The 57,671-nt window shown below is 60.9% G+C and carries 45 protein-coding genes, 1 pseudogene and 2 riboswitches (2 of these 48 cut by a window edge); of the genes and pseudogenes, 19 read left to right on the top strand and 27 right to left on the bottom strand.

The features are described from left to right. A protein-coding gene (locus AC1RO5_RS01335; protein WP_493172043.1) for a PilT/PilU family type 4a pilus ATPase crosses the window boundary here: on the bottom strand, positions 1 to 462 show its beginning. Its footprint begins 648 nt before the window's first position; the window shows 462 of its 1,110 coding nt (coding positions 1-462); the start codon lies at positions 460 to 462; its stop codon lies beyond the left edge, outside the window. A gap of 119 nt (positions 463 to 581) precedes the next feature. On the opposite strand from AC1RO5_RS01335, the gene AC1RO5_RS01330 reads away from it, so the two are divergent. Together AC1RO5_RS01330 and AC1RO5_RS01325 are read left to right on the top strand one after the other, a co-directional pair. Continuing rightward, the gene (locus AC1RO5_RS01330; protein WP_493172040.1) at positions 582 to 3,119 is read left to right on the top strand and encodes a PAS domain-containing hybrid sensor histidine kinase/response regulator; all 2,538 of its coding nucleotides are present in this window, start codon (positions 582 to 584) and stop codon (positions 3,117 to 3,119) included. Positions 3,120 to 3,185: 66 nt separating this feature from the next. Next, entirely contained in the window at positions 3,186 to 3,461 is a 276-nt protein-coding gene (locus tag AC1RO5_RS01325) for a peptidylprolyl isomerase (protein ID WP_007933743.1), read from the top strand. 65 nt (positions 3,462 to 3,526) lie between these two features. Here AC1RO5_RS01325 and AC1RO5_RS01320 read toward each other — a convergent pair whose 3' ends face one another. From AC1RO5_RS01320 to AC1RO5_RS01275, 10 genes are all read right to left on the bottom strand, one after another. Then, on the bottom strand, positions 3,527 to 4,462 hold the full coding sequence (locus tag AC1RO5_RS01320; RefSeq protein ID WP_493172038.1) for a sugar kinase: 936 nt from the start codon (positions 4,460 to 4,462) through the stop codon (positions 3,527 to 3,529). A gap of 12 nt (positions 4,463 to 4,474) precedes the next feature. Beyond that, complete coding sequence (locus tag AC1RO5_RS01315) at positions 4,475 to 5,692, bottom strand: amino acid deaminase (RefSeq protein WP_493172036.1); 1,218 nt, start codon at positions 5,690 to 5,692, stop codon at positions 4,475 to 4,477. A gap of 37 nt (positions 5,693 to 5,729) precedes the next feature. Beyond that, complete coding sequence (locus tag AC1RO5_RS01310; RefSeq protein WP_493172034.1) at positions 5,730 to 6,494, bottom strand: IclR family transcriptional regulator; 765 nt, start codon at positions 6,492 to 6,494, stop codon at positions 5,730 to 5,732. Between the two features lie 161 nt (positions 6,495 to 6,655). After that, positions 6,656 to 7,045: a RidA family protein gene (locus tag AC1RO5_RS01305; protein ID WP_019649173.1), complete on the bottom strand. Its 390-nt coding sequence runs from the start codon at positions 7,043 to 7,045 to the stop codon at positions 6,656 to 6,658. A gap of 30 nt (positions 7,046 to 7,075) precedes the next feature. Further along, entirely contained in the window at positions 7,076 to 7,867 is a 792-nt protein-coding gene (locus tag AC1RO5_RS01300) for an amino acid ABC transporter ATP-binding protein (RefSeq protein WP_019578494.1), read from the bottom strand. Continuing rightward, entirely contained in the window at positions 7,864 to 8,526 is a 663-nt protein-coding gene (locus AC1RO5_RS01295) for an amino acid ABC transporter permease (protein ID WP_493172031.1), read from the bottom strand. Before AC1RO5_RS01295 ends, AC1RO5_RS01300 begins: the two co-directional genes overlap by 4 nt. Positions 8,527 to 8,536: 10 nt before the next feature. Then, positions 8,537 to 9,199 carry an amino acid ABC transporter permease gene (locus AC1RO5_RS01290; RefSeq protein WP_007941741.1) on the bottom strand — a complete coding sequence of 221 codons (663 nt, stop codon included), beginning with the start codon at positions 9,197 to 9,199 and terminating at the stop codon, positions 8,537 to 8,539. A gap of 175 nt (positions 9,200 to 9,374) precedes the next feature. Then, complete coding sequence (locus tag AC1RO5_RS01285; RefSeq protein WP_493172029.1) at positions 9,375 to 10,223, bottom strand: transporter substrate-binding protein; 849 nt, start codon at positions 10,221 to 10,223, stop codon at positions 9,375 to 9,377. Between the two features lie 340 nt (positions 10,224 to 10,563). Next, positions 10,564 to 10,845 (bottom strand): type II toxin-antitoxin system RelE family toxin, encoded by a 282-nt coding sequence (locus tag AC1RO5_RS01280; protein ID WP_413694770.1) that lies wholly within the window; start codon positions 10,843 to 10,845, stop codon positions 10,564 to 10,566. Beyond that, positions 10,835 to 11,083 carry a type II toxin-antitoxin system Phd/YefM family antitoxin gene (locus tag AC1RO5_RS01275; protein WP_413694771.1) on the bottom strand — a complete coding sequence of 83 codons (249 nt, stop codon included), beginning with the start codon at positions 11,081 to 11,083 and terminating at the stop codon, positions 10,835 to 10,837. Before AC1RO5_RS01275 ends, AC1RO5_RS01280 begins: the two co-directional genes overlap by 11 nt. A 196-nt stretch (positions 11,084 to 11,279) precedes the next feature. Here AC1RO5_RS01275 and AC1RO5_RS01270 point away from each other — a divergent pair, with 196 nt between their 5' ends. Then, positions 11,280 to 11,708: a thioredoxin family protein gene (locus AC1RO5_RS01270; RefSeq protein ID WP_493172026.1), complete on the top strand. Its 429-nt coding sequence runs from the start codon at positions 11,280 to 11,282 to the stop codon at positions 11,706 to 11,708. A gap of 46 nt (positions 11,709 to 11,754) precedes the next feature. Here the strand turns inward: AC1RO5_RS01270 and AC1RO5_RS01265 are convergent, their stop codons facing one another. Next, positions 11,755 to 12,159: a MerR family transcriptional regulator gene (locus tag AC1RO5_RS01265; protein WP_493172024.1), complete on the bottom strand. Its 405-nt coding sequence runs from the start codon at positions 12,157 to 12,159 to the stop codon at positions 11,755 to 11,757. A gap of 77 nt (positions 12,160 to 12,236) precedes the next feature. Here AC1RO5_RS01265 and AC1RO5_RS01260 point away from each other — a divergent pair, with 77 nt between their 5' ends. After that, positions 12,237 to 13,460 carry an NADH:flavin oxidoreductase/NADH oxidase family protein gene (locus AC1RO5_RS01260; protein ID WP_493172022.1) on the top strand — a complete coding sequence of 408 codons (1,224 nt, stop codon included), beginning with the start codon at positions 12,237 to 12,239 and terminating at the stop codon, positions 13,458 to 13,460. Between the two features lie 186 nt (positions 13,461 to 13,646). On the opposite strand, the gene AC1RO5_RS01255 is transcribed toward AC1RO5_RS01260, so the two are convergent. From AC1RO5_RS01255 to cobW, 5 genes are all read right to left on the bottom strand, one after another. Continuing rightward, the gene (locus AC1RO5_RS01255) at positions 13,647 to 15,293 is read right to left on the bottom strand and encodes a phospholipase D-like domain-containing protein (protein WP_493172020.1); all 1,647 of its coding nucleotides are present in this window, start codon (positions 15,291 to 15,293) and stop codon (positions 13,647 to 13,649) included. 30 nt (positions 15,294 to 15,323) lie between these two features. Next, the gene (locus tag AC1RO5_RS01250) at positions 15,324 to 15,860 is read right to left on the bottom strand and encodes a vWA domain-containing protein (protein ID WP_493172018.1); all 537 of its coding nucleotides are present in this window, start codon (positions 15,858 to 15,860) and stop codon (positions 15,324 to 15,326) included. A gap of 119 nt (positions 15,861 to 15,979) precedes the next feature. Then, complete coding sequence (locus tag AC1RO5_RS01245; RefSeq protein ID WP_493172016.1) at positions 15,980 to 16,987, bottom strand: magnesium chelatase ATPase subunit I; 1,008 nt, start codon at positions 16,985 to 16,987, stop codon at positions 15,980 to 15,982. Between the two features lie 148 nt (positions 16,988 to 17,135). Then, positions 17,136 to 21,044 (bottom strand): cobaltochelatase subunit CobN, encoded by a 3,909-nt coding sequence (cobN, locus tag AC1RO5_RS01240; RefSeq protein WP_493172013.1) that lies wholly within the window; start codon positions 21,042 to 21,044, stop codon positions 17,136 to 17,138. 3 nt (positions 21,045 to 21,047) lie between these two features. Continuing rightward, positions 21,048 to 22,115: a cobalamin biosynthesis protein CobW gene (gene cobW, locus AC1RO5_RS01235; RefSeq protein ID WP_493172011.1), complete on the bottom strand. Its 1,068-nt coding sequence runs from the start codon at positions 22,113 to 22,115 to the stop codon at positions 21,048 to 21,050. A 102-nt stretch (positions 22,116 to 22,217) separates the two neighbouring features. Further along, positions 22,218 to 22,432, bottom strand: a riboswitch (cobalamin riboswitch). Positions 22,433 to 22,587: 155 nt separating this feature from the next. Next, a riboswitch (cobalamin riboswitch) is annotated at positions 22,588 to 22,815 on the top strand. 122 nt (positions 22,816 to 22,937) lie between these two features. Here cobW and AC1RO5_RS01230 point away from each other — a divergent pair. From AC1RO5_RS01230 to cobM, 4 genes are all read left to right on the top strand, one after another. Continuing rightward, on the top strand, positions 22,938 to 23,129 hold the full coding sequence (locus tag AC1RO5_RS01230) for a CbtB domain-containing protein (protein WP_019649183.1): 192 nt from the start codon (positions 22,938 to 22,940) through the stop codon (positions 23,127 to 23,129). A gap of 11 nt (positions 23,130 to 23,140) precedes the next feature. Beyond that, positions 23,141 to 23,845, top strand: coding sequence for a CbtA family protein (locus AC1RO5_RS01225; RefSeq protein WP_493172009.1), 705 nt, complete (start codon positions 23,141 to 23,143; stop codon positions 23,843 to 23,845). Beyond that, the gene (locus tag AC1RO5_RS01220; RefSeq protein WP_007941755.1) at positions 23,842 to 24,255 is read left to right on the top strand and encodes a cobalamin biosynthesis protein; all 414 of its coding nucleotides are present in this window, start codon (positions 23,842 to 23,844) and stop codon (positions 24,253 to 24,255) included. Before AC1RO5_RS01225 ends, AC1RO5_RS01220 begins: the two co-directional genes overlap by 4 nt. Positions 24,256 to 24,337: 82 nt before the next feature. Then, complete coding sequence (cobM, locus tag AC1RO5_RS01215) at positions 24,338 to 25,084, top strand: precorrin-4 C(11)-methyltransferase (RefSeq protein WP_493172007.1); 747 nt, start codon at positions 24,338 to 24,340, stop codon at positions 25,082 to 25,084. Between the two features lie 165 nt (positions 25,085 to 25,249). Here cobM and nfuA read toward each other — a convergent pair whose 3' ends face one another. Both nfuA and AC1RO5_RS01205 read right to left on the bottom strand, forming a co-directional pair. Beyond that, on the bottom strand, positions 25,250 to 25,834 hold the full coding sequence (gene nfuA, locus AC1RO5_RS01210; protein ID WP_007946504.1) for a Fe-S biogenesis protein NfuA: 585 nt from the start codon (positions 25,832 to 25,834) through the stop codon (positions 25,250 to 25,252). Between the two features lie 84 nt (positions 25,835 to 25,918). Next, a complete protein-coding gene (locus tag AC1RO5_RS01205; protein WP_493172005.1) occupies positions 25,919 to 28,204 on the bottom strand; it encodes a fatty acid cis/trans isomerase in 2,286 nt (761 codons plus the stop codon). 155 nt (positions 28,205 to 28,359) lie between these two features. Between AC1RO5_RS01205 and metH the strand changes: the two genes are divergently transcribed. Next, complete coding sequence (metH, locus tag AC1RO5_RS01200) at positions 28,360 to 32,070, top strand: methionine synthase (RefSeq protein WP_493172003.1); 3,711 nt, start codon at positions 28,360 to 28,362, stop codon at positions 32,068 to 32,070. Between the two features lie 175 nt (positions 32,071 to 32,245). Further along, positions 32,246 to 32,473, top strand: coding sequence for a DUF2970 domain-containing protein (locus AC1RO5_RS01195; protein ID WP_493172001.1), 228 nt, complete (start codon positions 32,246 to 32,248; stop codon positions 32,471 to 32,473). A 6-nt stretch (positions 32,474 to 32,479) separates the two neighbouring features. Here AC1RO5_RS01195 and AC1RO5_RS01190 read toward each other — a convergent pair whose 3' ends face one another. After that, the gene (locus AC1RO5_RS01190) at positions 32,480 to 33,565 is read right to left on the bottom strand and encodes an ABC transporter substrate-binding protein (RefSeq protein ID WP_493171999.1); all 1,086 of its coding nucleotides are present in this window, start codon (positions 33,563 to 33,565) and stop codon (positions 32,480 to 32,482) included. A 522-nt stretch (positions 33,566 to 34,087) separates the two neighbouring features. Here AC1RO5_RS01190 and AC1RO5_RS01185 point away from each other — a divergent pair. Continuing rightward, on the top strand, positions 34,088 to 35,746 hold the full coding sequence (locus tag AC1RO5_RS01185; protein ID WP_019649190.1) for a nitrite/sulfite reductase: 1,659 nt from the start codon (positions 34,088 to 34,090) through the stop codon (positions 35,744 to 35,746). Further along, positions 35,730 to 36,224 (top strand): DUF934 domain-containing protein, encoded by a 495-nt coding sequence (locus tag AC1RO5_RS01180; RefSeq protein WP_018927639.1) that lies wholly within the window; start codon positions 35,730 to 35,732, stop codon positions 36,222 to 36,224. The genes AC1RO5_RS01185 and AC1RO5_RS01180 overlap by 17 nt, the downstream gene beginning before the upstream one ends. Positions 36,225 to 36,266: 42 nt before the next feature. On the opposite strand, the pseudogene AC1RO5_RS01175 reads toward AC1RO5_RS01180, so the two are convergent. Both AC1RO5_RS01175 and sohB read right to left on the bottom strand, forming a co-directional pair. Continuing rightward, a pseudogene (locus AC1RO5_RS01175) lies at positions 36,267 to 40,114 on the bottom strand (dermonecrotic toxin domain-containing protein). A gap of 198 nt (positions 40,115 to 40,312) precedes the next feature. Continuing rightward, complete coding sequence (sohB, locus tag AC1RO5_RS01170; RefSeq protein ID WP_493171997.1) at positions 40,313 to 41,335, bottom strand: protease SohB; 1,023 nt, start codon at positions 41,333 to 41,335, stop codon at positions 40,313 to 40,315. Between the two features lie 191 nt (positions 41,336 to 41,526). Here sohB and AC1RO5_RS01165 point away from each other — a divergent pair, with 191 nt between their 5' ends. The 7 genes from AC1RO5_RS01165 (at position 41,527) to AC1RO5_RS01135 (ending at position 50,114) form a co-directional block, all read left to right on the top strand. Then, on the top strand, positions 41,527 to 42,237 hold the full coding sequence (locus AC1RO5_RS01165; RefSeq protein WP_493171995.1) for a histidine phosphatase family protein: 711 nt from the start codon (positions 41,527 to 41,529) through the stop codon (positions 42,235 to 42,237). A 64-nt stretch (positions 42,238 to 42,301) separates the two neighbouring features. After that, positions 42,302 to 42,616: an SCP2 sterol-binding domain-containing protein gene (locus tag AC1RO5_RS01160; RefSeq protein WP_038982927.1), complete on the top strand. Its 315-nt coding sequence runs from the start codon at positions 42,302 to 42,304 to the stop codon at positions 42,614 to 42,616. Between the two features lie 305 nt (positions 42,617 to 42,921). Then, complete coding sequence (locus tag AC1RO5_RS01155) at positions 42,922 to 44,769, top strand: amidohydrolase (RefSeq protein WP_493172422.1); 1,848 nt, start codon at positions 42,922 to 42,924, stop codon at positions 44,767 to 44,769. Between the two features lie 198 nt (positions 44,770 to 44,967). Beyond that, on the top strand, positions 44,968 to 46,686 hold the full coding sequence (locus AC1RO5_RS01150; protein WP_493171993.1) for a hydrogenase maturation protein: 1,719 nt from the start codon (positions 44,968 to 44,970) through the stop codon (positions 46,684 to 46,686). 219 nt (positions 46,687 to 46,905) lie between these two features. After that, positions 46,906 to 47,769 carry a LysR family transcriptional regulator gene (locus AC1RO5_RS01145; RefSeq protein WP_493171991.1) on the top strand — a complete coding sequence of 288 codons (864 nt, stop codon included), beginning with the start codon at positions 46,906 to 46,908 and terminating at the stop codon, positions 47,767 to 47,769. A 114-nt stretch (positions 47,770 to 47,883) separates the two neighbouring features. After that, positions 47,884 to 49,029, top strand: coding sequence for an SRPBCC family protein (locus tag AC1RO5_RS01140; RefSeq protein ID WP_493171989.1), 1,146 nt, complete (start codon positions 47,884 to 47,886; stop codon positions 49,027 to 49,029). Continuing rightward, on the top strand, positions 49,026 to 50,114 hold the full coding sequence (locus AC1RO5_RS01135; protein WP_493171986.1) for an SMP-30/gluconolactonase/LRE family protein: 1,089 nt from the start codon (positions 49,026 to 49,028) through the stop codon (positions 50,112 to 50,114). The genes AC1RO5_RS01140 and AC1RO5_RS01135 overlap by 4 nt, the downstream gene beginning before the upstream one ends. Before the next feature lie 135 nt (positions 50,115 to 50,249). Here the strand turns inward: AC1RO5_RS01135 and AC1RO5_RS01130 are convergent, their stop codons facing one another. The 5 genes from AC1RO5_RS01130 to imuA form a co-directional block, all read right to left on the bottom strand. Then, positions 50,250 to 50,492 carry a hypothetical protein gene (locus tag AC1RO5_RS01130; protein WP_493171985.1) on the bottom strand — a complete coding sequence of 81 codons (243 nt, stop codon included), beginning with the start codon at positions 50,490 to 50,492 and terminating at the stop codon, positions 50,250 to 50,252. A gap of 176 nt (positions 50,493 to 50,668) precedes the next feature. Continuing rightward, complete coding sequence (locus AC1RO5_RS01125; protein ID WP_493171983.1) at positions 50,669 to 52,780, bottom strand: hybrid sensor histidine kinase/response regulator; 2,112 nt, start codon at positions 52,778 to 52,780, stop codon at positions 50,669 to 50,671. Between the two features lie 208 nt (positions 52,781 to 52,988). Then, entirely contained in the window at positions 52,989 to 56,087 is a 3,099-nt protein-coding gene (locus tag AC1RO5_RS01120) for an error-prone DNA polymerase (RefSeq protein ID WP_493171981.1), read from the bottom strand. After that, entirely contained in the window at positions 56,063 to 57,478 is a 1,416-nt protein-coding gene (locus AC1RO5_RS01115; protein ID WP_493171979.1) for a Y-family DNA polymerase, read from the bottom strand. The genes AC1RO5_RS01120 and AC1RO5_RS01115 overlap by 25 nt, the downstream gene beginning before the upstream one ends. A gap of 7 nt (positions 57,479 to 57,485) precedes the next feature. Continuing rightward, a protein-coding gene (gene imuA / locus AC1RO5_RS01110; protein ID WP_205887918.1) for a translesion DNA synthesis-associated protein ImuA crosses the window boundary here: on the bottom strand, positions 57,486 to 57,671 show its end. Its footprint extends 432 nt past the window's final position; the window shows 186 of its 618 coding nt (coding positions 433-618); its start codon lies off the right edge, out of view — the gene reads right to left on this strand; the stop codon is at positions 57,486 to 57,488.

Raw genomic sequence — 57,671 nt, 5'->3', positions numbered from 1 at the left:
ATGGCCACTGCTGTGGCGGTTGCGGTAATCGATCAGCGCCGCCAGCGAAGTCGACTTGCCCGATCCGGTCGAACCGACGAACAGCATCAGCCCTTGTTTGAGCATCACGGATTCGAGCAGCACCGCTGGCAAGTTGAGATCTTCGAAGCGTGGAATGTCGAGTTTGATGTTGCGTGCCACAATCGACACGTCATTGCGCTGTTTGAAGATATTGAGCCGGAAACGCCCGACCCCGGGCAGGGAAAGTGCCAGGTTCATTTCCAGGTCCCGATCGAACTCCAGGCGCTGTTCGGCGTCCATGATGGACGCGGCAATGGCAGCCACTTCTCCCGGCTTGAACGGTTGATCGGTCAGGGGGTCGAGCACACCGTCAAATTTCGCGCAGGGTGGCGCGCCCGTGGACAGGTAAAGATCGGAGCCATTGCGGCTGGCCAAAATCTGCAGCAGTGCATCGATTTCCATGGCAAAAAGCACCCGCGAAGCATTCAATGAAAAAAATGACCCCAGGCGGGTCATCCAGCGTCTACCGCCTTGCAAGGATAGTAGACGCCGCCACACTGACTCACGCGCAGGACATGTAGATGAACGCACCACCGACCGCCAGCGATGCCCAGGCCTTGATTGCCCGACTGGACTGGACAAACAACCCGTTGGGCGCCGCCGAAAACTGGCCGCAGAGCCTGCGCACCGCGGTGGACATCGTGATCCACTCGCCAATGCCGATGCTGTTGCTGTGGGGCCCGCAGCTCACCCAGATCTACAATGACGGCTTCGCCTTCCTCGCCGGCAGCAAACACCCTCACGCTTTCGGACAACCGACGCACCAGATCTGGCCGGAACTCAAAGACTTTACCGACCCGATTTACAGCGCCGTCCTACAGGGCCAGGTGCGGACCTACAGCGAACAGCGCTTTACCTTGCAACGCGACGGTCGGGATTCTGACTTCTGGCTGGATTTGACCTACAGCCCCATCCGCAATGAAAGCGCCGAAGTCGCCGGGATTCTGGTCACGGCCATCGAAACCAACGAACGCCGCCGCATCGCCCTGGAACTGGAACAACGCTCTGCCGCCAGCCTCAAGGCCCAGCAAGAAACCGAGCAGCGTCTGCAACTGGCGCTGGCCGCCACCGATGCCGTCGGCACCTGGGACTGGGACATTGGCGAAGACCGTTTCATCGCCGATGCCCACTTCGCGCAATTGCATGGCGTCGACCCGGCCATGGCCAGCCAGTTGCCGATCAGCGAATACCTCCACGGCGTGCACCCGGAAGACCGCGCCATGATCGCCCGCAGCATCAAGCACTGCATCACCCATGGCAGCGAGTACGCCGAGGAATATCGCTTGCTGCAAGCCGACGGCCAGTTGCGCTGGGTGTTTGCCCGGGGTCGTTGTTACAAGGATCATCATGGCCGGCCGATCCGCTTCCTCGGCGCCGCGCTGGACCTGACCGAACGTAAACACATCGAACAAGCCTTGCGCCAAAGCCAGACCGAGCTGCAACTGATCATCAACGCCATGCCGATCCTGATCAGTTATGTGGACCGCGAAGAGCGTTTTCGCCTGAATAATGCCGCTTATCTGGAATGGTATGGCCTGACGCCCCAGGAGCTTTACGGCCGTACCATTCGTGAAGTGCTCGGCGATGAAGCCTATGGCCTGCGCGCCGAATACATCGCCGAGGCGCTGAAAGGCAAGACCTGTTGTTTCAGCATCAGCGCCGATCACCGCGACGGCAGCACCCGCCAGGCCCTGATGAACTACCTGCCACGCCATGGCGCGGACGGCGCGGTGAATGGTTTCTACATCTTCGTGATCGACGAGACCGAGCGTAAACAGACCGAAGAGGCTCTGCGCAACCTCAACGAAACCCTTGAAGAACGCGTGAGCGCCCGCACTCAACAACTGGCCGAAGCCAACCAGCGACTGCAGAACGAGATGTTCGAGCGTGAGCGCGCCGAAGACGCCTTGCGGCATGCACAGAAAATGGAAGCGGTCGGCCAGCTCACCGGCGGCATCGCCCATGACTTCAACAACATGCTCACCGGGATCATCGGCAGCCTCGATTTGATGCAACGCTACATCGCCGATGGGCGCGCAGCCGAGATCGGTCGTTTCACCGAAGCAGCGGTGTCCTCGGCCCATCGCGCCGCCGCCCTGACCCACCGGTTGCTGGCATTCTCACGGCGTCAGTCACTGGATCGCAGGCCACTGGACGCCAACCAGCTGGTGCATTCCCTGGAAGACTTGCTCAGCCGGACCAAGGGCGATCACATCGAGCTGAAACTGAAGCTGGCCGATGAGGTCTGGCCGGTCAGTACCGATGTCAGCCAACTGGAAAACGCCTTGCTCAACCTCGTGATCAACGCCCGGGATGCGATGCCTGATGGCGGCGAGTTGTTGATCGAAACCGCCAATGTTCACCTCGACGGCAGCGACGTCACCCCGCTGGAGCCGGTCAGGGCCGGGGATTACCTGATGATTGCCGTCAGCGACAACGGCGCCGGCATGACCCCGTCGGTACTGGCCAAGGCCTTCGATCCGTTCTTCACCACCAAACCCATCGGCCAGGGCACCGGCCTTGGATTGTCGATGATCTATGGTTTCGCCCAGCAGTCGGGTGGGCACGTCAGCCTGCACAGCCGGCCGGGCCAGGGCACCAGCGTTCGCCTGTATTTGCCACGGTTGCACGTCGCCCTGCCGGAGCACGCTCAGCTGCCGGTCATCGGTGAGGCACCGCCAGCGGTTGCCGGTGAAACCGTGGTGTTGGTGGAAGACGATCCGGCGGTGCGCATGCTGGTGCTCGACCTGCTCAAAGAGTTGGGTTATCACGCCCATGAAGCCGAAGATGCGCAGAGCGCCCTGCCCTTGCTGGAGTCCGACCTGCGGGTCGATCTGCTGGTGACCGATGTCGGGCTGCCGGGCATGAATGGTCGGCAACTGGCGGAAATCGCTCGTCAGCACCGCCCAGAGCTCAAGGTGCTGTTCATCACCGGTTATGCCGAGAAAGCCGCCGAACGCCAGGGCTTCCTGGAGGAAGGCATGGACATGGTGGCCAAACCCTTTTCCATGGACCTGTTGGCCAACAAGATTCGCACGATGATCGGCCAAGCCGGCTGAGTTAAGGCATAATCGCGCGCCCCCCGCTGGCACCAACATAGCCACCACCGTTGCAAGGTACTGCCCATGAAAGCCCAAGCCCGCCATATTCTGGTGAAAACCTCGGAAGAAGCCGAGCAGCTCAAACAACGCATCGCCAAGGGCGAAGCCTTCGATGTGCTGGCCAAGAAATACTCCACGTGCCCGTCCGGCAAACGCGGCGGGGATCTTGGCGAAGTGCGGCCCGGGCAGATGGTCGGGGCGATCGATGCGGTAATCTTCAAAAAACCGTTGCGAGTGGTGCACGGGCCGATCAAGAGCAAGTTCGGGTATCACCTGGTGCAGGTGTTTTACCGGGATTGATCGGTTGGCTCGATATACAGGGTGAGGCTTGCCAAAAAAATCACAGCATCCCCAAAGATTGCATTTCAATCTTTGGGGATGAGTGCTCCCGGCACTTGAATCACCCGACTCGCCAACCGATGCCCCGCTTCTGCAGCCTCGACCGGGTTACCACCCTTCAAACGGCAAGCCAGATACGCCGCACTGAACGAATCCCCCGCCGCCGTGGTGTCCACCACCCGTTCGACCACCTGCGCTGGCACTTCGAATGACTCACCGTCACAACGAATCAAACACGCTTCGGCACCGCGCTTGAGCACCACTTCGGGCGTGCCCATCTGCTCGTAAGCGGCAAACACCGCCGCGCAATCGGAAAAGTGGAACAGTGCCTGCTCGTCGTCAACCGTCAGCAACGCCAGGTCGACATAGGGCAAAACTTTGCGGTAAGCCGCTCGTGCGTCCTCGACCGAAGCCCACAGGCGTGGTCGATAATTGTTGTCGAACACGATCCGCGCATCCCGCTGCCGGGCTTCGATCAGGGTGTCCAGCAGTTTCTCCCGGCCCTGCTCACCGAGCACCGCCAGGGTGATGCCGCTGAAATACAGCACGTCGTAATCCGGCAGCGCTGCCAGGATGGGCGCGGCCGCCGGGGTGGTGAAGCAATCGCGAACGGCCGCTTCGTTGCGCCAGTAGAGAAAACGCCGCTCGCCGGCCGCGTCGGTCTGGATGCAATACAGGCCGGGCAAGCGACCGGGCAAACGCTGGACCATGCCCAGGCCGATGTGTTCGCTGGCCCAGCTCTGGCACATCGCATCGCTGAAACTGTCGTCACCCAGGGCAGTGACGTAATCCACCGTACCGCCATCGCCCAGTTCACGGGCGAGATAGACCGCAGTGTTCAGGGTATCGCCGCCGAAGCTTTGTTGCAGAGAGCCATCGGCGCGTTGCTGCAATTCGATCATGCACTCGCCGATCAGGGCGATGCGCGGGGTGTTGGGGCCGAGGGGGCTGATGTTGTTCATGTTGTGGGGCTCTTAAAAACAGGTTTCCATGGTTTCGATGACATTCAGCTGTTCATCCACCAGACACCCGATACGCCACTTGTCGAACGTCAAACACGGGTGCGAAGTCCCGAACGAAATGATATCGCCCACCCGCAACTCAACCCCCGGCGCCACGCTCATGAACGCATGCTGGTCCATCACCGCCGTTACCTTGCAGGCACTCACATCATCACCAGTCGCCGGCACCACACCGGCCTTGTAACGCAGCAACGGTACCGGCAAACCGGCGTCATAAGCCACGTCGCGCTTGCCCAGGGCGATTACCGCAAAACCCGGTTCCGGCAACGACTGCACATGCGCCCAGACTTCCAGCGCCGGGCGCAGACCTTCGTGCAGGTCGCTTCGACGGTCGAGCACGCAGCATTGCGCTTCTTTGTAGATGCCATGGTCATGGGCCACGTAACTGCCGGGGCGCAGCACGCTGAGGAAGCGCCCGCCGGCATTCTGTGCTTCGAACGACTCGGCGATCAGGTCGTACCACGCCGACCCCGACGCAGTGATAATCGGCTTGGCAATCGCAAACGCGCCGCTGTCCTGCAGTTGTACCGCCAGACGCACCAGGGAGGCGGCGAACTCGCGGATGCCGCTCACTGCATGATCACCATGAATCACCCCTTCGTAGCCCTCGATGCCGGTCAGCGCCAACGCCGGTTGAGCGTTGATAGCCTTGGCCAGCGCCAGCACTTCGGCTTCAGTGCGGCAACCGCAACGACCGCCGACCACGCCGTACTCGATCATCACGTTCAGGCGCACGCCGCGCGAGGCGAAAAACGCGCCGAGGTCGGCGACGTTATCCGGGTGATCGACCATGCAATAGAAATCGAAAGTCGGGTCTGCCAGCAGGTCGGCGATCAGCGCCATGTTTGGCGTGCCAACCAGTTGATTGGCCATCAGCACCCGCCGTACACCATGGGCGTAAGCCGCGCGGGTTTGCGTGGCGCTGGCCAGGGTGATGCCCCAGGCACCGGCGTCCAGTTGGCGACGAAACAGCGCCGGGGTCATGCTGGTTTTACCATGAGGCGCCAGTTCTGCGCCGCTGTGGCTGACGAAGTCCTGCATCCAGCGAATGTTGTGTTCCAGCGCGTCGCGGTGCAGCACCAGTGCCGGCAGGCTGACGTCCCGCACCAGGTTGGCGCCGGTCTGGGCGGCGCCCTTTTCCACGGCGGCGGTATTGATGGCAGTAGACATGGTCGATCTCCTCATACACGGCCGCAGGCAGCCGCTGTTATTCGTTGATACGCCGGGCGAGGCTGTTGGCGCTGTCGATCAGCACCCGGCGATAGTCGTTGTAATTGTTCTTCGCATCGGCGCGTGGGGCGACGATGCACAGGGTCGCGATGGCCACGCCATTCGGGTCTTTGACCGGGGCGGCGAAGCAATGGGTAAAGGTGTCGGCGACACTGTCGAAGGAAAAGAATCCGTCGATGGCGGCCTGGCGGATCTCCCGGAGAAACTGCTCCAGCGGCAGGTGTTCGCCGTCGGGCAGGATGAAGTCGTCGGGGTCGATCAAATCGACGATTTGCTGATCGCTCAGGTGCGCCAGCAGCAGGCGCCCGGAAGCGGTCCAGGGGATCGGCGCGTTTTCGCCGATGTCCGAGGAAATGCGGAAATGCCGCTCGCCCTCTTTCATCAATGCCACGGTGTATTTGCGCCCGTTGAGCAGGCACATCTGCGCGGTTTCGCGGGTCTGGCTGACGATCTCCTGCAAGGCGTGATCGGCCTCGCGGGACAGGTCGAAATGACGCAAATGCGCCTGCCCGAGGAAGTACAACTGACGGCCGAGGTAAACGTGACCGTCCTTGCCCACGGGCTCGAGGATGCGCCGCTCCAACAAGGACGCGACCAGTTCGTAGACCGTGGATTTCGGGCTGCCGATGCCGCTGGCGATTTCGTTCGGGCGCAGGGGCTGGCCGATTTCCTTGAGGAAATCGAGGATGTCGAACGCCCGGTCCAGACCGCGAGCCCGGCGCTTGATGGTGTCTTCGGTCATGTCTTCAGGTTCCCATTCAGAGTGCCGGGAGTTTACCGCTAATGATCGTTCCCACGCTCCGCGTGGGAATGCATCCCGTGACGCTCCGCGTCATATCCAGAGCCGAACGCGGAGCGTCCGTTGAGGCATTCCCACGCAGAGCGTGGGAACGATCTATGGCCTCAGGCCTTTTTCTTGTACGCAATGCAATCAATCTCGACCTTGCAATCGACCATCATGTTCGCCTGCACGCAAGCCCGGGCCGGGGCGTGTTCGCTTTTGAAGTACTCGGAAAACACCTTGTTGAAACTCCAGAAATCCCGCGGGTCTTCCAGCCACACGCCCGTACGGACCACATCTTCCAGACCGTAACCGGCCTCTTGCAGAATCGCGATCAGGTTTTTCATGGTCTGGTGAGTCTGCTCGACAATCCCGCCCACGATGATTTCACCATCCACCGCCGGCACCTGGCCGGACACGTGCAGCCAGCCATCGGCTTCGACGGCGCGGGCGAAAGGACGGGGCTGGCCGCCACCGGCGGTGCTGCCGGTGCCGTAACGAGTAATGCTCATGGGTGTTTCTCCTGATTAAAAAGTGAATGCTTAAAAGCGGGTGCTCTTGAGAAATTCCGCCAGTCGCGGCGACTGCGGGCGCTCGAACAGTTCCTTGGGCGGCCCCTGCTCTTCGATCCGCCCCTGATTCATGAACACGATCTTGTCCGAGACCTCGAAGGCAAAGCGCATTTCGTGGGTCACCAGCAGCATGGTCATGCCGTCCTCGGCCAGGCCCTTGATCACGTTCAGCACTTCGCCCACCAGTTCCGGATCGAGGGCCGAGGTGACTTCATCGAACAGCATCAAACTCGGGTTCATCGCAATCGCCCGGGCAATCGCCACACGCTGTTGCTGACCACCGGACAACTGACCGGGGTAATGATCTCGGCGTTCCAGCAGGCCAACCCGCTCCAGCCATTTTTCCGCCAGCGCCACCGCCTCGTCCTTGTGCAGCTTTTTCACCTTGAGTAGACCGAGGGTGACGTTCTGCAATGCAGTGAGGTGCGGGAACAGATTGAATTGCTGGAAGGCCATGCCGGTCATGGCGCGATGGCGGGCGATGACTTTTTCCGGATGGCGCACGCGCTTGCCGTTGACCTCGTCATAGCCGATGGATTCACCGTCGAGCAGAATCTGCCCGCCCTGGAACTCCTCGAGCATGTTCACGCAGCGCAACAGCGTGGTCTTGCCCGAACCGCTGGAGCCGATCAGCGTGACCACATTGCCACGCTGCATGGTCAGGTCGACGCCCTTGAGCACTTCGAGCTGGCCGTATTGTTTGTGCAGGCCGCGGATGTCCAGCAGCGCTTGGTTCTGGGTCGAAACTTGAGCTTGTGTCATGGCAAGGCCACCCGCTTTTCAATGTGCCGGCCGAGTAATTCGATGGCGTAGTTGATGACGAAAAACAGCAATCCGGCGAACAGGTAGAACTCGAGGGTCATGAAGGTCCGGGCGATGATCTGTTGAGTGCTGAGCAGCAGCTCGGCGACACCGATCACCGACAACAAGGTCGACGCCTTGACGATCTCGGTGGACGAGTTGACCCAGGTCGGCAAGATCTGCCGCAACGCCTGGGGCAACAACACATAGCCCAGCGCCTGGTAAAACGTCAGGCCGATGGCCTTGCTCGCTTCCATCTGGCCGCTGGGCAGCGCTTGCAACGCACCGCGCACGATCTCGGCGACATGGGAACCGCAAAACAGCGTCAGGCCCAAAGTGCCAGCCCCGAAAGCGCTGATCTGCCAGCCCAGTGCCGGCGCCATGTAGAAGCAGGCCAGTACCAATACAAACACCGGCGTGCCGCGAATGATGTCGACGTAGAACCGGAACGGCGCGCGCATCCAGAACGTGCCGTAGGTGAGTACCAGGCCGGCGACGATGCCGACCAGCGTACCCAGCAAAATTGCCAGGCCCGAGCACTGCACACTGGTCAGGAAGCCCTGCCACAGCACTTCCCGCGCCACCCACAACTCATGCAACCAACTGGGAGATTCGTACATGGGGGGCCTCCTATCGGCGAATCGCCAGACGCTGCTCGAGGTAACGCAGCATCATGGCAATGAGGTAACAGGCCGCAACATAGAGCGCTGTGGTCACCAGCCAGGTTTCAATCACCCGGTAGCTCTCGACATTGATCTTGCGCGCGTAATAGGTCAGCTCCGGCACGGCAATCGCCGCCGCCAGCGAGGTGTCCTTGAACAGCGAAATGAAGTTGTTCGACAGCGCCGGCAGCACATTGCGCAGCATCACCGGCACGGTGACGTACGCCTTGACCTGCCACTCGCCCAAGCCGATCGCCAACCCGGCTTCACGTTGCCCCTTGGGAATGCTCAACAGCCCCCCGCGAAACACTTCGGTCAGGTACGCCCCGGCATACAGCGACAGGGTGATGATGAACGAGGGGATCTTGTCCAGACGAATGCCCAGGCTCGGCAAGGCGAAGTAGATCAACAGAATCAACACCAGAATCGGCGTATTACGGATCACCGTCACATACACCGACGCCAGCACCCGCAACGCGCGGTGCTTCGACAACAAAGCAAACGCCATCAGCAGGCCGATCACGCAACCGATGGCGATCGACACCAGCGCCAGCTCAAGGCCCAGGCCGAGCCCCGCCAGCAAGGTGTCGAAGTCGCGCCACACGGCGGCAAAATTCAACTGATAGTTCATGGTCAGCAGTACCTTGAGCGGGGCGATTTATCACCGCCCCGCTCCTCATTCAAAAGTTGGAAACGTCGCGAGCGAAGGAAAGACAAGGCGAAAACAGACGAGAAAGCGGAGTTGACTTTAGTCAATGAGCATTTCGAGTCTGTTTTCAACGCAGTATTTCCGAGCGCAGCAGTTTTCATTTGAATTCGACTGGGAAACCGATTGCAGGAGTCGGCAGGTCGACACCGAACCATTGTTTGAAGGAAGCCGCGTAAGTCGGGAATTCAACGCCGGTCATGCCTTCATGCAGGACGGTGTTGACGAAGTTCAGCCAGTCCTGATCACCGCGTTTCACCGCACAGGCGTAGGTTTGCGGGCTCCAGGCGTAGGTCGGGCTGCGATAACGGCCAGGGTTCTGCACCATCAGGTATTTCACCGACGACTGATCGGTGGCCGCCGCATCGGCCCGGCCGGAGTTCACCGCCTGATACATCAAGTCAACGCTGTCGTACTGATCGACCTTGGCCTTGGGCAGCGCCTGATGCACCAGCTCTTCGGCGTACACGTTCTGCAGCACTGCCACGGTCACACCGTCTGCGGCGGCCTTGAGGTCTTCGATTTCCTTGTACTTGCTGTTGGCCGGCAGCAACAGGCCAACACCTTCGCGGTAGTACGGCAGCGTGAACGCGACCTGTTGGGCGCGGCTGGCGGTCACGGTGATGAACTGGCAACTCATATCGACCTTGTCGGTCAGCAGGTTCGGAATCCGCGCATCGGACGACTGCACGATGAACTCGACCTTGCTCGGATCGTTGAACAACCCCTTGGCCACCATCCGCGCGATATCGATATCAAAACCCTGCAACTTGCCATCCGCTCCCTGGAAGTGCCACGGCGCATTGGTACTGCCCGTGCCCACGATCAATTTGCCACGGGCCAGCACGCTGTCGAGCTTGCTGTCTGCCGCTTGAGCGACACCCACGGCAGCGGCCGAAGCCGCGAGAACGAAAACACACGCTTTAAACAAGGAAGGTCGGCGATGCATGGCAAGCACTCCAGGGCTGTGTTTATTCCGCTATACCGGAACTCGGTATGTAACAACGGAATAGACAGCAGAAAGTGTGCCACAGGTTGTGGGCGGAATCTCGGGGGATTTGAAAAGTGTTTTGAATCAAATGGATGCGAAGTGGATGCGCTAGAACGCCAAACAGACGTTACAAAATGCACAAGTGCTGAACGCTACCTATGGCTACAGGGTGCGGGTAATTGGGTCACATTTCAGGGCGCACTCAACCTCGGGGTGCACTCAAATCGCGATCGAGGCAAGTCATGCGCCTACAGGCGCTTGAGGTACCTGTAAGAACAGGCCTGTAACTGCATACTTCCTAACGCTTAACAGCCTCCTCATAAACTTGCCCGCGCTCCCGTTTACCAACCGCTATCACCGTCACTACCAGAACCTCATCCACAACCCGATAAACCAGTCGGTATCCGGCACTACGCAGCTTGATCTTGTAAGCATTGCCCAGCCCACTCAGCCGATCCGCTGGAACGTGCGGATTAGCCAACCGCTCCTGAAGCTTCTTCTTGAACTGCTCTCTCAACGTTGATCCAAGCTTCTGCCACTCCTTCCAGGCCTTTTCAGAAAATTCCAGCTCATAGGTCATCGATAGAAACCTTGATCGTAGGATCGTTTTCTCGTTCGCGGCAAAGGGCTAACAGCTCCATGTCTTCAAGCCGGTCCATCATCGCTTCGTATTCTTTGGCTGGGACGCAGTAGAAAGCGGGTTCATTACGGTTGAGGATTGCGACAGACAAACCACCACCGGCAGCAACCGTCCCCATGGGGTTTTTCTTTAGTTCGGAAATGCTCGCTACGACCTGAGAAAGCACGATGTGTGTCATTACGCTACTCCTTGAAGTGCTTTTAATGGCGCTAAAAATAGCACTCTGAACCAAGTCTGGCATCTATCCTTTACCCATAGAAATTGGAATGGGACCACTGGCACCGAACCCCACCTGTAATTTCTGACAGTAGACCCATCCGCTCGCCTCCTTTAACGTCAACAGGCCTTCGATAGTCTTTGAAAAGGAGATTTCAATGAGTTCGATGACCACCCAGCCACTGGATCCGGCCTACCGCAAAGCACTCAACACCTGGCGCACAGTGATCATGTATTTCGGCAACCAACACTGTCCCGCCTGCGAATGGGCCGAGCCGGTTTTCCGTGCAATTGCCGAGAAGTACAAAGATCACGCGTGCATCTATGTGCTGGATACGAGCAAATCCCCTCGGCATCCAAAAGTCACCGGCACACCCACTGTGCTGGTCTACAAGGACGGGAAACTGCTAACGAAGTTCAAGGGCATTGGAGACCCGGAAACCTTTGAAGAACATTTAAAAAAACACATCGGCAAGCTCAGGCCCAAACAGGTTGCCCACAAGCCTCGCCACGACTTGCCATGGTTGCAGAAGACCTTCAGCACGTTATGCACCGCGCCTCGGGCACGGGAGCGGTTGAGCCGGTAAAACGCAGCTCCCACAGGTTCTGCGTCTTAATTTACCGGCATCGCTGCTAATGCTTGAGCGACGCCAGCACCCGCTGAGCATTCGCACCGCACCCCATGCCCTCGGGCCGCGCCTGGATGCTCTCGATCACCTCCAGTAACCGCGCCTTGCTCTGGGCCAGGTGCAGTTGCATTTCTTCGATCTGCTCGACCTTGCGCTCAAGACCCGCCACCAGTTCGTCGTGCTTGAACTCACCCGTCGTGGCATCCGGCAACAGCAACTTCAGCTCTTCCAGGCTGAAACCGGCCTGTTGGGCGCACTGGATGATTTTCAGGGTTTGCAACACTTGCGGCGGATAACGCCGATAACCGTTGGTCTGACGCTCGACCTGACGGATCAGCCCCTGGGCCTCGTAAAACCGAATACGCGAAGCGTTAAACCCGCTCAGTTGCGCCAATTCACCAATCTTCATCACGGCCTCATTTGCACGCTTGACATTAAAGTTAGCTTTAAGCTTAGCCTCTACTCATCACTGATGAGGAGTCAAGTATGTCGCCCTTCCAAACATTGAATTTGCCCAACGGCCAGACCATCGGTAATCGCATCGCCAAAGCCGCGATGGAAGAGAACCTCGCCGATACAGGGCAGGCACCTTCCGGCGAGTTGTTTCGGTTGTATCAAGCCTGGGCTGACGGCGAGGCCGGGCTGTTGCTGACCGGCAATGTGATGATCGACCGTCGCGCCATGACCGGCCCCGGTGGCGTGGTGCTGGAAGACGAGCGACACCTGGAACGCTTTCGCCAGTGGGCAACCATCGGCCGGGCCGGTGGCGCGCAGTTCTGGATGCAACTCAATCATCCCGGGCGCCAGACCATGGCCAACCTCGGCCAACAGGCCTTGGCCCCCTCGGCGGTAGCGCTGGACCTGGGCGGGTTTTCGAAGATGTTTGCCGAACCCAAACCCATGGGCGAGGACGACATTGCAGAAGTCATTCAACGTTTCGCCACCAGCGCCGCCCTGGCGGAAAAGGCCGGTTTCACCGGGGTGCAGATTCATGCCGCGCACGGTTATCTGCTCAGCCAGTTTCTGTCGCCGTTGACCAATCGCCGCACCGACCGCTGGGGTGGCTCTCTGGAAAACCGTGCGCGTTTGCTGCTGGAAGTGCTCAGCGCTGTTCGCAAGTCGGTGTCGCCGCAGTTTTGCGTGGCGGTGAAGCTCAATTCCGCGGACTTCCAGCGCGGCGGTTTCGACGCCGATGACGCCCGGCAAGTGATCCAGTGGCTCAACGAGCAACAGATTGATTTGCTCGAACTCTCCGGCGGCAGCTACGAAGCACCGGCCATGCAGGGCGAGGCTCGCGATGGTCGGACTTTGGCGCGAGAAGCGTACTTTCTGGAGATGGCCAGCGAACTGGCCGGTGTGGCGCACATGCCGGTGATGGTGACCGGGGGAATTCGTCGGCTGGCAATCGTCGAACAGGTGCTCGACAGCGGCATCGCCATGGCCGGTATCGGCACGGCACTGGCCATCGAACCGCAGCTGGTCAAACGCTGGCGCGAAGGCCTGAACAGCCATCCGCAATTGCCGCCGATTCGCTGGAAACGCAAAGCCCTGGCGTCGCTGGCGAACATGGCCGTGGTGAAGTTTCAGCTCCATCGATTAAGCCGCGGGCGCACGCCCAGGCCGCAAGTCTCGGCAGTATGGGCATTGATCCTCGACCGGTTGTACATCGCCCGGCGTACCCGCCAGTACCGCCAGGCAATGGGCAAATAACCGAAGAAACCTGTGGGAGATTCTTTGTGGTGAGGGGGCTTGCCCCCGTTCGATTGCGAAGCGATCGTAAACCCAGTCACCGTCTTCGGATTCAAGATCGTAGCGACTGGTTTTAGGGGCGCTTCGCACCCCAACGGGGGCAAGCCCCCTCGCCACAATGGCTCCCACAGGGAATCACCAGCGTGTTTATCGTCCGGCAAAGCGCAGCCGCGACAACATCCGCAGGTCGCCCTCGCGGTAATAGTCATCGGTCCAGCTGTCATCCGCCGCCAACGGCCGGACCTGCTTGAGTTGCAGTTTCTTTGCAAAGTAGCGGAACCGGTAATGCTCGTAGAAGCGCAGCAGTTCCAGCCCGTAGCGATCGGCCAGGTCGGTGTCGCCACGGATGATCAGGTAGTTCTCGTCGTTGCCGTTGCTGGCCGCGTCACTGAGATTGTGGCTGCCGCTGATGATGGTCGGTGAGTCGCTGGTGAAGTCGACGACGATGGCTTTGGTGTGCACCAGCAGGTTGCCCTTCTGGCCTTTCATGTTTTCCTTGAGCCAGCCTTCAAGACCGGTGTTGAGCAACGCGGTAGCGGCGAATTCGGCGGTGCGGTCGGCGTGAAAACCGGTGATGCTGCTGACCGTGTTTTGCAGGCCGTAACGCAAGATGTCGTCGTGGGGTTGGCCGAGCAGCGCGTTGAGTATTTTGTCCGGCAAGGTGAATGCGGTGACAAACAGCAGGTCTTTTTTGGCGGCGTTGATGATCTTGATGAACTCACTCAAGTCGCCCTCGCCCGAGCGCGGTGAAAAGCCGGCGAACAGCGGCTGGTCAGGCTGCATCAGATTGTGTTCCGTGAGCCAGTCCCGCGTGGCGCCGACGTCCGCCGGCGTGGCCCAGACCTGCTCGAAGGTTTGCAGATAACTGGCGCCGATCCGGACGTCATCCAGCACATGCACGACGTTGGCCTGACGGTAAACGCCGTTGGCAGTGAAGTTGGTGCTGCCGCAGAGTACCGCTTCGGGCTGATGCTGCCCCGCCGCATCGAGCCGGCTCAGGACCATGAACTTATCGTGAAAGATATTGTGGGTGACTCGCCCGCGTTTGTTCGCCGCCGGGATTTTTTCCAGGCTGGCTTCGTTCAGCGCCGTGGTGTCTTCGCCGGGTTGGGCGTGATACAGGACCCGAACCTTTACGCCGCGCTCGAAGGCGGCGTTCACCGCATCGACGATCACCTGCAACTGGTATTCGTAGATCGCAATGTCCAGCGCCCACTGGCCATCCACGGCACGTTCGATAAACCCCAGCAAGCGTGCGAGTAGACCATTTTCCAGCCATTGCCGCGGCGCGTCGGGCCATTCTTCGATGGGCAGTTTCTTGTTGGCGCTGAGCAGCGCATCAAGGTCGGAAAACTTGCGCTGGAATGCCTGGCTGGCAGCCACCGCCCGGTTGAAAATCACGTTCTGGCCCTTGGGCAGGCCATTGTCCGTGGTGACTGTCACTTCCAGGCTTTCACCCAGTTGTGGCGCATCGGCGGTGCCGTAGGCCAAGTGAACCCGATAGTGGATCGTCACACCCGGATTGACCGCGTAATCGGCCCAGCGAAATTTCTGTAGCGGCGCGGCATCGCTGGGGGTGGCGTGAAACTGGGGGAAGGTATGGGTCTTGCCGGGAAAGGTCAGGCTGTTGAACAGAAACAGCCAGGGTTTGTCGCCTTGCTGTTTTTCGATGGCAAACCCCAGCAGGCCTTTGCGGCGAGGTTCGGCCAGGTCGATGGCCAGCAGCACACCGTTGGTGCCGGCGTAGGCTTTGACGCGAAAATCGTCCTGATCGTTGCGGGCTAGAACGCGCATGGGGTCACTCCTGTGAAGATCAAAAGATCGCTACAGATCATCAATATGCCGGTAATGCGTTTGCAGTTGATCTGCCAACACTTTAGCCCGTCCAAGGCGAATCGGCCCGCGCTCGATGTCGATCAGCAACCCCGGGCAATCCAGTGCCGGCAACGTCGACCACTCCTTCAGCCGTCCATCCGTCACCAGCAACAACCGCTGCTGTTCTGCCGGAAAACGCTTTTGCCGGGCCGTCAGCCAGCGCCCCGCCTCACCCAACGCCGCCAACATCGGCGTCCCGCCGCCGGCGCCCAATCCCTCGAGCCAGTCGCGCAGGCCCGAAGAAGCTTTCAACCCCTGCACCTGCCACTTCGGCAGATGACCGCTGGCGGTCAGCAAAGCCAGACGCGCACGCTGCCGATAAGCATCGTCGAACAGTTGCGCCAGCAAGCCCTTGGCATCGCTCAACGCCTGATGGCGCCGGGTCGAGGCCGAGGCATCGACGATCACCAGCCACAGTTCATGCGGGGTGCGGGTACGCAGATGGAACAACAGGTCATCGCGTTGACGCGGTCGGCCATTGAGCAAAGTGCCGGGCCAATTGACCGATCCGCTACGGGCGGCGTGACGCTTGCCCTGTTTACCGTGATCCAGCCGTCCTGCACGGGGTTTGGCATTCGCCCCCGCGTCTGATCGAGGGCGAATGCCTAGGGCTTTTTTGGCCAGCTCGGCACTTCACGTCGAGCACCGACCGGCAGCGCCTGGGCGGGCATTTCGCCCCACTGGCCCTGACCTTCGTTCGGGTTGGGGGTTTGCGCAGGGGATTGCTGTGGCGCTTGGGAATGTTGCGGCGCAGAGGTCGAATGCTCCCGACGACGATGACGCAAGGCAAATTCGGCGACCGCGTCGATATCTTCTTCGGCAATGGCGTTCGCACCGCGCCAGGCAGCGTGAGCCCGCGCCGCACGCAACCAGACCAGATCGGCCCGCAAGCCGTCGACGCCGGCAGCAAAGCAGCGTTCAGTGATCTGCGCCAATGCGGCATCGTCGAGCGGGATACTCGCCAGGGCCGCACGCGCCTTCTGGCAACGCTCGCGCAGTGTATGTTGCTGACTTTCCCACTCGGCGCAGAAGCCTTGCGGATCGCTGTCGAAATCCAGTCGACGACGGATGATCTGGCCGCGCTCGGCGGGTGCGGTATGGCCACTGAGGGCGACGTTCAGACCAAAACGGTCGAGCAGTTGCGGGCGCAGTTCGCCCTCTTCCGGGTTCATGGTGCCGATCAGCACAAACTTCGCCGAATGCCGATGGGAAATCCCGTCGCGCTCAATCAGGTTGGTGCCGCTGGCGGCCACGTCGAGCAGCAGGTCCACGAGGTGGTCGGGCAGCAAGTTCACTTCATCAACGTAGAGCACGCCGCCGTCGGCCTTGGCCAGTACGCCGGGAGAAAACTGTGCGCGACCTTCGCTCAGGGCTGCGTCGAGGTCGAGGGTGCCGACCAGCCGCTCTTCGGTGGCGCCCAGGGGCAAGGTGACGAATTGACCGCTGGCCAGCAGGTCCGCCAAGCCTCGGGCCAGGGTCGACTTGGCCATACCGCGCGGGCCTTCGATCAGCACACCACCGATTTTCGGGTCGATGGCGGTCAGGTACAGGGCGAGCTTCAAGTCATCGGCGCCGACCACGGCGGAGAGCGGGAAATGGGGGGTGTCGGTCATGTAGAGTTACTCATTGTGGTCGGTGGTGTGATCGTTCCCACGCTCTGCGTGGGAATGCCTCTGCGGACGCTCCGCGTTCGGCTCTTGGGACGCAGAGCGTCCCGGGCTGCATTCCCACGCAGAGCGTGGGAATGATCCGGTGATCCCGCTAACTGTCTTCTTCTATGTCCAGCAACAAATTCTCCAGCGCCTCGCGGTATTCACCTGGCTCCTGCCACATCCCCCGTTGCTGCGCTTCGAGCAGACGTTCGGTCATGTCGCGCAAGGCGTGAGGATTGTGTTCGCGGACAAAGTCCCGGGTCGCCGGATCAAGCAAATAGGCATCCGCCAGCAACGCATACTGGTGATCGTCGATCAGCTGCGTGGTGGCGTCGAAGGCAAACAGGTTATCGACCGTCGCCGCCAGTTCGAACGCGCCTTTATAGCCATGACGCTTGACCCCGTCGATCCATTTCGGATTGGCCGCCCGGGAACGGATCACCCGGTTCAGCTCTTCCTTCAATGTGCGGACCTTCGGCAAGTCCGGCTGACTGTGGTCGCCGTGATAACTGGCCGCCGCTGCACCGCTGAGGCTTTCGACGGCCGCCAGCATGCCACCCTGGAACTGGTAATAGTCGTTGGAATCGAGCAAGTCGTGCTCGCGGTTGTCCTGGTTTTGCAGCACGGCCTGCACCTGGCTCAGACGCTGGGCGAACTGCTCGCGTGCGGCGGTGCCTTCATCGGAGCCGCCGTAAGCGTAGCCGCCCCAGTTCAGGTAAACCTCGGCCAGGTCTTCGCGGCTTTGCCACAAACGACCGTCGATAGCGCCTTGTACGCCGGCACCGTAAGCACCCGGTTTGGCTCCGAAGATCCGCCAGCCGGCCTGCCGCCCGGCCGCTTCTTCATCCAGACCGGACTCCAGCAGCGCCTCGCGCTCAGAGCGAACCTTGGCCGCCAACGGGTTGAGATCCTCCGGTTCATCCAGCGCGGCGACTGCTTGCACGGCGGCGTCGAACAAACGAATCAGGTTGGCAAATGCATCGCGGAAGAATCCGGAGACGCGCAAGGTCACGTCCACCCGCGGCCGATCCAGCAGGCTCAACGGCAGAATCTCGAAGTCGTCGACCCGCTGACTGCCCGTCGCCCATACCGGCCGCACGCCCATCAAGGCCATGGCCTGGGCAATGTCGTCGCCGCCGGTGCGCATGGTCGCGGTGCCCCAGACCGACAGACCGAGCTGACGCAAGTGATCGCCATGATCCTGCAAATGTCGCTCAAGTATCAGGTTCGCGGATTGAAAACCGATGCGCCACGCCGTGGTGGTCGGCAGGTTGCGCACGTCCACCGAATAGAAATTGCGCCCGGTAGGCAACACGTCCAGCCGTCCGCGACTCGGCGCACCGCTCGGCCCGGCCGGGACGAATCGCCCGCTGAGGGCGTCCAGCAGGCCGCGCATTTCCGCCGGGCCGCAGGCGTCCAGACGCGGGGCGACGACCTCGCGCAAACTGTCGATGATCGCGCTCACGTCGGACCAATCTGCCTCCTGTGGGAGCGGGTCTAGGTGGTGAGGGGCCTTGTGGCGAGGGGGCTTGCCCCCGTTGGACTGCGCAGCAGTCCCGTTTTTTGGGGCCGCTTCGCGACCCAACGGGGGCAAGCCCCCTCGCCACAAAGGCTCGCTCCCACACGGGCCAGGCTCGGCATTCAACGTCCGCGAGATTAGTTGCGCGGCGAACAGTTCCAGACGCTCACGAGTATCCCCCGCCGTGCGCCACAGCTCATCACTGATCGACTGCAAGGCATCCGGCCGAGGACGGTTCCAAGGCTCAGCCAACACGCAATCCAGCGGATCGAAGCCCAGCTCGAACGCCTTGGCCAGTGCCCGCAGCACGCTCGATTGCGCGCCACGGCCGTCGCCGCGAGGAATGCGCAGCAAGGCCAATAAGGTATCGATGCGCAATTGCCCGGTCGGCGATTCGCCAAACACGTGCAGGCCATCGCGAATCTGCGACTCCTTCAAGTCGCACAGGTAGGTGTCCAGGCGCGGCAACCAGATCGCCGCGTCGGCATCGCTGTCGAGTTGCTCGTCCAGTTGCAGTTCACGGTCAATGTGCGTATCGCGCACCAGCTGCAAAATGTCGCGCTGCAGTTCCCGGGCGCGGCGTGGATCAAGCAACTGCGCTTCGTAATATTCGTCGGCCAGCAATTCGAGATTGCGCAGCGGGCCGTAGGTTTCGGCGCGGGTCAGCGGCGGCATCAGGTGATCGATGATCACCGCTTGCGTACGGCGCTTGGCCTGGGCGCCCTCGCCCGGGTCGTTGACGATGAACGGATAGATGTTCGGCAGCGGCCCGAGCAGCGCGTCGGGCCAGCAGTTTTCCGACAATCCGACGCCCTTGCCCGGCAGCCATTCGAGGTTGCCGTGCTTGCCGACATGGATCACGCCGTGGGCGCCATAGGTGTTGCGCAACCAGAAGTAGAACGCCAGATAACCGTGGGGCGGCACCAGGTCCGGGTCGTGATAGACCGCGCTCGGGTCAACCTGATAACCCCGCGCGGGTTGAATGCCGACGAAGGTCAGGCCGAAGCGCAATCCGGCAATCATCATTCGCCCGCCACGGAACATCGGATCGCTTTCGGGCGTGCCCCAACGTTGCAGCACCGCCTCGCGATTGGCTTCGGGCAGTGCGTTGAACATCAAAAAGTAATCATCCAGCGCCAGGCTTTGCTGGCACGGACGTTGATCGATGGTGTCCAGGTCATTGCTGACACCACCAAGCAGTTGCTGGATCAGCGCGGTGCCGCTGTCCGGCAACTCGGCCGGCAACGGATAACCTTCGGCGTACAGGGCACGCAGGATGTTCAGCGCCGCGGCCGGGGTGTCGAGACCGACGCCATTACCGATGCGCCCATCACGAGTCGGGTAGTTGGCGAGGATCAGGGCGATGCGTTTTTCGCTGTTGGGCAGCCGCGCCAGATCGATCCAGCGCCGCGCCAGTTCAGCGACAAAATCCATGCGTTCCGGTTGTGGTCGATAGCAAACCACATCGGACTGACTGCGCTCGCTGCGCCACGCCAAATCCTTGAAGCTGATCGGCCGACTGATGATTCGCCCGTCCAGCTCCGGCAGTGCGATGTGCATCGCCAAGTCACGGGGACCGAGGCCTTGCTCGCTGGCACGCCAACCGGGCTCATTGTCCTGGGCGCAGATCGCCTGAATCACCGGGATGTTGCGACGAAACGGCCGCAGGTGCGGCGCTTCAGGGCTGGACTGGGCGAAACCGGTGGTGTTCAGAATCACCCCCGCCTCGACTTCATCCAGCAAATCCTCGACCACCGCCAGGCAGCCGGGCTCTTTCAGACTGGCCAGCGCAATCGGTAACGGGTTGAGCCCCGCCACCTGCAAACGCTGGCAGAAAATATCGATGAAACCGGTGTTCGCCGCCTGCAAGTGCGAGCGGTAAAACAACACCGCCGCCACCGGTTGATCAGCCTGCCAGTCGGCTTGCCAATCCTGAAGGTGCGCGGGGCTTTTTTGCGGGTGGTAGATCGCAGTGCGCGGCAGGGTTTGCGGCTCGGACCATGGATAGTCGCGACCCAGCCAGCGACTGGCGAGGCAGCGAAACAGGTCGAGCGCATTGGCCATGCCGCCCTGACGCAGGAAGTGCCAGAGCCGGTCGCGGTCTTCGGGGGGCACGGTGCTCAGGTCGCTGAGTTCCGGGTCCGGACGATCGTCGCCCGGCACCAGAATCAGCTGCACGCCGCGCTGGGACAATTCCACCAGACGCTCGATGCCGTAACGCCAATAGGCGATGCCGCCGTGCAGTGAGATCAGAATCACCTTGGCGTGGCGCAACACCTCATCAACGTAGAGATCCACCGAGGCGTGATTCTGCACCTGCATCGGGTTAGCCAGACGCAGGCTCGGGTAATCGTCGGGCAGCTGCTGCGCCGCCTCGGCGAGCAACGCCAGACTGGAATCGCCGCTGCACAGGATCACCAGCTCGGCGGGGGTTTGTCCAAGGTCGGCAATGTTGTCATCCGACACGAAACCGCCGGGCTGGGTCCTGAGCAGGTGCATGGGTTAAACGCTGAGCGCAGCGCGCAATTGCGCTTCAAGTTGAACGGCGTCCAGCGCCTGACCGATCAACACCAGACGGGTGGTGCGTGTCTCCTCGGCGCCCCACTGACGGTCGAAGTGCTTGTCGAAACGCGTGCCCACGCCCTGAATCAACAGGCGCATCGGCTTGTTCGGCACCGCTGCGAAACCTTTGACCCGCAGGATGCCGTGCTGCACCACCAGTTGTGTCAGCGCGTCCATCAACAGGCTTTCGTCGGCTTGTGGCAGTTCGATGGAGATGGAGTCAAACGCGTCATGGTCGTGATCATGATCGTCTTCACCTTCATGGTGATGATCGTGATGGCTGTGGCGGCTGTCGATGTGTTCTTCGGAACCGGCACCGAGGCCGATCAACACGTCCAGTGGCAGGCGACCGCTGCTGGCTTCGATGACTTTCACCGCCGGCGGCAGCTCTTCGGCGACTTCCAGGCGCACGCGGGCCAGGTCTGCGGCGCTGATCAGGTCGGCCTTGTTGAGAATCACCAGGTCGGCGCTGGCCAGTTGGTCGGCGAACAGTTCGTGCAGCGGCGATTCGTGGTCCAGGTTCGGGTCGAGCTTGCGCTGGGCGTCCACTTGATCCGGGAACGCCGCGAAGGTGCCAGCCGCGACGGCCGGGCTGTCGACCACGGTGATCACCGCGTCAACGGTGCAGGCGCTGCGGATTTCCGGCCACTGGAAGGCTTGAACCAAAGGCTTTGGCAGGGCCAGGCCCGAGGTTTCGATGAGGATGTGGTCGAGATCGCCGCGGCGAGCAACCAACTCGCGCATCACCGGGAAGAACTCTTCCTGCACGGTGCAGCACAGGCAGCCGTTGGCCAATTCATAGACGCGACCGCTGGCCTCTTCTTCAGTGCAGCCGATCGAGCATTGCTTGAGGATCTCGCCGTCGATGCCCAGCTCGCCGAACTCGTTGACGATCACCGCGATGCGACGACCCTGGGCGTTGTCGAGCATGTGCCGCAGCAAGGTGGTTTTGCCCGAGCCGAGGAAGCCGGTAACGATGGTGACGGGGAGTTTGGCCAGTGTTTTCATCGGATGCCCTTTGGCAAGGTGGCGGGCATACGGGACGACAACCGGCAACGCGGGCGCGCGTGCCTGAAGAGTTCGCCACCGGATCACCCCGCCCGGTTGAAAGTGAGAATCTGTGTCGAGGCAGGTCTCCTGGCTGACGGTGCGCCGGGCGGGTCAGCCTGGCATTCGCTGCGCCTTCCCGCGAACCCGTTGCACAGGGTTTGCAGTGGCGTGGCAGCGAACATCACCGTTCACAGTTGCGGGGGCAGCCGCGGCATCGACCGCGTTCCCTTCTTAGCTTCGGCAGACGCCGAAGAACCTCGAAAGCGCAAGGCTACGCATCGTGTGGGGGCGGGTCAATGTCTTGTCGGCGAATGCGATCACCTGTGGCGAGGGGGCTTGCCTGTGGCGAGGGGGCAAGCTCCCTCGCCACAGGTATTGGGTGTCAGGTGAGAACCCTTGCCAATTGACTCCCCGCCCTCGCCCATGCTCTCCTACACGCCTTGTTACGGGTGCCCTTCACAGGGTGAAACGGGAAACCGGTGAATCATGTGCTTTACTCTAAAGCCATGTCAGTCCGGTGCTGCCCCCGCAACGGTAAGCGAGTGAAGCGTCAGATCCACTGTGCCGGTCATACGGCATGGGAAGGTGATGCTTGCAGGTTTCGGCGTTAGCCCAGCCCCTCGCGAGCCCGGAGACCGGCCCGCAACACAAAGTGACTTTTACGTTCACTGAATAACAAACCCGCGGTGGGCGGGCGCTGTTCGAAATCTCTGCGAGCCCTTGGCGTGCGGAGGTTTTTTCGCGCTCTATTCACCCGCTGACAGACCAGAGGGAAGCGCCATGTCGATCATCAGCAGCACCGGCCACGCAACGGCCAGCACCACCACAACCCTGACTCAACGCCTGACCGCCGCCGTGTGTGCGTCGATCCTTGGCGCGTGCCTTGTGTATTTCGCTGGTTTCTCGCACATCGAAGCGGTGCACAACGCCGCGCACGATACCCGTCACAGCTCCGCCTTTCCGTGCCATTGAGACCTGCTGAGATGATCAAGCGTATTGCGCAAACCGCAGGTTTCACCGGGCTGCTGGCCGCCCTGCTATTGACCCTGCTGCAAAGCTTTTGGGTCGCCCCGCTGATTTTGCAGGCCGAGACCTATGAAAAATCCGAGCCGGCCGCTGTTGAAATCCACGAGCACGCCGCGGGCGTAGTCGCTCACACCCACGATGCCGAAGCCTGGGAACCGGAAGACGGCTGGCAGCGCGTGCTGTCCACTACCGGCGGCAACCTGGTGGTAGCCGTCGGTTTCGCCTTGATGCTCGCCGGTCTCTACACCCTGCGCGCACCGACCAAAACCTCTCAGGGCCTGCTCTGGGGCCTGGCCGGTTATGCGACGTTCGTGCTGGCACCGACCCTCGGCCTGCCACCTGAGTTGCCGGGCACTGCCGCGGCTGATCTGGCGCAACGGCAAATCTGGTGGATCGGCACTGCCGCGTCCACGGCCGTCGGCATCGCGCTGATCGTGTTCAGCCGTCACTGGCTGATGAAAGTCCTTGGCGTGGCGATCCTGGCCGTGCCGCATGTGATCGGCGCACCGCAACCGGAAGTCCATTCGATGCTGGCGCCGGAAGCCCTGGAAGCGCAATTCAAAATCGCTTCGCAGCTGACCAACGTGGCGTTCTGGCTGGCCCTGGGCCTGATCAGCGCCTGGTTGTTCCGCCGCAAAAGCGATGGCCATTACAGCGCATGACTGACGTCAGCGCAGCGCCGACCCTGGTGGTCGGCCTGGGCTGCCAGCGCGGCTGCCCCGTCAGCACGCTGCGGGCGCTGCTCGATCAGGCGCTACAGGCCCATCAAATCGGGCTCAGTGAGATCAAGGCCTTGGCCAGCATCGACCTGAAGCGCGAAGAACCTGGGCTGATCGAACTGGCCGAACAGCTGGCGTTGCCGTTGATGTACTTCAGCAGCGAACAATTGGCGGCCTATCAAGCGCAACTGAGCCACCACTCGGACATCGCGTTTGAACGCACCGGTTGCTACGGCGTGGCGGAAAGCGCCGCACTGGCCCTGGCCGAACAACTGGCCCAGGCACCGGCAAAGTTGCTGATTCCACGACAAAAATACGCCCAGGCCACCCTGGCATTGGCCAGCGCCGCGTAAAATCCCCGATAATCCCCGCCCTCGATCATGAGCATTCTTCATCTGAAGCATGCCCAAGCCCTATTTCTGACAGGAAACGACGATGACCGTCTACTTCATTGGCGCCGGCCCCGGCGACCCGGAACTGATCACCGTCAAAGGCCAGCGGCTGATTCGTAGCTGCCCGGTCATCATCTATGCCGGCTCCCTGGTCCCCGCCGCCGTGCTGGAAGGCCACCGGGCCGAACAGGTGGTCAACAGCGCCGAACTGCACCTGGAACAGATCGTCGAGCTGATCAAGACCGCCCACGCCAACGGCCAGGACGTGGCCCGGGTGCACTCCGGCGACCCGAGCCTGTACGGCGCGATCGGCGAGCAGATTCGCTACTTGCGTGAACTCGACATCCCTTTCGAAATCGTTCCCGGCGTTACTGCCACCGCCGCCTGCGCGGCCCTTTTGGGTGCCGAACTGACCCTGCCGGACGTGTCACAGAGCGTGATTCTGACCCGTTACACCGACAAGACCGCGATGCCGGCTGGCGAAGAGCTGGGCAGCCTGGCGCAGCACGGAGCGACCATGGCGATCCACCTGGGGGTCAATCATCTGGAGAAGATCCTTGCCGAACTGCTGCCGCATTACGGCGCCGACTGCCCGATCGCGGTAATTCACCGGGCGACCTGGCCGGATCAGGATTGGGTGGTGGGGACGCTTGCGGACATTGCGCAGAAGGTCCAGGCCAAGGGTTTTCGCCGGACGGCGCTGATTCTGGTGGGTCGGGTGCTGGGCAGCGATCACTTCAGTGAGTCGTCGCTGTATCGCGCGGGGCATGCGCACCTCTACAGACCCTGAGATGATCATTCCCACGCTCCGCGTGGGAATGCAGCCCGAGACGCTCCGCGTCCCAAGAGCAGACGCAGAGCGTCCGTTGAGGCATTCCCACGCAGAGCGTGGGAACGATCAAAAAAAACGGCACTCACGGGTGCCGTTTTTTCGTTTCTGCAGCGAACACCTTACTTAGTAGTAGGCGTTTTCTTTCTGCGTGTGGTCGGTCACGTCACGTACACCCTTGAGCTCGGGAATGCGCTCGAGCAAGGTGCGCTCGATGCCTTCCTTCAGGGTGACGTCTGCCTGGCCGCAGCCCTGGCAACCGCCGCCGAACTTCAACACGGCGATGCCGTCTTCGACCACATCGATCAGGCTGACCTGACCGCCGTGGCTGGCCAGCCCCGGGTTGATCTCGGTTTGCAGGTAGTAGTTGATGCGCTCGTTGACCGGGCTATCGGCGTTGACCATCGGGACCTTGGCATTTGGCGCCTTGATGGTCAGTTGGCCGCCCATGCGGTCGGTGGCGTAGTCGACTACCGCATCGTCCAGAAACGCTTCGCTGAACGAGTCGATATAAGCGGTGAAGCTTTTGAGCCCCAACGCCGTGTCTTCAGGTTTTTCTTCGCCCGGCTTGCAGTAGGCAATGCAGGTTTCGGCGTACTGGGTGCCAGGCTGGGTAATAAAGACGCGGATGCCGATACCCGGGGTGTTCTGCTTGGACAGCAGATCAGCCAGGTAATCATGGGCGGCGTCGGTAATGGTAATAGCGGTCATGGAAACTCCTCGCAGGCTTGGACGCAGTTTACGCCAATCGACGCGCCGCACAAAGTCCTAGTATTTTTGTCGGGAAAGCAGCCATCAGAGATTCTCGTAGCGATTCATGTCCAGCACGCCCTCTTCCACCGGATCGGTGTCGTGGATGTATCGGCTCAGATCATGGAAATACCGCCAGAACTGCGGATGACTGCGGCGAATGCCCCAGCGCTCGACGATTTTCTCGAAACTGGCAGCGTCTTTGGCGTTTTCCATCTCGTCGACGAACGCGGGCACTTGCCCGGCCGGGATGTTGAACATGAAGTTCGGGTAGCTGCTCAGAACACCCGGATAGATCGTCAACGTGTCGAGCCCCGGCTGATAACGCAGCGACTCCCCGAGCAGGAACGCCACGTTGCTGTGGGCGCGGTTGCGCAACAGGCTGTAGACCTCGCGCTTGCCGCTTGGGGTCTCGATGCGCAACATCGTGGCTTCCGGCAACTGATCGATGACTTTCAAACCGGCGGCCGGGCGCGACGTCAGGCGGCTCAGGGCCTGTTCGGCGTTCTGCAATGCCAGATCGATGTTCGGCCGCGAGCAGTAAGCGCCGTCGCAGCGGTTGATCGGATCGGGCCTGGCATTGAGTTCGCCGTAACGGGACAGCAACTGCAAGGCGAAATCGCGTTTCGGGTCGTTTTCGTCCAGCGTCAGCGCCGTCGGCTTGTCGTTGTCGATGTCCTCGTAATCCAGCCACATCTTGAACTTGCCGCTGTTCTGGTACCAATCGTCGAGATAGCTGTCCCGTGAGCTGGCCGGCATCAGGCGCAGGAAGTTCTGCTCGGCGCCGTTGCGGATCAGGTCGAAGTACAGCCGGGTCTGGGCCTGATGGGACACGTTACCGAACACATCGAAGTTGACCGCCAACTGGTAATAGGTGCGTTCCAGCAATGGGTAATCGAACAGCCACATCGTCTGCGGCACGTCGCCGATCAGGCCCTTGGTCACCGAGGCGCTGTCGAAATGCCGAAAGATACTCAGCAGTGCGTTGTCATTGCCGGCCCACAGGGTCGACCAGCTCGGCGCCGGCAAGTCGGCATAGCTGTCCCGGCGCAGGGCCTCATATTCGTTACGTTTGTTGCGGTAGTCGTGCCACAGGCTCAGGACGCTGCCGACGTCATCGTTCTGCCCCGGCATCGCCAGCAACGGCGTAGCCTGGCCGCGATATTTCGGGTCGGTGATGTAAAGGTCATGCTCCGGAGCCTGGAACAGTGCCCAGAAGTTGTCGCGAATCACGTCGGTGGCGATCTGGCCCCGGCAGACCGGGCCGCGAATAAAGGTGCGCACGAAGTATTCGGCGTTATCGAGCATGAACTGATAGCGCGCCTGGGCCGGGATCGCCTCGAACGTGGCAAACGGATTGGCCCGCCGCTCCGGCCCGTAGCCCGGTAAGGCGTGGACCTGCCAGTTGCCGTTGTAAAACAGGCTCTTGATCCGCGCCATCTTCGCCGCGCTCAGCGGGTAGGTGATGTGGGTCTTGTGCACGATCACGCCTTGCACCGGCCACAGACGGTAATAGACCTGGGTGCCCGGGTCGTCATTCGGACGGCGGGTGTTGATCAGGTCGATGGGCTGCCCCGTCGGCGTGCGCGAACGTACCCACTGAAAGAAATGCCCCGGCTCGCCGTCCTTGAAATAGATATGGGCCAAGAACCAGTGCTCGAACAACCAGCGCCCGACCAGACTCTCCCGGGCACCCGGCGAATTCAACAGGTTTTCCCACTGCACCACTTGCAAGGCCTCCTTGGCGCTGGGCACCAGGCCCTGCTGGTCGATCGGCGCGCCGGAGGCCAGCCAGCGCTGCAGTGTCTGGTATTGCTGATCGGTCAGGCCGGTGACTGCCAGCGGCATGCCCTCTTGCGGATGGGAGCTGGCGTAGCCGTCGAACTCTGCCGGCATGGCGCACAGGTTTTCCCGGTTCAGGCCCAGGACGATGTCTTCCGGTAGCTTGGCATTGGGTTGCAACGGGGTTTTGTGCCCCAGCTCAAGCATCCGCGCCATCAGTGCCGCCTGACTGCCTTGGGCGTCGAGCACCGAGTAGAAGCCCTTTTGCTGCCATGCACGTTTGCCGAAGGCGTCGTAAAACAACCGGGTCGGCGCGGCGGCCTTGCTGCGTTCGCCATCATAGACCGGCGCCTTCGTCGCGCCTCGGGCCGCCCCTTCGCCGCTGCCCAGGTTGAGCTGACAAGCGGAGTCGTAGCAGGCATGGCAGGCCACGCACTTTTCGGTGAAGATCGGTTGAATGTCGCGAACGTAGGAAATGTCCGGACCTTGCGCAGCGGCGCCCCCGCTTAAAAACAGCATCAATAGGCTGGTGACGACGCGATACGACATATCCCTGGTCCTGATCATGAGAAAACGCCGCGATTCTACCGGTCTGGCCTGCGCACCAACATGAGCGATATTCATGCAAAACCGGCACATGCTCCAAAAGCACGCAGGTTTGTTATTATCCCGGCCCTTCGTCATGGCCTTACCGAGTAGTCCAAATGTCCGATCGCAGCGTTCGCCTTCAAGCTCTCAAGCACGCCCTCAAAGAGCGCATCCTGATTCTCGACGGCGGCATGGGGACAATGATCCAGAGCTACAAGCTCGAGGAACAGGATTACCGTGGCAAACGCTTCGCCGACTGGCCGAGCGATGTCAAAGGCAACAACGACTTGTTGGTACTGACCCGCCCGGACGTGATTGGTGGCATCGAGAAAGCCTACCTGGATGCCGGCGCCGACATTCTGGAAACCAACACCTTCAACGCCACCCGGATTTCCATGGCCGATTACGGCATGGAAGAACTGGCCTACGAACTGAACGTAGAAGGGGCACGCCTGGCCCGCAAGATTGCCGATGCGAAAACCCTCGAGAACCCGGACAAGCCGCGTTTCGTCGCCGGCGTGCTCGGCCCGACCAGCCGTACCTGCTCGCTGTCGCCTGACGTGAACAACCCCGGCTACCGCAACGTGACCTTCGATGAACTGGTGGAAAACTACACCGAGGCCACCAAAGGCCTGATCGAAGGCGGCGCCGACCTGATCCTGATCGAAACCATTTTCGACACCCTCAACGCCAAAGCGGCGATCTTCGCCGTGCAAGGGGTTTACGAAGAGCTGGGCGTCGAGCTGCCGATCATGATTTCCGGCACCATCACCGACGCCTCCGGCCGCACCCTATCCGGCCAGACCACCGAAGCGTTCTGGAACTCCGTGGCCCACGCCAAGCCGATTTCCGTCGGCCTGAACTGCGCCCTCGGCGCCCGCGAATTGCGCCCGTACCTGGAAGAGCTGTCGAACAAGGCCGGCACCCACGTGTCGGCGCACCCGAACGCCGGCCTGCCGAACGAATTCGGCGAGTACGACGAACTGCCAGCGGAAACCGCCAAGGTCATCGAAGAGTTCGCCCAAAGCGGCTTCCTCAACATCGTCGGCGGCTGCTGCGGCACCACACCGGGCCACATCGAAGCCATCGCCAAAGCGGTAGCCGGTTACGCCCCGCGTGAAATTCCGGATATTCCCAAGGCCTGCCGCCTGTCGGGTCTGGAACCCTTCACCATCGATCGCAGTTCGCTGTTCGTCAACGTCGGCGAGCGGACCAACATCACCGGTTCCGCCAAGTTCGCCCGACTGATCCGTGAAGACAACTACACCGAAGCCCTGGAAGTCGCCCTGCAGCAGGTCGAAGCCGGCGCCCAGGTGATCGACATCAACATGGACGAAGGGATGCTCGATTCGAAGAAGGCCATGGTGACCTTCCTCAATCTGATTGCCGGTGAACCGGACATCTCCCGCGTACCGATCATGATCGACTCCTCCAAGTGGGAAGTGATCGAAGCCGGCCTCAAGTGCATCCAGGGCAAGGGCATCGTCAACTCCATCAGCATGAAGGAAGGTGTCGAGCAGTTCATTCACCACGCCAAACTGTGCAAGCGCTACGGCGCCGCGGTGGTGGTGATGGCCTTCGATGAAGCCGGCCAGGCCGACACCGAAGCGCGCAAGAAAGAAATCTGCAAACGCTCCTACGACATTCTGGTCAACGAAGTCGACTTCCCGCCGGAAGACATCATCTTCGACCCGAACATCTTCGCCGTGGCCACCGGTATCGAAGAACACAACAACTATGCTGTGGACTTCATCAATGCCTGTGCCTACATCCGCGACGAACTGCCGTACGCCCTAAGCTCCGGCGGTGTGTCCAACGTGTCGTTCTCGTTCCGTGGCAACAACCCGGTGCGCGAGGCTATCCACTCGGTGTTCCTGCTGTATGCGATCCGCAACGGCCTGACCATGGGCATCGTCAACGCCGGCCAACTGGAGATCTACGACCAGATCCCGGTGGAGCTGCGCGATGCCGTTGAAGACGTGATCCTCAACCGCACCCCGGAAGGCACCGACGCCCTCCTCGCCATCGCCGACAAGTACAAGGGTGACGGCAGCGTCAAGGAAGCCGAGACCGAAGAGTGGCGCAACTGGGACGTCAACAAGCGTCTGGAGCATGCCTTGGTCAAGGGCATCACCACGCACATTGTTGAAGATACTGAAGAATCGCGGTTGTCGTTCGCGCGCCCGATCGAAGTCATCGAAGGCCCGCTGATGTCCGGCATGAACATCGTCGGCGACCTGTTCGGCGCCGGCAAAATGTTCCTGCCGCAGGTGGTGAAATCTGCCCGCGTAATGAAGCAGGCCGTGGCCCACTTGATCCCGTTCATCGAACTGGAGAAAGGCGACAAACCGGAAGCCAAGGGCAAGATCCTGATGGCGACGGTAAAAGGCGACGTGCACGACATCGGCAAGAACATCGTCGGCGTGGTGTTGGGCTGTAACGGCTACGACATCGTCGACCTCGGCGTGATGGTCCCGGCAGAAAAAATCCTGCAAGTGGCCAAGGAGCAGAAGTGCGACATCATCGGCCTGTCCGGCCTGATCACGCCTTCGCTGGATGAAATGGTTCACGTGGCCCGCGAGATGCAGCGTCAGGACTTCTATCTTCCGCTGATGATCGGTGGCGCGACCACCTCCAAGGCGCACACGGCGGTGAAGATCGAGCCCAAGTACAGCAACGACGCAGTGATCTACGTCACCGACGCCTCCCGCGCCGTGGGCGTGGCGACGCAGTTGTTGTCCAAGGAACTGAAAGCCGGTTTCGTCGAGAAGACCCGCCTGGAATACATCGACGTTCGCGAGCGCACCGCCAACCGCAGCGCCCGCACCGAGCGCCTGAGCTACCCGGCGGCCATCGCCAAGAAACCGCAGTTCGACTGGGCCAACTATGAGCCGGTCAAACCGACGTTCACCGGTGCCAAGGTGCTGGACAACATCGACCTGAAGGTTTTGGCCGAATACATCGACTGGACACCGTTTTTCATCTCCTGGGACCTGGCCGGCAAGTTCCCGCGCATCCTGCAGGATGAAGTGGTCGGTGAAGCCGCCACCGCGTTGTACGCCGATGCCCAGGAAATGCTTGCCAAGCTGATCGACGAGAAGCTGATCAGCGCCCGTGCCGTGTTCGGTTTCTGGCCGGCCAACCAGGTGCGCGACGACGACATCGAAGTCTACGGCGATGACGGCAAGCCATTGGCCAAGCTGCATCACTTGCGTCAGCAAATCATCAAGACCGACAGTAAGCCGAACTTCTCCCTGGCCGACTTCGTCGCGCCGAAGGACAGCGGCGTGACCGACTACGTGGGTGGTTTCATCACCACCGCCGGGATCGGCGCCGAAGAAGTGGCCAAGGCTTATCAGGAAGCGGGCGACGACTACAACTCGATCATGGTCAAGGCGTTGGCCGACCGTCTGGCCGAGGCGTGCGCCGAGTGGCTGCACCAGCAAGTGCGTAAAGACTACTGGGGCTACGCCAAGGACGAGACGCTGGACAACGAGGCGCTGATCAAAGAGCAATACACCGGCATCCGCCCTGCTCCGGGCTACCCGGCGTGCCCGGATCACACCGAGAAAGCCACACTGTTCAAGCTGCTGGACCCGGAAGCTGAAGAACTCAAGGCCGGCCGCAGCGGCGTGTTCCTCACCGAGCACTACGCCATGTTCCCGGCGGCAGCGGTCAGCGGCTGGTACTTCGCTCACCCGCAGGCGCAGTATTTCGCCGTGGGCAAGATCGACAAGGATCAGGTGCAGAGCTACACCTCGCGCAAAGGCCAGGAGTTGAGCGTGACCGAGCGTTGGCTGGCGCCTAACCTGGGTTACGACAACTAACCGCCTTCCCCTTTGTGGCGAGGGAGCTTGCTCCCGTTGGACTGCGTAGCAGTCCCATTTTTGGGGCCGCTTCGCGACCCAACGGGAGCAAGCCCCCTCGCCACAAAGGCTCGCTCCCACAGAGTTCGTGCCTGTTGTCTATGCTTGCCTCATACACATTCGTGACGAGGGATATATGGACGATCCAGTCGACAACAATAACAACAAACCGCCGACCTTCTGGCAGATGCTGCACAGCGTCATGGCGGCGGCATTCGGGGTGCAGAGCGGGAAAAACCGGGCCCGGGATTTCACCCACGGCAAACCCAGTCATTTTGTGATTCTGGGGATTCTGTTCACGGTGGTGTTCGCCCTGACGCTGTTCGGCATCGTCAAACTGGTGCTGCACCTAGCCGGGATCTGAGCCGGCTCAGTGCATCAGGGTTTGCAGGCTGAATGGGTAGCGATACGACGTCGGTCGTCCCTTGGCCGAGAGCTTTTGAAAATCCACGCCGTAATCCTGAGTGGCACTCATGCCCAGCAGTCGCCGGGCTTGCGCGTGATCGATCAACTGCAACACTGGAATCTGCCGGTCGCGCCCACCGTACTGGCTGACGTCCACGCCCTGATCGTAATCATGCAACTGCACCATGGCCCAACCGCCAATACTGAAGTGCCCGCCCAACAGCGCGCTCAATCGGCCATCCAGCAGCGCCTGCAAGGCGGCCGGGGAATTGTTGACGGCGCTGAACAGCACGTCCTTGCCGGGCTGGCCACCCGTTTCGGTGTACGCCTGCATGGCGCCGAAGGCCATTTCATCGTTGGCCGACCAGACCAGCGAGGTTTGCGGGTAACGCTTGAACAGTAACCTGGCTTGTTCGTAGGCGCGCTGACGGTTCCAGCCGCCATAGACCACTTGGCGCAAACGCACTTCAGGGTGTTCGGCCAAGGCCCGCATCATGCCCTTCTCCCGCAGTTGCGCGGCCGGCGTGATTTTCAGACCGGAAAAGGCCACCAGGTCAATGACCTGGCCGGGCTCGACCGGGCGATGCAGGCGAATCAGCTCCTTGAGCATCAGGTAGCCGCCCTCCTCATCGTTGGTCACCAGGCTGCCCAGCAAGTCGGGATACTTGCCCGGCTGGGCACTGAGCAGGCGCATCTGGTCCGCGGTCAGGCCGTTGTTGACCAAAAACAGCTTCACGCCGCTGCCCTGAGCCAGGCGCATGATTTCGGGCGCGACGTACAGTTCGTTGACGAACACCAGATAGTCCGGCCGATCCGACCCTTGCAGGGCTTCGCGGGCTTGCTTGAGCGTGGTTTCAGCGTTTCGTTCGGAATAGAGGATGTGCAAGTCCATGCCCAGGTTCCTGGCCGCGGCCTGCATGAACTGCGAGTAACTGACCCAGAACGCCTCTTGGCTGGTCCCGGGATTGAGGAACAATACGGACGCCGCCTGGGCACACGGCCCCAGGACCGCACCAAGCGCCAGCACTACACCGCAAAAGAACTTCAACATTGATCGTCCGAGCCCCCGAAAATCCGCCGCGCATTATAGCCAGCGAAGTCCCTTGAAACGGCGCTTATTCCGGCTTTTTGTCCAACAATCGTCGGTACCGGGCCCGGACGGGGTCGTTTATTGATGGCTGACCCAGAATACCGCTGTACCCACGACCAGGATGATCAGGAACAAAATCGCCCAGGCATCGACCGTGCTATCGCTTTTCCTTGCTTTGGTTGGATTGCTCATTGCATCGCCTCTTGTCGGTTTTATCGGTGATTGCATGAAGACTCGAGCACAGTTAAGACGATGATTGCCCGCACCACAAATGAGGGTTTTACCACCACGAATTCCATTAGTCGTTTTGGTTCTTTGCATATACTCAAACATCACTTTTGCGCATAACTGCAAACTGGTATCTTGCGTCGGCTCCGTTGGGAGTGCGCGGCCGTGCGCGCAGAATTGCCGAGGCAGAATCGGATGAAAGCTTGCGAAAACGCAGCTATATCCGACCGGCCCAAGCCTGAGAACAGGACTTATATGTACGTATACGACGAGTACGATCAGCGGATCATCGAGGACCGCGTCAAGCAGTTCCGTGATCAGACCCGACGCTATCTGGCAGGCGAGCTGAGCGAAGAAGAATTCCGCCCCCTGCGCCTGCAAAATGGCCTTTATATCCAGCGCTTTGCCCCGATGCTGCGGGTGGCGGTGCCTTATGGCCAACTCACTTCGCGCCAGACGCGAATGATGGCCAAGGTTGCCCGGGACTATGACAAGGGCTACGCCCACATCAGTACCCGGCAGAACGTGCAGTTCAACTGGCCAGCCGTGGAAGACATCCCGGACATCCTGGCTGAGCTGGCGACCGTGCAGATGCACGCAATCCAGACCAGCGGCAACTGCCTGCGCAACGTCACCACCGATCAGTTCGCCGGTGTCGCCGCCGACGAGTTGATCGATCCGCGGCCATGGTGCGAAATCGTCCGTCAGTGGACCACGTTCCACCCGGAATTCGCCTACCTGCCGCGTAAATTCAAAATCGCCATCAACGGTTCGACGTCCGACCGTGCGGCCATCGAAGTCCATGACATCGGTCTCGAGCCGGTGCACAACGCCGCGGGCGAACTGGGCTTCCGTGTGCTGGTCGGTGGCGGCCTGGGCCGTACTCCGGTGGTGGGCGCGTTCATCAACGAATTCCTGCCGTGGCAGGACCTGTTGAGCTACCTCGACGCCATTCTGCGGGTCTACAACCGCTACGGCCGTCGCGACAACAAGTACAAGGCGCGGATCAAGATTCTGGTCAAGGCCCTGACACCTGAAGTGTTCGCGCAAAAAGTCGACGCGGAAATGGAACACCTTCGCGGTGGCCAGACCACGCTGACCGAGGCCGAAGTGCATCGCGTGGCCAAACACTTTGTCGATCCGGACTACAAGGCTCTGGAAAACCAGACAGCCGAACTGGCCGAGCTCGACAAACAGCACCCGGGCTTCGCCCGCTGGCGCACCCGTAACACCCTGGCGCACAAAAAGCCGGGTTACGTTGCCGTGACGCTGTCCCTGAAACCGACCGGCGTTGCACCGGGCGACATCACCGACAAGCAGCTCGATGCCGTTGCCGACCTCGCCGACCGTTACAGCTTCGGTCAGCTGCGCACCTCCCACGAGCAGAACATCATTCTGGCCGATGTCGAGCAGAGCCAGTTGTTCGCGATGTGGGGCGAGTTGCGCGAGCAAGGTTTCGCCACACCGAACATCGGTTTGCTGACCGACATCATCTGCTGCCCGGGCGGCGACTTCTGCTCCCTGGCCAACGCCAAGTCGATCCCGATCGCCGAATCGATCCAGCGCCGTTTCGACGACCTGGACTACCTGTTCGACATCGGTGAGCTGGACCTGAACATCTCTGGCTGCATGAACGCCTGTGGTCACCACCACGTCGGCCACATCGGCATTCTCGGAGTGGACAAGAAAGGCGAAGAGTTCTACCAGGTGTCCCTGGGTGGCAGCGCCAGTCGCGATGCGAGCCTGGGCAAGATCCTCGGCCCGTCCTTCGCCCAGGAAGCCATGCCTGATGTGATCGAGAAGCTGATCGACGTGTACATCGAACAACGTACCGAAGACGAGCGCTTCATCGACACTTATCAGCGTATCGGCATCGACCTCTTCAAGGAGCGCGTCTATGCAGCGAATAATTAAGAACAACGAAGTCGTCGACGAAACCTGGCACCTGTTGCCGAAAGATTTCAACATCGACGAGATCAGCAACTGCGACGACCTGATCGTCCCGTTGCACATGTGGCGCGAACACAGCCGCATGCTCATGGCCCGTGATGGCGGCCTGGGTGTGTGGCTGGATGCCGACGAAGAAGCCGAAGAAATCGGTGACGACGTGGCGAACTTCCAGGTCATCGCCCTGAACTTCCCGGCCTTCACCGATGGTCGCAATTACTCCAACGCCCGTCTGCTGCGTGACCGCTATGGTTTCAAAGGCGAACTGCGGGCAATTGGCGATGTGCTGCGCGACCAGCTGTTCTACATGCACCGCTGCGGTTTCGATGCGTTTGCCATTCGCGCCGATAAAGACCCCTACGAAGCCCTTGAAGGCCTCAAGGACTTCTCGGTGACCTATCAGGCCGCCACAGACGAGCCGCTGCCGCTGTTCCGTCGCCGTTGATCGTCACACCTTGAACCCCTTGCGGGGTTCAAGGTTTTTCCCTTACTGCGTGACTATCGGAAATGGTCGTCCCATGGCCTCCCAGTCCCGATAAAACCGGGCACGATCCTCAAGTGCCGTGAACAGCACAAACGGGTTTTCAGGATCAGCCTCAGCCCCTCCGATATCCTGAACCAACTGTGTCCACAACGCTTCTGAAGCATCGGCATCCCCGAGCAGCCGCCACACTCTCGCCTGTAGCGCCAGGTAGTCGACCCGAAAGTCCGCCGTCAGGCTCATGCCATCCATAATTCTCAAGAACCTGCTGCCAAGGGGCCTGACTGCAAGCCTCTGCCAGATTAATTGTCGCGCCTCTTGCAGCCCTTCATCGCCTTCACGCAACCACTCGATGACATTCCCGTAGTTGGCTCCAGGCTCGCTTAACCACAGGTTGATCCCCGTTCGCCGTCGATGATCGACAAGGCGCAACAAGGTGTCCTCGTCCGTCAACGGATTGCCCTGCAGCATCACACGATCCCTGGCGATGGCCTGGTTCAGAACCCCCTGCGGAACCCGGGTGATCCGGTTATTGCGCAAGTCCAGGGTCGTCAGGTAAGGCTGCTCCATGACGCCAACAGGGCATGTGCTGATCCTTGTGTTACTCAAGTTGAGCCGGCGCAAATCGTTCATTCCCAGCACCAAAGGAGGGACATCCAGCGGATTGTTGCTCAGGTCCAGCGTTTGCAAGCGCGTCAGATCAGTCAGCTGTGAAGCGCTGCTCTGACTGAAAGTCAGACTTGTCGACCTCAGGTTCAGCGTAGTGAGCTGCCGCAGCTGGTTGATCGCATGAGGTAATGCGCGTCCAGCTTCGTCGCTGGTGTTGAAGTGACTCAGATCGACATTTTCCAGGTTCAGGACTTCAAGATTTGGAAAACTCTCAAGAAATCCGTTCAGGCTTTCCTGTTCGGTCAAGTGGAAGCTACGCATTGATAATTCGAGAACATTGTTGAGCCGGACATTCAATACGGGTAACCGGTGGTAATCCTCAAAGTCGAGATCAAGCCTGACACCGCGTATCTGATCAGCAGGCAGTAACAGATCCTGCGGCGTCCTGCGTTGTTGCCAGATGGAGACCAGCTCCTCGGCCAACTCATTTCGAATCGCTCGCTCCTGTTGCATTTCAGTCTGCAACAGCTGCACGTTATGTGCCTGGATTTGTGCAGCGCTCAATCCCGCTGCTTCGGGATCATTCGGGGCCAGGAAATCGATAGCCATGTCATGAATGTCATCCGCCACCTGATCTACCCAGGCGGTCAGGTCGGTGTCGAGTTGCTGCAGCTGTTGCTTCAGCCACTCAATGTGCGCCTGTGCGTTTACGCCTTCACGTTGAAGGAGCGCATCAGCCTGGGCATCGGTGAAGTCTGGGTAGATCTCTTTGAGTTGCAGCCTCATCATCTGCTGCGTCAGCGCCTCGGCCTGGTGGGTTGCCGGAAAGCCGCCACCTCTGAGTCCCTGGGCGTCGAAGGGAAGCCCGGCGTCCATTCTTCCGAGCCCGAGCCTGAGTTCCGCTCGGGGCAAAGCCTGTGCACTGATTTTCAGCCGCAATGCACTGGCCGGATCAAGCGCCACTACCTGCAACGCCGAACGCTCGTCTTCTGACAACACGCCTATGAGCGCTTGGTAGAAGTCGGTTTCCACGCCTTGGTGCAGGTAGTGATCGGCGCTCTTGATCAGCCCCCGAACATCTGTTGAATCGAGTGGACCGCTGCGGTCCAGCACCCGTCCGATGGCGGCACGATCGAGTACATCGATCCGAAGGTTTTTCGGCCAGCCAGGGAGATTTTTGAGCGAGTGCAAGGCCAGCGTGTCCGACTCCGGGTTCACCATCGAGCGAAAATAAAGACCTTCATAGGCTCGATTGAGCCGCACATGCTGCTGGTATTGCCGTGCCTTGCTGTCCAGGCGCGCGAACACTTGCCTCGCCTCGGTAACATCAGGCGCCAGCCGGAGGTCAACGCCATAGCGATCCAACATTTGTTCCACGACACTTTTCGGCAGCCCCGGATATTCGCGCTGAAAGAGCCGGACCCATTCATGCTCCGAGTATTGCAGCGCTGCGTAACGGCTGTTGAACTGCTCGGTCGTGCCGGCGGGCCCAAGATCCTGATCGATTTTGAAGCGGCTGATCGTGTCAGCCAAAAGAGGCGTCGGTGAACGCCCCGTCTGCATCAACCGCAGCATATCGTCGTCGATCGCGCAGACCTCGCCAATCTGTGCCAGCACTTCATCGCTGAAAGACGCCACAGACGGGCCGATTCCGCGGATCAGTTCGACCCGGGTCGCCGGCGCGGCGCTCGAAAGTTCTGGCGTTGGGGCAACGGCTGCTTCCGATACAGGCCTCACACCCTCCTCTGCCGGACGGACGACGGCCGTTTCACCCTTTAGCGCCACCTCCGCTGCGATCGGCAGCGCATTGAGCAAACCAAAAACGGTGCGCGTGACGCCTTCCGACCGTTCGTTCGATGTTTTACCGTTCACCACCTGATCCAAGCCGTAACCCGCGTCAATAAGCCCGGCCAGCGCCAATATCCCCTCGCCTCCCGGAACAAACAGCGCCAACGGGCCGAAACGGTTGATCCATTGCACGATCGGTTCGACGAATGCATTCAAGTTATCCCGGTTGACCTGCGCGTCGTCACGAATGCTGTCAACGCTGGCCTGAGCTGTGCGCTTCATCGTCAGCACCAGTTGGGCGTAAGGATCGATGGTTGTATCAGGCGGCTCGAAACCAACGTAGTCGGCTGGGTCCCAGTAGCCGTCATCGTTGAACAGGCCGGCAGTTTTAGTCAGCCTGTGTTTTTTCGGGTAGATCACCATGCCTTCCAATGCCGTTACCACGCCGGCGTGGAGAGTGCCATCTTCGCGATCCGCCTCGGCAAAGTGGCTCGCCAGTGCCCGCTTCGTGTCATCGCCCTTGCCCTGCAGCACGATCCAGCGTTGCAAATGTGCGGTGTCGGCAAACTCATGCAAGGGTGATGAATTGCCGGGGATGTATAACAAAATCCTCGAGCCGGAGCGTTCGCGCCAGGTCCAGATATCCGTCGCCGTGTAGCGATACAGCTCAAGGCGTCCGGCCATGATCGAGGAAGGCAATGGGGTCGATGCCTGCAATTGCGTGAGGGTCAGCGTGTCCCAGGCTTGATGCGGGGGCAGTCCTGCCACCTGCAGGGCCAGCTCCAGGCCCTTTTGACTCAAGCTGCTTTCATGACGTTGCAACCAGGCACTCATGACAAACGCGGCCTTGACCGAAGTTCTCAAGGGATAGGAGCTGGCGGCCATGATCGCCTCATCCGAGGGCCATGTCCGTCCAAGATAGGCCTGGTACAAATCCTTGAGTTCCAGCGTCCAGACCCATTGCTTGAAGTCGTCGGGTCTCAGGGGAATTTGTGTGAGTGGCCCATAGGTCTGTGGAACGGTTCGGCGATAGATCCCTTCATAGGTCTGATGGTTGCCGCTGCCGCGATCAGCGAGCTCGTCGACATGTTCGACGATACGTATGTCCGGGCCGATGTCGGGCGGGGTGTACAAACCAAAGCCGGTTTCGCCGAAGCGTCCGTCCCCCACCCTCTGGTAATCGCCGAGAAGCGCCTGCAGCAAGGTCCGGGAATTGGCCACTTGGCCTTGATGAACGCCGCTCTGCGCCGGATGCCCTTTGTAGTCGTAGTCGAGGGTGGCCAGCAGCGCGGTTTGCGGATCGATGTCATCCCCCACTTTTCCTTGAACAGATCCGCGCCAAACTGGCCGGGTGTTTGCGTCCGTGCAGTGTCGACGACCGCTCGCAGTTCGTCGCGCATCCCCGGAGCCGGGGGCGGTTCCTGGTGGTTCATCTGGTTAAGTGTTGAGTCACTCATGGTGCAGTCCATTGCAGTCAGTCGAGGACGTCTACAGTAAACCTGCATCAATGGGTGGGAAGCCGGAAAGGTCCCCGAAACCGCGAGGAAAATTCTCCGATACAGACAGAAAAGAACCGCCCAAAACGACGAAACCGGGCATAGCCCGGTTTCGCCTGCCTTGTCACTGTGTGCCAGCAACAAGGTCCTTGAGGTTTTTTACCAGAAGCGTTGCTGGGTCAACCGGCTCCACCAGTTCAGCAATACGCGATCGATCGAACCGCTGGCCGCCATGCCGATGCGCTCCTGCAGAGTTTTGCGTTCGGCGTAATGCAAATGATAGAGCTCAGACTGTTTGGCCCGTTCGGCGAGGTATTCATCACTGGTCTTGAGTTCATCCACCAGTCGCTTGTCCAGGGCCGAGACGCCCAGCCAGATTTCACCGGTGGCCACTTCGTCGATAGCCAGTTGCGGGCGATAGCGGGAAACGAAGTTTTTGAACAGTTGATGGGTGATATCCAGCTCTTCCTGGAATTTCTCCCGGCCCTTCTCGGTGTTTTCACCAAACACTGTCAGGGTGCGCTTGTACTCGCCGGCCGTCAGCACTTCGAAGTCGATGTCGTGCTTTTTCAGCAGGCGATTGACGTTGGGCAACTGTGCCACCACGCCGATCGAACCGAGAATTGCGAACGGCGAGCTGATTATCTTCTCGCCGATGCACGCCATCATGTAGCCGCCACTGGCTGCAACCTTGTCGATGCACACGGTCAACGGCACGCCGGCCTCGCGAATGCGCGCCAGTTGCGAAGACGCCAGGCCATAACTGTGAACCATGCCTCCGCCGCTTTCCAGGCGCAGCACCACTTCATCCTTTGGCGTGGCGAGGGTCAGCAGCGCAGTGATTTCATGGCGCAGGCTTTCAGTGGCCGACGCCTTGATGTCGCCGTCGAAATCCAGCACGAACACCCGCGGCTTGGCCTCAGGTTTCTTCTTTTGCTTTTTCTCGGTTTTAGCCTGGGATTTGCGCAAGGCCTTGAGCTGATCCTTGTCGAGCAAGGTTTGCTCCAGGCGTTCGCGCAGCCCTTTGTAGAAATCATTGAGTTTGCTGACTTGCAACTGGCCGTGCGACTTGCGCCGACCTTTGCTGCGCAACGCCGCAAAACTGGCCAGGACCACCAGAATGGCGATCACCAGGGTCACAGTCTTGGCCAGAAAAATGGCGTACTCGGACAAAAGCTCCACAGGGACTCCTTCAACACGATGCGCGGCATAAACACGCGCGGGATACCTCCAGCATACCCATGAGCCGGCCCGGCGACCACTAGCAGCAGGCCTGTAACGGGCATTTCAAACAAGCGTATGTTTTTTCATTGACAGCTCACCGCCATCCTCATAACCTCGCCAAACCTTCAACGTACCGGGATGACGCGGACGTGGGCAGCATCTACTTGATTCGACATGGCCAGGCCTCCTTTGGTGCAGACGACTATGACGTTCTGTCGCCGACCGGTATTCGCCAGGCAGAAGTCCTCGGCCGGCACCTGGCCGAACTCGGTGTCAGCTTCGATCGCTGTCTGTCGGGCGACCTGCGCCGTCAGCAACATACGGCCACCAGCGCGCTGGAACAGCTCGCCGCCGTGGGCTTGCCGGTACCGACACTGGAAATCGATTGCGCTTTCAACGAATTCGACGCCGACGCGGTGATCCGTGCCCTGCTGCCGGCCATGCTGGAAGACGAGCCCGAGGCGCTGGAGATCCTGCGCAACGCCGCGCAAAACCGTGCCGAGTTCCAACGCATTTTCGCCCTGATCATCGAGCGCTGGCTCGCCGGCACCTTTGACACACCAGGCCTGGAAAGCTGGCTGGGCTTCGTCGAACGTGTTCAGGCTGGCCTGCAGCGGCTGCTCGAAAACGCCGACAACACCCAGAAAATCGCCGTGTTCACCTCCGGCGGCACCATCACTGCCCTGCTCCACCTTATTACGCAAATGCCTGCCCGGCAGGCCTTTGAGCTGAACTGGCAAATCGTCAACACCTCGCTCAACCTGCTCAAGTTTCGTGGTCGCGAGGTGGCCCTGGCTTCCTTCAATAGTCATACGCACCTGCAACTGCTGAAGGCCCCAGAACTCATCACGTTTCGCTGATTCCGGACTATTGTGACCCTGGCTGTAATCACCCAGCTCTTATTACCCAAGAAAGGATCGAACCATGACCTCCGTAGCTGATGCCGTACAAGCAATGAAAGCCAAGTTCAACCCAGCCGCTGCTGCCGGTCTGGACCTGGTATTCGGTTTCCGCATCGACGACACCAAGAACTTCTCGCTGATCGTCAAAGACGGCACCTGCGAGCTGCAAGAAGGCGAAAACCCGGACGCCCAAGTGACTCTGGTGATGGACGGCGAAACCCTGGAAGGCATCGTCGACGGTTCGACCGACGGCATGCAAGCGTTCATGGGCGGCAAACTGCGCGCTGAAGGCGACATGATGCTGGCCATGAAACTGTCCGAGCTGTTCCCAAGCTAAGACGACGGCTCCCGCTCTCGGGAGCCTCTCTGGCTGCATACGAATCCCGCCCCTTGTGGCGGGATTCGTCGTTTTTCGCCCTCTGAAAACGGCTATCTGTGGATATGCCGACTATATTCCTTCTGGCCGCATGCGTCAGACATCGGCTGTTTGCCCTCGCTTCTTTTGTGAAGAACTGTGTGGAGAGCACTGCCATGAGCCCACCTGACGAGCACAATGACTTCAGTCGCCGCCGTGTACTGCAAGGTCTTTCGGCAGGCGCCATCGGTGCCTGGATCAGTCCGCTAACCGCAGGGAGTAAAACCATGCCCGATACCCCCGCCGACCTGATTCTGTACAACGGACGCCTGCACACCGTCGACCGCAAGAAACCCCAGGCCAGTGCCGTCGCGATCAAGGACGGGCGCTTTGTGGTGGTCGGCAGCGATGCCCAGGCCATGGCCCTGCAAGGCCCCGGCACGCAAATCGTTGACCTGCATGGGCGCACGGTGATTCCCGGCCTCAACGACTCCCATCTGCACCTGATTCGTGGCGGCCTCAATTACAACCTCGAACTGCGCTGGGAAGGCGTGCCGTCCCTGGCCGATGCCTTGCGCATGCTCAAGGATCAGGCCGATCGCACCCCCACGCCGCAATGGGTGCGGGTGGTCGGTGGCTGGAACGAGTTCCAGTTTGCCGAAAAACGCATGCCGACCCTTGAAGAACTGAACAAAGCCGCGCCGGACACTCCGGTGTTCGTCTTGCACCTCTATGACCGCGCCCTGCTCAACCGCGCCGCGCTGAAAGTGGTCGGCTACACCCGTGACACGCCGAACCCGCCGGGCGGCGAGATCCAGCGCGATGCCAATGGCGACCCCACCGGCATGCTGATCGCCCGCCCGAACGCGATGATCCTCTACTCGACCCTGGCCAAAGGGCCGAAGCTGCCGCTGGAGTATCAGGTCAACTCGACCCGCCAGTTCATGCGCGAACTCAATCGACTGGGCGTCACCAGCGCCATCGATGCCGGCGGTGGTTATCAGAATTACCCGGACGACTATCAAGTCATCCAGCAACTCGCCAAAGACCAGCAGCTCACGGTGCGCATTGCCTACAATCTGTTCACCCAGAAACCCAAGGAAGAACTGACCGACTTCAAAAACTGGACCAGCACTTCCCATTACGGCCAGGGCGATGACTTCCTGCGGCACAACGGCGCCGGGGAAATGCTGGTGTTCTCGGCAGCGGATTTCGAAGACTTCCTCGAGCCACGCCCCGACCTGCCGCAAACCATGGAGCAGGAACTGGAACCGGTGGTGCGGCATTTGGTGGAACAGCGCTGGCCCTTCCGCCTGCACGCCACCTACAACGAATCCATCAGCCGCATGCTCGACGTGTTCGAGAAGGTCAACCGCGATATTCCGTTCAACGGTTTGCCGTGGTTCTTCGATCACGCCGAAACCATCACCCCCCGCAACATCGAACGGGTAAAGGCCCTGGGCGGCGGTATCGCCATTCAGGACCGCATGGCGTTCCAGGGCGAATATTTCGTCGACCGTTACGGCGCGAAGGCGGCCGAAGCGACACCACCGATCGCGCGCATGCTCGCCGAGGGCGTTCCAGTGGGCGCCGGCACCGATGCCACGCGCGTCTCCAGCTACAACCCCTGGACATCGCTGTACTGGCTGGTCAGCGGCCGTACCGTCGGTGGGCTGGCGCTCTACCCACAAGGCTTGAGCCGCGATACAGCGCTGGAACTGTTCACCCACGGCAGCGCCTGGTTCTCCTCCGAACAAGGCAAGAAAGGCCAGATCAAGGTTGGGCAACTGGCGGACCTGATTGCGCTGTCGGCAGACTACTTTCACATCGAAGACGAAGCCATCAAGTGGATCGAGTCGGTGCTGACCATTGTCGACGGCAAGATCGTCCACGGTAGCGTCGAGTTCGAAAAACTGGGGCCACCGCCAATCCCGGTGGTGCCTGAGTGGTCGCCGGTGGTGAATGTACCCGGGCACTGGAAACCCCTGGCACCGCTGACGGCGCAAGTACACCAGTGTGTGGGCGCTTGCGCGGTGCATGCCCACAGCCATGAACGGGCGCGGTTGTCGTCGGCGCCGGTCAGTGACTTTCAAGGGTTCTGGGGGGCGTTTGGCTGTTCGTGTTTTGCGTTTTGAAAAGAGAAAAGATCGTCCGAACGCGGCCCGAGCCTTCGGACGATCTTTTGATTTTTAGCCTCTGCAACACTCGCTGACACAAGCTTGATCTCGATCAGTTGTTCTCTCCTCCGCACTCTCTACTATCGCTCTTCCATCGAAAGCCAAGGACGGCTCATCGGGAGCCTGCGGCCGATCATTCTCAAGGAAGAGTCAATCATGCGGTCATTGAAGATCATTCTGCTGGCATCGGCGTTCAACGGCCTGACCCAGCGGGCCTGGCTGGATTTGCGTCAGGCCGGCCACTCGCCCAGCGTGGTGCTGTTCACCGATGAAGACACGGTGTGCGAGCAGATCGAACACTCCGGCGCCGACCTGGTGATATGCCCGTTTCTCAAGGACCGGGTACCGCAGCAACTGTGGAGCAACCTCAAGCGCCCTGTGGTGATCATTCATCCGGGCATCGTCGGCGACCGTGGCGCCAGTGCGCTGGACTGGGCGATCACCCGTGAACTCAGCCGTTGGGGCGTGACCGCGTTGCAAGCGGTGGAGGAAATGGACGCCGGGCCGGTCTGGGCCACCTGTGAATTCAACCTGCCCCAGGGTCTGCGCAAATCCGAGTTGTACAACGGGCGCGTCAGCGACGCGGCAATCGCCTGCATCCGCGAAGTCGTGGAAAAGTTTATCGACGGTTTCGACCCAGTGCCTTTGGACTACAGCCAACGCCATGTGATTGGCCGTTTACAGCCGAACATGAAGCAAGCCGACCGGATCTTCAGCTGGCACGACAGCACACACTTCATCAAACGCAGCATCGACGCCGCCGACGGTCAGCCCGGCGTATTGGCCAGCCTGGCCGGCGGTCAGTATTATCTGTATGACGCCCATCTGGATTCGCGCAGCGGCACGCCGGGAGAGATTCTCGCGGTGCACGACGATGCGGTGCTGGTCGCGACCGGCGATCACAGCCTGTGGATCGGCTCGCTGCGACGCAAACCCCAGCCCGGCGAGGAAACCTTCAAGCGTCCGGCCCGACATGTGCTCGCCGAACAGCTTGCGCAAGTCCCGACCCTTGATTGGTCGATCGCCTCTCAGCCGTTTAACAACGAAAGCTATCAACCGATCCGCTATCGCGAGTCGGGGCATGTCGGCGAGCTGACCTTCGAGTTTTACAACGGCGCCATGAGCACCGAGCAGTGCCAGCGACTGGTGGAGGCCCTGCGCTGGGCCAAGTCCCGGAACACCCAAGTGCTGCTGATCAAGGGTGGGCGTGGCAGTTTCTCCAATGGCGTACACCTCAACGTGATCCAGGCGGCAGCAGTTCCGGGGCTGGAAGCCTGGGCCAATATTCAGGCGATCGACGACGTCTGCCAGGAACTGCTCAGCGCCCGGCAACTGGTGGTCAGCGGCCTGACCGGCAATGCCGGGGCTGGTGGCGTGATGCTGGCGCTGGCTGCCGACATCGTCTTCGCCCGCTCCGAGATCGTGCTCAATCCCCATTACAAAACCATGGGCCTGTATGGCTCCGAATACTGGACCTACAGCCTGCCCCGCGCGGTCGGCCCGGCGATGGCGGAAAAACTCACCGAAGACTGTCTGCCGATCAGCGCCGTCCAGGCCTTGCAGTTAGGCATGGTCCAGGAAATCGGCCCGCGTTGTCCGGACGAGTTTGGCCTGTGGCTGTTGCAGCGCGCCAATGGAGTGTTGAGTGATCCGGCGTACCAGGCGGTGCGTGAGCGTAAAAACCGGTTCGATACTCAATTGATGCAGCACTGCCGCAATGCCGAGCTGGAAGAAATGCACCAGGACATGGTGCAAAACCGTAAACAGTTCGCCGAGAAGTGCAGAAATTTTGTGCTTAAGCGCAAGGCGTGTGGCACACCGCAGTGGTTGGTGGCCGATTGGGCGGTGGTGAAGGAGATTGAGTTAGCGGACTGATTGTTTGGCACGAGGTGATCAGGTCGGGCAGTGAAATCTGTGGCGAGGGAGCTTGCTCCCGTCCGGCTGCGCAGCAGCCGTAAACCATCCGATGAGATGCATCTGAAACAGGTTTGGGGCCGCTTCGCGCCCCAGCGGGAGCAAGCTCCCTCGCCACAGATGGTATCGGAAGACCATGGCTGCTCTTACAATGCCCGCACCTCCCACATCGGCCTGCCCATGGACATCGACCTCGCCCGCACCTTTCTGGAAATCGTCCGCCACGGCAGCCTGGCCGCGGCGGCTGAAAAGCTGCACGTCACCCAGACCGCGATCACCGCCCGGGTGCAGAAGCTCGAAAGTCAGTTGGGCAGCACGCTGTTCGTGCGCAACCGCGCCGGTGCGCGCCTGACGCCGAACGGCGAGGCCTTTGTGGTTTACGCCAATCAACTGGTGCAAACCTGGGAAGCCGCACGCCGGGACTTGCCGTTGCCCGAGGGCTACCGCGACGTGCTGCACATCGGTGGCGAGGTCAGCCTGTGCAACCCGTTGATGCTCAGTTGGGCCGGGGAACTGCGCGAGAAGATTCCCAGCCATGCCCTGCGCATGGAAATCCGCGACGGCGAAAACCTGCTGCGCCAACTGGAATTAGGGGTGCTGGATGCGGCGCTGGTCTATCAGCCCGAATACTGGCCACGCCTGCAAGTCGAGCAGGTGCTGGAAGAAAAACTGATCCTGGTACGCCTGGCCGGCAAGCCCGATCCTTACGTGTATATCGACTGGGGACCGGACTTCCGTCGCCAGCACGATGCGGCACTGCCGGAAAAAGCCAAGGCAGCCTTGAGCTTCAACCTCGGGCCGCTGGCCTTGCAATACATCCTGGAAAACGGCGGCAGCGGCTACTTCCGCACTCGGGTGGTCCAGAGTTACCTGGAAAACGGCTTGCTGGAACAGGTGCCCAAAGCTCCGGAGTTCAGCTACCCGACCTATCTGGTTTACTCCCGGGACCGCGACTCGACGACTCTGCAACGGGCGTTCGACCTGCTGCGGGAAGTGATCAAAACGGACGACGACTGGTCCCAACGCTGGAACCCGCTGACCTGACGCCAAACGGGCGTCTTGCACCGGAGCATGGCGCTTGTGTCCTCAAGGTTCGGCCTGCCTGTGCGGCGGGATCGGCTAATCTGCTGGTTATAACAATAACCACAGGTGAACTCAGTGAGGCAGACCACCGAAGCGTTCCGTGCGCGCTACCGTGCCGACATTCATCCGCTCTACAACCCTTGGTTGCACGGTGCCTTTGTGTTGCTGTTCGGGTTGCTGGCCATCGGCGGGTTCTGGAGCACGGTGCATCAGGTGCAACCGCTGGAATGGCTGGCGGTGCCGCTGACCCTGTTGTTTTTCAACTTCGGCGTGTACGTCGTGCATCGGCATCTGGGGCACCACAAAAAGAGCCTGGCGCGGATGTTCTACGCCCGTCACGCCGGTGACCATCACAGCTTTTTCACCCCCGGCCACATGACCTGTGACAGTGCCCGGGACTGGCGGGTGATTCTGTTTCCTGCCTGGCTGATCGTGCTGCACACCCTCGTCATCACGGGGCCTGTCTGGTGGCTGCTGGCTCAGCTCAATAGCAACGTCGCGGGGCTGTTTGGCGGCTGCATGGTGCTCGGTTACCTGACCTATGAGGTGTTCCATGCCTGCGAACATCTACCGCCCGGCAACCCGGTGACGCGTTTGCCGTGGATCCGCCAGATGCGCCGTCTGCATGAGCTGCATCACCGTCGTGAGCTGATGCAGGAGCGCAATTTCAATATCGTGTTGCCCCTGATGGACTACCTGTTCGGCACCCTCTACTGGGAACCGGAGCAAGCGCTCCCGCACCCGACGAGAACGCCCATCACCCGTATGCAGCATGTGATCGACATCGCTGGAAACCCGGGGGCCGTGCTCGCCTACGCCAGCACCGCGACCCATTGGCCGCAGTGGCATCCGTCCTCCCTCCAGGTCGACGGGCAGAGCGGGCCGTTGTATGCCGGAGCACGGTTCGAGGAAGACATTCGGGCCGGCGGGCGTGAGGGGCATTTGAGCTGGGAAGTCGACGAATACCTGCCCGGACGCCGCTGGAGGGCTCGGGCCCGGGGCGATCATGGTCTGTCGTTGGTGGTGACTTACGAGTGTGAGGTTGAGAGCGAGGGCACGCGGTTTGTCCGCACTCTGGAATACAGCTTCAGCGGCCTGGCAATGCGCATTGCCAATCGCCTGTTGCTCAAGCGGCGCATCGAGCGCGAATCGGCGGAGTCGATGCTGGCGTTACGCGAGATGGCGCAAAAACATCTGGCCCTGGCAGGAGTCAGCGCATGAAAAGACCCCTCAAGTTTTGGCATTGGTTGCTGCTGCTGATCATCGTGATCAGCGCCTTGCTGTTTTTATTGCCGACCAAGGTTCAACCGGTAGCCTGGACACCGCCAACGGCGCCCTCCCTCGTCGATGGCATCTACGCCGACAATCAGCGACTCAAAGGCGTGAAACGTGTCGGTGCTGCTGACATCGACGGCCCTGAGGCGTTGCTGCTGGAGAAAGACGTCCTTATCACCGGCCTGCATGATGGCCGGTTGATTCGCACCAGCCTCGACGGCAAAACCACCCAGGTGCTGGCCGATACCGGCGGCAGGCCGCTGGGCCTGGCGCGGCACCCCAATGGTTTGTTGGTGATCGCCGACGGGGTCAAAGGTTTGCTGTCGCTCGACACTCAGGGCCGGTTGATTCCATTGACCACCACGGCCAACAACCTGCCCTTCGGTTTTACCAATGACGTGGCTATCGACAAGCCCGGGCATTACGCTTATTTCAGCGACTCCTCCAGCCGTTGGGGCTACGGCAAAGACGGCGAGGCGATCATCGAGCACGGTGGCGACGGCCGTTTGCTGCGTTATAACTTCCAGACCGGCAATACGGCTGTCCTGCTGGACAAACTGGAGTTCGCCAACGGCGTGACCCTGGGACCTGACGACGCGTTTGTGCTGGTCAATGAAACCGGCGCCTATCGCATCAGCCGCTATTGGCTGACCGGGCCGAAAGCCGGCACCCACGATCTGTTCATCGACAATTTGCCCGGGCTGCCGGACAACCTGGCATTCAATGGCCGCGACCGTTTCTGGGTGGCGCTGTATGCACCGCGCACTGCACTGCTCGACACCACCGCACCCTACCCTCTGGTACGCAAAATGATCGTGCGGGCCATGACTATCCTGCCCAAACCCCTGGAGAAACGCGCTTTCGTCCTGGGCCTGGACCTCGACGGCAAAGTGATTGCCAATCTGCAGGACGCCAGCAGCGGCAACTACTCCCCCATCACCACCGTGCGCGAGTATGGGGACTGGTTGTATCTGGGGTCGCTGAAAGCGCGGCACATGGCGCGGTTGCCGTTGAGTGCAGCATTGAAATAGAGGGTGTAGCCAAAAGATCGTCCGAAGGCTCGGGCCCCGTTCGGACGATCTTTTGATTTTGAATCAACGCAGATCTCGTATTGATCCCCGTTCCAATTGTTCAGTCACCGGTGGTCGGTGATTCTGCACAGCGTCTCAGGACGGCGTCTGAAGTCGCTCAACGATCTTATTCTTTACCTGCACGCGCTTCTCCTTGAGCTTCTTCAGTGCCTCATCGCTGGGAGCATCCGATTGTGCGGACTCGGCCTTCACCACCTCTGCGTCCGCCTGGGAGTACTTGTTGAGCAGTGAATCCAATAACGGATCCTTGGTGCGTTTTTGCTGGATCTCTTCCTTCGTGCAGCGCAAGTCCTGATAAAGGTTATGGGTCACCGGCATGGAACACCTCCGTTTGTTAATCGGTGGCAAACGTGATCGATGGCGTTCGCCAACTATCAGAATGGCCTCGCTTACCCGGTTCTGTCGACCGTCTATCAGACCAGCGGTGTCCGTTCGTCGTCCTGTCGCAAACGCGATATCCCCCTTGCCCGAGCTCCTGGAAAGCCCCCCTTGAATCAACCACCTAGCACCGTGCGAACCATGCGTGTCAGCGCTTCAGGACCATAAGGTTTACTCAACAGATAAGTGTCGGAGCTGAGTTGGTGATTGCGCGAAATAATGTCCCGGGTGTGGCCGGAGGTAAACAGCACCGCCACCGGAGGGTTCTGCACCTTGGCCCAGGCGGCCAGGTCCGGGCTTTTGATCAAGCCGGGCATGACCACGTCGGTGAAAATCAGGTCCACCGCCACGCCGTCCAGCAACATCTGCATCGCCAGGTCACCGTTGGCTGCGGTCAGGACCTGATAACCCTCTTCACGCAACAAGTCCACGGCCGAACTGCGCACCGCTTCGTTGTCCTCGACCACCAGAATGGTTTCATGCCCGCCCCGGTGCTGCGGAGCATGGCGCGTTGTTTCATCAGGCAACGGGCGCAAGCTGCGAGGGAAATACAGCCGCACCCGGGTGCCTTGCCCGACGATGCTTGCGATCTCGATATGCCCGCCGCTCTGTTTGACGAAACCGAACACCATGCTTAACCCCAGGCCGGTGCCCTGGCCGTCGGCCTTAGTGGTGAAAAACGGTTCGAAGGCCTGTGCAAGCACTTGCGGCGGCATGCCGACGCCCGAGTCAGCCACCGTCACGCAGACATAATCGCCAGCGACGATCCCCTTGCCGGCGCAAAACTTGCGGTCGAGGACGATGTTCTCGGCGCTCAGGGCAATGGTCCCCTCGCCTTTCATGGCATCCCGGGCGTTGATCGTGAGGTTGAGAATGGCGTTTTCCAGTTGATTGCGGTCCACGTAGAGGTGCCATGGGTCGTCAGGCGCGGACACCTTGATCTGGATCGTCTCTCCCAGCGCTCGCTGCAATAATTCCCCGAGGTCTTCGAAGATCTGCCGCGGATCGCATACGGCCGGCGACAAGGGCTGACGACGGGCAAAGGCGAGCAATTGCGAAGACAATTTGGCCCCGCGTTCGACCGCTGCAATCGAGGCGCCGACCCGGCGCTGCACGTTGGCGTTGTCCGGCTCGTGACGCGCCAGCAAGTGCAGGTTGCCGGCGATCACCTGTAACAGGTTGTTGAAGTCATGGGCCACCCCGCCGGTGAGACCGCCGATGGCTTCGAGCTTCTGTGATTGACGCAACTGCTCTTCGGCCGCCAGCCGCGCCTCGACTTCTTCAGCGACTCGTTGCTCCAGGTTGCGAGTGAACTTGAGCAAAGACTCTTCGACAATCTTGCGTTCGTGGATGTCGATCAACACCCCGGGAAAGCGCAACGCTTCACCTTGCTCATTGAACTCGCAACACCCGCTGGCGAGCACCCACAGGTAACTGCCATCGGGACGCAGAACCCGATATTCGGCGTTATAGGGCACGCCGGTTTCCACCGACTGATTCATCCGCTCCCGGACCCAGCTGCGATCATCGGGATGAATCTGTATTTGGGCGATGGCCGGTGGCAGGTTGGCCAGGTCCTGGCCTGGGGGATAGGAAAACGTGCGGGCGAATCGCTCGTCGCCCGATAGCACATCAGCCTTGATGTCCCAGACAAACGAGCCGAGCAAAGCCCCGGCATTGAGGGCCAGGCGAACCCTTTCATTGTCGGCACGGTAGGCGTTTTCGGCTTCCTGGCGTCGGCGTTCGGAAATCACATGGTCAGTGGTTTCAACCACCATCGCCATGACCCCGGCGGGACACCCGTCATCATTGGCGACCGGGCTGTAGTAAAGGTCCATCCAGACGTTTTCGGGAACGCCGTCGCGCAGCAACACCAGTGCTTTGTTGTGATAGGACAAGGTGCCGCCCGCAAGGCAGGTGTCCACCACATGCCGATTGAATTCGGCGACCTCCGGCCAACCCAGCTCCACCGGGGAGCCCAGCAGGTAAGGATGGCGGCCACCGGCTAATCTTGAGTAGGCGTCGTTATAGATCATGTAACCGGGGCGGCCCCACAGCATCACCATCGGCAGCGGTGAAGCGAGCAATAACTGCACCGCGCTGCACAGGCTCCCGGGCCAGGTGTCGATGCGACCGAGTTCGGTCAGGCTCCAGTCGAACGCACGGATGCGTTCGGCCATTTCGCCGCTCCAGCCGGTACATCCGTGGCTATTGTCTAGAAACTGCATCGACTGGCCTATGTCTTGTGAATGACATGTCTTCGGGCAGTGCGAGGAGACTGTGCGTGCCCGTTTGTTTTCGAGCATCGCCGACGCCAATGGTTTCATAGGTATAGCTGATTCTCGACCGGACTCTATCGCAACCGTATTTCGGCGAACGTGATTGCTTCTGTAGGAGCAGCCGAAGGCTCTTACGGGAAAGCATGTGGCCATGGACTCAGCGGAAATCCCGGCTGCGCACATGGATACCGTCGAGCAATGAACTCAGGTCGCTCAAGCGTCCGGCAATCAGGTGCCGCACCTCGCCCACCTTTTCCCAGCGCCCATCGATCTTGAGCAATTGCGAACCGACCAATACCTGCCGTTGCCGTTCGGCCAGGTCGCGCCAGACCACCACGTTGACGTTGCCGAACTCGTCTTCAAGCGTCACGAAGGTCACACCGCTGGCGGTTCCCGGACGCTGCCGGCCGGTGACCAGCCCGGCGACGCTGACCGGACGCCCATGCTCGACCATCAGCAATTCCCTGGAGCTGCGACAGCGCCGGGCCTTGAGTTCCCCCCGCAGCAACGCCAGCGGATGCGGGCCGAGGGTGGTGCCGACACTGGCGTAATCGGCTTGCAAGTCTTCGCCCACAGTAGGTTTGGGCAGATCCACCGCTGGCTCTTCCTGACTCGGCAGACCGGCAAACAAACCGAGCTGCTTCTGCACCCCCGCCACCTCCCAGCGCGCCCGATGCCGATCACCGGCCAGCCCGCGCAGAGCACCGGCATCGGCCAGTTGTTCCTGGGCACGGGCATCGAGTCGTGCCCGTTCGCCGAGGTCGGCGATGTCGGCAAATGCCCCTTTCGACCTTGCCATCTCGATGCGCCGGGCATCGTCTTCGCGAAAGCCCTTGATCATCCGCAGCCCCATGCGAATCGCCGGCTGCGCGCCGGTGATCGGTTCCAGGCTGCAATCCCAGTCGCTGGCCCGCACGTCTACCGGGCGAATCTGCAAATGATGGCGGCGGGCGTCCTGGAGAATCTGGTCCGGGCTGTAGAAACCCATGGGCCAGCTGTTGATCAGCGCACAGGCGAAAGCCGCCGGCTCGTGGCATTTCAACCAGCAACTGGCGTAGGTCAGCAAGGCGAAACTGGCGGCGTGGGATTCAGGAAAACCGTAATCGCCGAAGCCTTTGATCTGCTCGAAGATCTGCGCGGCGAACTCCGCCGTGTAGCCGTTTTTCTTCATTCCGTCCGCCAGACGCTCCTTGTGTGGCTCCAGTCCGCCATGGCGTTTCCAGGCCGCCATGGAGCGGCGCAATTGATCGGCCTCGCCGGGGCTGTAGTCGGCGGCGACAATCGCAATCTGCATCACCTGTTCCTGGAACAGCGGCACGCCCAACGTACGCTTGAGCACCGCTTCAAGTTCTTTCGACGGGTATTTCACCTCTTCCTCACCCTTACGCCGCCGCAGATAGGGATGCACCATCCCGCCCTGAATCGGCCCCGGACGAACGATCGCCACCTCGATCACCAGATCGTAGAAGTTCTTGGGCTTGAGCCTGGGCAACATCGACATCTGTGCCCGGGACTCGATCTGGAACACCCCGATGGTGTCCGCATGGCCAATCATCTCGTAGGTTTGCGGGTCTTCGGCCGGCACCGTCGCCAGGCTCAGGTCACGGCCCCGGTGCCGACGCAGCAGATCGAAACAACGGCGAATAGCGCTGAGCATGCCCAGCGCCAGAATATCGACCTTGAGCAGCCCGACCGCATCCAGATCGTCCTTGTCCCACTGGATGATGGTGCGCTCAGCCATGGCGGCGTTTTCCACCGGTACCAGGCTGTCCAGAGGCTGTTCGGAAATCACGAAACCGCCAGGGTGCTGGGACAGATGCCGGGGAAAACCGATCAACTGCTGGGTCAGGCTCAGCACTCGGCGCAATACCGGGCTGTCGGGATCGAAGCCCCCTTCACGCAGACGCTCGACGGGCGGCGCCTGATCACTCCAGTGGCCGCAACAGTCGGCCAGGGCGTTGACCTGATCCGGCGGCAAACCCAACGCCTTGGCCACGTCGCGGATTGCGCCGGCACCGTGGTAAGTGCTGACCACCGCCGTCAGCGCCGCACGAGCCCGGCCATAACGCTGAAACACATACTGCAGGACTTCTTCGCGCCGCTCGTGCTCGAAATCCACGTCGATGTCCGGCGGTTCGTTGCGCTCCCTGGAGAGAAAACGCTCGAACAGCAGTGTGCTGCGATCCGGGTCGATCTCCGTGATCCCCAGCACAAAGCACACCGCCGAGTTGGCGGCAGAACCGCGCCCCTGACAGAGGATGTGTTGCTGGCGGGCGAAATTCACAATGTCGTGAACCGTGAGGAAATAACTCTCGTACCCCAGCTCGGCAATCAGCTCCAGTTCCTTGTCGATCTGCGCCAACACCTCGGCCTTGGGGCTTTTTTCCCAGCGCCATCGAATACCCTTCTCTGCCAACGCCCGCAGCCAGGACGTGGCCGTGTGCCCCTCGGGCACCAGCTCCCGGGGATATTGATAACGCAACTGACCGAGGTCGAAAGTACAGCGCCGGGCGATGTTCAGCGTCTCGTCGAGCAGCGTCTGCGGGTAGAGATCGCGCAAGTCGTCGAGGCTGCGCAAATGCCGTTCGCCGTTGGGGTGCAGACGCAACCCGGCCTCGGCCACCGGCAGGTGATGGCGGATCGCGGTCATGGTGTCTTGCAAGGCGCGCCGGCCACGGGTGTGCATGTGCACATCGCCGCTGGCCACCGCCGGGATTCGCAGCTCCCGTGCCAGGGTCAGCAGCGCCGCCAGTCGTCGAGTGTCGTCCTGCCCGCGATGTAACTGAACGCTCAGCCACAGGCGCTCGGCGAAGGTCTGCTTCAGCCAGTGGCCCTGCGCAAAGTCATCGATGGCGTCCGGCACCCACAACGCCAACAGCCCCGGCAACGGCTCGCTGAAATCCTCCCGCAGCACCTGATACTGGCCTTTCTGCGTGCGGCGCCTGGCGCGGGTGATCAGTCGGCACAGGGTTTGGTAACCCTCGAGGTTTTCCACCAACAGCACCAGTTTCGGGCCGCCTTCAATGCGCATTTCGCTGCCGATGATCAGCGGCAGCTCCACGGTCTTGGCCGCCTGCCAGGCACGGACGATACCCGCGAGGGTGCATTCGTCGGTGATTGCCAGCGCTTGATAGCCCTGCTTTTTCGCCCGTTGAAAAAGCTCAAGCGCACTGGAAGCACCGCGCTGAAAACTGAAGTTCGACAGGCAGTGCAGCTCGGCATAGTCGACGCTCATGCGAACCAGCCTTGCAGCCACAACGGACCGTCTTCACCCACCGCCCGATAGGCCCAGCCCTGCTGCCCGGAACGGGTTTCGATCAGGTAGTAATCGCGGCGCACGTCGCCGCCGTCCCACCAGCCGGACTCGATGCGCTCCGGCCCCATGAGGATGCGCGTCGAGCTTTCGTGTACCGCCTGCGGTTCAGTCAGCAACCAGCCCGGACGTTGCACCCCAGGCAGCCCCCCGCAGGCCTGACTGTCGACAGTGGTCTGCCACGCGCATTCCGGCCGGTGATCGGCCTGGAACCGCAAGCCCTGCACCGCGTCATCCCCCAGCCGTGCGCGCAAGCGTTCACGCAGTTGCTCCCAGGGCAAGGATTGCTGCGGACGGTCGTCGAACAGTTCCTGATACTGGGGAACGAAGGCCGGCAAGTCTTCGGCGCGCAGACGAAAACCGCGCACCGGCGCCTCGACCTGAACCTGCTCCAACCGCCCCCGGGCCAGTTCGAACAGCATCGCCGGATCGCGCTCGGCGCTGAGCAGGCCGACCTTGATCACGGTGTCCGGCAAGCCGGCGTGTTCCAGGTGCAGGTCGAAACGTTGCACGCCGCTGTCCCGGCCGCAGAGGAACGCCGACAGATCGCCGGTCAATCGTCTTAAAGGAAACAGCAACGCCTGATGGGATTGCACATCGAAGTTGAGCTCGATACGCACATCGAAACGGTCCGGCGGCAGGTAAAACGCCAGCGCCAGCCGCCGCTCACCGAACAGGCTGTCCAGATGCTTGAGCACCTGGGCCTCGAAACGCCGGGCCAGGCTATGCCGGGGCAACGCCTGCACCTGACTCAAGGTGCGCAGCCCCATGCGCGATAACGCCGTGGCAACGCTGGGCTCCAGGGCGATCCGGTCGACGGGCAGTTGCCCCAAGTGATGCTGCAAGGCGTCATTGTCCGGCACCACCAGACCGTCATAAACGTTGGCCAGCACCCGCGCCGCCACCGGGTTGGGCGCGGCGACAATCCGATGGCGAAACCCCAGCTCAGCGAGCTCGGCGCGCAGCCGCGCCTCAAACTGCGGCCAGGGCCCGAACAAGCCCAGGCTGGATTCGATTTCAAACACCACGGCGCGCGGGTAATGCACGCTGACCTGCGAGCTGAACCGATAGGCCCAGGCGGCCAGGAACTGCTGCCAGTGTTCGATCTCGGCGGCATCGTATTCGGCGGTGACGAACCCTTTGCTCAGGGCCTGTGCGGCCGTCATCGACTGACCGGGTCGCAAACCCAGCGCCCGTGCCGCACCGTTGACCGCCTGCAGCACCCGCCGCTGGGCCGGGCCGGTCAGCAGCGCCAACGGCTCATCGGGGTCGGGGCGCTGACGCAGTACCGCGTCCAGCGCCAATTGCGGAAAGACAATGCACACCCAGCGCATGGCAACCTCAATGCCCCACGGCAAAGGCAATCGGCGCCGAACGGGCCAGCCCGCCCCGGCACTTGAGCACCCGCAACTGAGCAGGCTTGGCGTCGATGGCGATGCGCAGGGCCGCTGGCGACGGGTTGATGGCTTCACTGAGCGAGCGATAGGCGAACGCCAGGGTCTGCCCGGTTTCGGCCGCCACCTGCAA

The organism is Pseudomonas sp. GW822-FHT02G04 (assembly GCF_058802085.1).
The sequence above is the reverse complement of the archived record's forward strand: the minus strand, read 5'-3'. Positions and strand labels throughout refer to the sequence as shown.

What these genes read in the sequence shown, in the direction of transcription:
- AC1RO5_RS01330 (WP_493172040.1), top strand. Translation starts at nt 582, where the DNA reads ATGAACGCACCACCGACCGCCAGCGATGCCCAGGCCTTGATTGCCCGA.
- AC1RO5_RS01325 (WP_007933743.1), top strand. Translation starts at nt 3,186, where the DNA reads ATGAAAGCCCAAGCCCGCCATATTCTGGTGAAAACCTCGGAAGAAGCC.
- AC1RO5_RS01320 (WP_493172038.1), bottom strand. Translation starts at nt 4,462, where the DNA reads ATGAACAACATCAGCCCCCTCGGCCCCAACACCCCGCGCATCGCCCTG.
- AC1RO5_RS01315 (WP_493172036.1), bottom strand. Translation starts at nt 5,692, where the DNA reads ATGTCTACTGCCATCAATACCGCCGCCGTGGAAAAGGGCGCCGCCCAG.
- AC1RO5_RS01310 (WP_493172034.1), bottom strand. Translation starts at nt 6,494, where the DNA reads ATGACCGAAGACACCATCAAGCGCCGGGCTCGCGGTCTGGACCGGGCG.
- AC1RO5_RS01305 (WP_019649173.1), bottom strand. Translation starts at nt 7,045, where the DNA reads ATGAGCATTACTCGTTACGGCACCGGCAGCACCGCCGGTGGCGGCCAG.
- AC1RO5_RS01300 (WP_019578494.1), bottom strand. Translation starts at nt 7,867, where the DNA reads ATGACACAAGCTCAAGTTTCGACCCAGAACCAAGCGCTGCTGGACATC.
- AC1RO5_RS01295 (WP_493172031.1), bottom strand. Translation starts at nt 8,526, where the DNA reads ATGTACGAATCTCCCAGTTGGTTGCATGAGTTGTGGGTGGCGCGGGAA.
- AC1RO5_RS01290 (WP_007941741.1), bottom strand. Translation starts at nt 9,199, where the DNA reads ATGAACTATCAGTTGAATTTTGCCGCCGTGTGGCGCGACTTCGACACC.
- AC1RO5_RS01285 (WP_493172029.1), bottom strand. Translation starts at nt 10,223, where the DNA reads ATGCATCGCCGACCTTCCTTGTTTAAAGCGTGTGTTTTCGTTCTCGCG.
- AC1RO5_RS01280 (WP_413694770.1), bottom strand. Translation starts at nt 10,845, where the DNA reads ATGACCTATGAGCTGGAATTTTCTGAAAAGGCCTGGAAGGAGTGGCAG.
- AC1RO5_RS01275 (WP_413694771.1), bottom strand. Translation starts at nt 11,083, where the DNA reads ATGACACACATCGTGCTTTCTCAGGTCGTAGCGAGCATTTCCGAACTA.
- AC1RO5_RS01270 (WP_493172026.1), top strand. Translation starts at nt 11,280, where the DNA reads ATGAGTTCGATGACCACCCAGCCACTGGATCCGGCCTACCGCAAAGCA.
- AC1RO5_RS01265 (WP_493172024.1), bottom strand. Translation starts at nt 12,159, where the DNA reads ATGAAGATTGGTGAATTGGCGCAACTGAGCGGGTTTAACGCTTCGCGT.
- AC1RO5_RS01260 (WP_493172022.1), top strand. Translation starts at nt 12,237, where the DNA reads ATGTCGCCCTTCCAAACATTGAATTTGCCCAACGGCCAGACCATCGGT.
- AC1RO5_RS01255 (WP_493172020.1), bottom strand. Translation starts at nt 15,293, where the DNA reads ATGCGCGTTCTAGCCCGCAACGATCAGGACGATTTTCGCGTCAAAGCC.
- AC1RO5_RS01245 (WP_493172016.1), bottom strand. Translation starts at nt 16,987, where the DNA reads ATGACCGACACCCCCCATTTCCCGCTCTCCGCCGTGGTCGGCGCCGAT.
- cobN (WP_493172013.1), bottom strand. Translation starts at nt 21,044, where the DNA reads ATGCACCTGCTCAGGACCCAGCCCGGCGGTTTCGTGTCGGATGACAAC.
- cobW (WP_493172011.1), bottom strand. Translation starts at nt 22,115, where the DNA reads ATGAAAACACTGGCCAAACTCCCCGTCACCATCGTTACCGGCTTCCTC.
- AC1RO5_RS01230 (WP_019649183.1), top strand. Translation starts at nt 22,938, where the DNA reads ATGTCGATCATCAGCAGCACCGGCCACGCAACGGCCAGCACCACCACA.
- AC1RO5_RS01225 (WP_493172009.1), top strand. Translation starts at nt 23,141, where the DNA reads ATGATCAAGCGTATTGCGCAAACCGCAGGTTTCACCGGGCTGCTGGCC.
- AC1RO5_RS01220 (WP_007941755.1), top strand. Translation starts at nt 23,842, where the DNA reads ATGACTGACGTCAGCGCAGCGCCGACCCTGGTGGTCGGCCTGGGCTGC.
- cobM (WP_493172007.1), top strand. Translation starts at nt 24,338, where the DNA reads ATGACCGTCTACTTCATTGGCGCCGGCCCCGGCGACCCGGAACTGATC.
- nfuA (WP_007946504.1), bottom strand. Translation starts at nt 25,834, where the DNA reads ATGACCGCTATTACCATTACCGACGCCGCCCATGATTACCTGGCTGAT.
- AC1RO5_RS01205 (WP_493172005.1), bottom strand. Translation starts at nt 28,204, where the DNA reads ATGTCGTATCGCGTCGTCACCAGCCTATTGATGCTGTTTTTAAGCGGG.
- metH (WP_493172003.1), top strand. Translation starts at nt 28,360, where the DNA reads ATGTCCGATCGCAGCGTTCGCCTTCAAGCTCTCAAGCACGCCCTCAAA.
- AC1RO5_RS01195 (WP_493172001.1), top strand. Translation starts at nt 32,246, where the DNA reads ATGGACGATCCAGTCGACAACAATAACAACAAACCGCCGACCTTCTGG.
- AC1RO5_RS01190 (WP_493171999.1), bottom strand. Translation starts at nt 33,565, where the DNA reads ATGTTGAAGTTCTTTTGCGGTGTAGTGCTGGCGCTTGGTGCGGTCCTG.
- AC1RO5_RS01185 (WP_019649190.1), top strand. Translation starts at nt 34,088, where the DNA reads ATGTACGTATACGACGAGTACGATCAGCGGATCATCGAGGACCGCGTC.
- AC1RO5_RS01180 (WP_018927639.1), top strand. Translation starts at nt 35,730, where the DNA reads ATGCAGCGAATAATTAAGAACAACGAAGTCGTCGACGAAACCTGGCAC.
- AC1RO5_RS01160 (WP_038982927.1), top strand. Translation starts at nt 42,302, where the DNA reads ATGACCTCCGTAGCTGATGCCGTACAAGCAATGAAAGCCAAGTTCAAC.
- AC1RO5_RS01155 (WP_493172422.1), top strand. Translation starts at nt 42,922, where the DNA reads ATGCCCGATACCCCCGCCGACCTGATTCTGTACAACGGACGCCTGCAC.
- AC1RO5_RS01150 (WP_493171993.1), top strand. Translation starts at nt 44,968, where the DNA reads ATGCGGTCATTGAAGATCATTCTGCTGGCATCGGCGTTCAACGGCCTG.
- AC1RO5_RS01145 (WP_493171991.1), top strand. Translation starts at nt 46,906, where the DNA reads ATGGACATCGACCTCGCCCGCACCTTTCTGGAAATCGTCCGCCACGGC.
- AC1RO5_RS01135 (WP_493171986.1), top strand. Translation starts at nt 49,026, where the DNA reads ATGAAAAGACCCCTCAAGTTTTGGCATTGGTTGCTGCTGCTGATCATC.
- AC1RO5_RS01130 (WP_493171985.1), bottom strand. Translation starts at nt 50,492, where the DNA reads ATGCCGGTGACCCATAACCTTTATCAGGACTTGCGCTGCACGAAGGAA.
- AC1RO5_RS01125 (WP_493171983.1), bottom strand. Translation starts at nt 52,780, where the DNA reads ATGCAGTTTCTAGACAATAGCCACGGATGTACCGGCTGGAGCGGCGAA.
- AC1RO5_RS01115 (WP_493171979.1), bottom strand. Translation starts at nt 57,478, where the DNA reads ATGCGCTGGGTGTGCATTGTCTTTCCGCAATTGGCGCTGGACGCGGTA.